A 54,040-nucleotide genomic window follows, 5' to 3' on the forward strand; every position below is an offset into this window, starting at 1 on the left:
AGGCCCGTGACCTTCTTGCCGGAGAACTCCGCGGACAGCCGTCGGAAGGCGTCGGGGTTCTGGTCGACCACGGCCACCGAGTGGCCGCGGTTCTCGAGAGACTGGGCGAGGGTGGCGCCGACACGGCCACATCCCATGATCACGAAGTGCACGAGCGAAACGCTACCGCGACGGCGTCACGTCCACGTACAGGAGCCGGGCGACGAGACCGGTCGGGCCGTGGAGGGGTCAAGGGCCCCCAGAGGGCCTAGCATGGGCCAACGTGTCGGATATCGCTGATGCCGCCAAACGATTGCTGCTCGGACGTCCCGTCCGCAGCGACGACCTGGGGCACACCCTGCTACCGAAGCGCATCGCGCTCCCGGTCTTCGCCTCGGACGCGCTCTCGTCCGTCGCGTACGCCCCGGACGAGATCCTGCTGACCCTCTCGATCGCCGGCCTGGCGGCCACGACCATCTCCCCGTGGGTGGGGCTGGCGGTCGTCGTCGTCCTGCTGACCGTGGTGGCGTCGTACCGCCAGAACGTGCACGCCTACCCCTCGGGCGGCGGCGACTACGAGGTCGCCACCGTCAACCTGGGGCCGACCGCGGGCGTCGGCGTCGCGTCGGCGCTCATGGTCGACTACGTCCTGACGGTGGCCGTCTCGATCTCCTCGGGCGCGCAGTACGCCGCGGCTGCGCTGCCGTTCCTGCGAGGCCACGAGGCGGCGTTCGCGATCACCCTGGTCGTGCTGCTGACCCTGGTCAACCTGCGCGGGGTCAAGGAGTCGGGCTCGTTCTTCGCGATCCCCGTGTACCTGTTCATGTTCGCGATCGGGATGACGGCCGTCGTGGGGTTCGTCCGGTACGCCACGGGCACCCTGCCCATGGCCGAGAGCTCGACCTACGAGCTCGTCGCGGAGAGCCATTTCGACCAGGGGCTCACCGGGCTCGCGGGAGCGTTCCTCGTGGCGCGCGCCTTCGCGTCGGGCTGTGCCGCCCTCACGGGCGTCGAGGCGATCAGCAACGGTGTGCCGGCGTTCAAGAAGCCCAAGTCGCGCAACGCGGCCACGACGCTCGCCCTGCTCGGGTCGATCTCGGCCTTCATGATCATGGCGATCCTCTTCCTCGCCCAGAAGACCGGCGTGCACTTCGCGGAGAACCCGCCCGAGCAGCTCACGATCAACGGTCAGCCCGTGCCCGACGACTTCGTGCAGGACCCGGTCATCGGTCAGCTCGCCCAGGCGGTGTTCCAGGGTGTCCCGATCGCGTTCTACCTCGTGGCCGCCGTCACGGGCCTCATCCTGGTCTTCGCGGCCAACACGGCGTTCAACGGCTTCCCGGTGCTGGCCTCGATCCTGGCCAAGGACGGCTACCTGCCGCGCCAGCTCCACACGCGCGGCGACCGCCTCGCGTTCTCGAACGGCATCGTGACCCTCGCGGTCGCGGCGATCGCACTCATCTGGGCGTTCGACGCCCAGGTCACGCGACTGATCCAGCTCTACATCGTGGGCGTGTTCGTGTCCTTCACGCTGTCCCAGCTCGGGATGATCAAGCACTGGACCCGCGAGCTGCGCACCACCCCGGACCCGCGCTTCCGCACCAAGATGAAGCGCTCGCGCGTCGTCAACACGATCGGGTTCGGCATGACCGGGACCGTCCTGGTCATCGTGCTGCTCACCAAGTTCACGCACGGTGCCTGGATCGCCATCCTCGCGATGGCCTTCGTGTTCGTGCTCATGCGGGCGATCCGCAAGCACTACGACTCGGTGCGCGACGAGCTCACCCTGGGTGAGGACCCCGCGGCCGCGCGCGCGCTGCCGAGCCGGGTCCATGCGCTCGTCCTGGTCTCCAAGCTGCACAAGCCCACCATGCGGGCCCTGGCCTACGCCCGCGCCTCGCGGCCCTCGGTGCTCGAGGCCGTGACGGTCGGCGTCGACGCGGACGAGGTCGCCGAGTTCACCGCGGAGTGGGAAGCGCTCGACATCCCGGTCCCGCTGCGCGTCCTGGACTCGCCGTTCCGTGAGATCACCCGACCGATCCTGTCCTACGTGCGCTCGATCCACCGCGAGAGCCCGCGCGACCTGGTCGTGGTCTACATCCCCGAGTACGTCGTGGGGCACTGGTGGGAGCACCTCCTGCACAACCAGAGCGCGCTGCGCCTCAAGGGGCGGCTCCTGTTCACCCCGGGCGTGGTCGTGGCCTCGGTGCCGTGGCAGCTCTCCTCGACCAAGGGGCAGACGGGCCTCGAGAAGGAAGGCTTCGCGGCGCAGAAGCGGATCAACCGCCGCTACTGAGCCGGACGTGTGCGGCCCCACGTGACGTCGGGCATCGGATCGGGGACGAAGTCCGTCCGCGTCCGGGATACTAGGGGGGTGTCTGAAACCCTGAACTCCACTCCCACCGCCCCTGAGTCTCAACCTCTGGTCGAGCTCGAGGTCGGGCCGGTCGCGCACGGTGGCCACTGCGTCGCGAGGCTCGACGGGCGGGTCGTCTTCGTCCGGCACGCGTTGCCGGGGGAGCGGGTGCTCGCTCGTCTGACCGAGGAGGGCGACACCGCGAAGTTCTGGCGGGCCGACGCGATCGAGATCCTCGAGCCCTCGCCGGACCGCGTTCCCGCGGCCTGGCCCGCGGCCGGTGCCGGCGGCGCGGGCGGCGGCGAGCTCTCGCACGTCTCCCTGCCCGCGCAGCGTCGCTGGAAGGCCGCAGTCCTCCAGGAGCAGCTCAAGCGGCTGGCCGGCCTTGACCTTCAGGTAGAGGTTGAGGGTGCGCCGGGTGACGACGAGCGCGGTGGCCTCGGCTACCGCACGCGGATCGACCTCGTCGCGGACGACAAGGGCCGTGCCGGCATGCGCGTCTTCCGCTCGCACGACGTCGTCCCCCTCGACGAGATGCCGCTCGCGACCCCAGAGGTCGCGGCGCTCGCCGAGGCCGAGGAGGTCTTCACCCGACGCTGGCGTCCGGGCACCCGGCTCGAGCTCGTCGCCCCTGCCGGCGGCACCGACCCGATCCTGCTCGTCGACGGGGTCGTGTGGCACTCGGGTCACATCGACCGCCGTCCCCACGCGCGCCGCGCCGTGACCGAGACCGTCACGGTCGCCGGCACCGAGCACACCTTCCGCGTCGCGGCCGACGGATTCTGGCAGGTCCACCGCGAGGCGCCCGCGCTGCTCGCGGAGGCCGTGCTGGCCGCCGCAGGTCCGCTCGAGGAGGCGACCGTCGTCGACCTGTACTCGGGGGCCGGGCTCTTCACGCTCCCACTCGCCGACGCCGTCGGCGAGACCGGGCGCGTCGTCGCGATCGAGGGCGACGAGCGTGCCGTGAAGGACGCGCGTCGCAACGCGTTCGAGAAGCCCCAGGTCGAGCTGCACCACGGCCCGGTCGAGAAGGTGCTGGCGGCCAAGGACCACGCGGCGCCCACGGCCGACGTCGTGGTGCTCGACCCGCCGCGGACCGGCGCGGGCCGCAAGGTCGTCGACGCGGTCGCAGCGCTCCAGGCCCCGCGCGTCGTGTACGTCGCGTGCGACCCCGCCGCGCTCGCACGGGACATCGCGTACTTCGCGAAGCACGGCTACACGGTCGAGTCCGTCACGGGCTACGACCTGTTCCCGCACACCCACCACGTCGAGGCGATCGCGGTCCTGACGCGCTGACCCGTCCCGGGCAGGCCGCACAGGGCCGTACAGGCACGGCCCAGGTTCGCCCGGGACGCTGGTCTCGCAGCAGACGGTTCACCTGTCGCCCGGAGAGGATCCGGGTGACGATGGACTGATGTGCCGGGAGCCCCCGGCGATGGGCGGAGCGGAAGAGGGCGCATGCAGGTCACCGTGGTCGTGCCGACGTTCAACGAGGGACCGAACGTCGAGGAGCTCGTGGGGCGTCTCGCTGCCGCGGTCGAGGGGATCGACGCGGAGGTGCTGTTCGTCGACGACTCGACCGACGACACGCCAGCGGTCGTCGCGCGCGTGGCCGGGTCGTCGAGCCTGCCGGTCCGGCTGCTCCACCGCGACGAGCCCGTCGGCGGTCTGAGCGGCGCGGTCGTCGAGGGGCTGGGAGAGGCCCACGGGGAGTGGGTCGTGGTCATGGACGGCGATCTGCAGCACCCGCCGGAGATGGTGCCGGTCCTGCTCGAGACCGCGGCTTCCACGGGGGCCGACATCGTCGTCGCGTCGCGGTACGTGGGCGGGGGCGACGCGGGCGGCCTCGACGGGCGGTGGCGGCACCTGGTCTCGTCGGCGTCCTCGCTGCTCGCACGCTCGATGTTCCCGGTGCGGCTGCGCAACGTGACCGATCCCATGACGGGCTTCTTCGCCGTCCGCACGGCGGCGATCGACGTCGCGGCGCTGCGCCCGCGGGGGTTCAAGATCCTGCTGGAGATCCTGGCCCGCAACAAGGTCGAGGTCGTCGAGGAGCCGTTCGTGTTCGGGGAGCGGTTCGCGGGGGAGTCCAAGGCGACGTTCGCGAACGGTCTGCGCTACCTGCAGCAGCTCACCGCGCTGCGGTTCGGGCGGATGTCGACGTTCGCGCTCGTCGGGGCGTTCGGGGCCGTGATGAACCTGGCGATCATGTGGGGCCTCGAGCAGTTCGGGGTGCACTACATGCCCGCCGCGGTGGTCTCGGCGGCCGTCACGATCGTGACGAACTTCCTGCTGCTCGAGCACTTCGTCTTCCACGACCTGCGCGACGAGGGGCGCAACGTGTGGAAGCGCGCGGCGCAGTCGTTCACGTTCAACGGCATCGAGGCCGCGGTGCGTCTGCCGTTCCTGCACTGGCTCGTGGTGCTCACGGGCATGCCACCGGTCCTCGCGCAGGCGCTGACCCTGGTCGTCGCGTTCCTCCTGCGCTTCGTCTTCCACGCCCAGGTCGTCTACCGGCCCCGCAAGAGCGAGCCCGAGCCCGTCGTCCCGCTCACGGGGGAGAAGGCGGCCCCCGCGGCCGACGAGGACTGAGCGCGCCGCTCCGTCCGGCGTCCCAGGGAGCGTCGTCCGCCGGTGGGGTCGTCCGTGCGGCCCCACCTGGGCTGTCATGATGGTCGCCGCGACCGGCTCCCCGGGCGCGACGACCGGAGGAGGGCCACCAGCATGGGCATCGTCGACAACGCGGTCTACGTCGACGGGCGGCGCACGGCCAACCCGTCGAGCCTCGACGAGACGTTCGAGACCATGCGCGAGCGGCACGGGCTCGCGTGGGTCGGTCTGTACCGGCCGAGCGAGGCCGAGATCCGCGCGGTCGCCGAGGAGCTCTCGCTGCACCACCTCGCGGTCGACGACGCGATCGCGGCCCACCAGCGCCCCAAGCTCGAGCGCTACGACGACAACCTCTTCGTGGTCCTGCGCCCGGCCCGCTACCTGGACGCCGAGGAGCGCGTCGAGTTCGGCGAGCTGCACGTCTTCGTGGGCCCCGACTTCGTCGTCACGGTCCGGCACGCCGAGTCGCCGGACGTGGGGGCGGTGCGCCGCCGGCTCGAGTCCACGCCCGAGCTCCTGCGGCTCGGTCCCGAGGCCATCCTCTACGCGGTGCTCGACCAGGTCGTCGACGAGTACGCCCCCGTGGTCGCGGGGCTGCAGAACGACATCGACGAGATCGAGGACCAGCTCTTCAGCGGGGACCCGGCCGTCTCGCGGCGCATCTACGAGCTCTCACGCGAGGTCATCGCCTTCCAGCGGGCCACCCATCCCGTCGTGGGCATCCTTCAGTCGCTCGAACGCGGCTCGGAGAAGTACGGCGTCGACATCGAGCTCCAGCGCAACCTGCGCGACGTGCTCGACCACTCGCTGCGCCTCGCCGAGCAGGCCGACTCGTTCCGGGTCCTCCTGCAGAACGCGCTCATGGTCCAGGCCACGCTCGTGGCCCAGCACCAGAACGAGGAGATGCGACGGCTGTCGGAGACGAGCCTCGCTCAGGGCGAGGAGGTCAAGAAGATCTCGTCCTGGGCGGCGATCCTCTTCGCGCCCACGCTCGTCGGCACGATCTACGGCATGAACTTCGAGCGCATGCCCGAGCTCGGCTGGGGCCTCGGCTACCCGGCGGCCGTCGCGGCGATGGTCGCCATGGGGTTCGCGCTCTACCTGATCTTCAAGCGTCACAAGTGGCTGTGACCGGCCACCGCGGCTCGGGTCCTGCTCCGACAGGGCAGAACTGCTGCTGACGGGCACAATCGACAGGTGAGCACCTCTGCCGACGACGGCGCCCCCGCGACCGGACCCGACCGCCCGCCGGGCGCCGCGTCGTCGGGCACCGTGACCGCCGGGCCCCGCGGGCTGAGCGCCCAGGAGGTGGCCGCGCGTGTCGAGGCCGGGCAGACCAACCGGACCTCGCAGGCGACCTCGCGCTCGCTCAGCGCGATCCTGCGGTCCAACGTGTTCACGCTCTTCAACCTGATCCTCGCGATCGCCGTGACCCTCGTGCTCCTCACGGGCCGGTGGCCCGACGCGGTGTTCGGGTTCGTCGTGGTCATCAACGCGGGGATCGGGATCGTGACCGAGTACCGCGCCAAGCGGACCCTCGACCGGCTCTCGATCCTCACAGCCCCCTCGGCTCGCGTGGTGCGCGACGGGACCGAGCAGGAGGTCGCGCTCGACGGGGTGGTGCTCGACGACGTGCTGCTCGTGAGCATCGGCGACCAGGTGCCGGCCGACGCCCAAGTGCTCGAGGTCACGGGGCTCGAGGTCGACGAGTCCATGCTCACGGGCGAGTCGCGCCCCGTGCACAAGGCCGTCGGCGACGAGGTGCTCTCGGGCTCGTCCGTGGTCGCCGGGCACGCGGTGTGCCGCGTGGTCCGCGTGGGCGAGGCCGGGTACGCCCAGCGCATCACGGCCGAGGCCAAGAAGTTCTCGGTCGTGCGCTCGGAGCTGCGTGAGGGGGTCAACAAGATCCTCAGGGTCGTCTCGATCGGGATCGTGCCCATCTCGCTCCTGCTGTTCTGGAGCCAGCTCTACTACACGGGCGGCGTGCGCGAGTCGATCGCGGACGGGACCTGGCGCGACGGCGTCGTCGCGGCCGTGGCGGGCGTCGTCGGGATGATCCCCGAGGGGCTCGTCCTGCTGACCTCGCTCAACTTCGCGATCGCCGCGATGCTGCTCGCGCGCCAGAAGGTCCTGGTCCAGGAGCTGCCCGCGGTCGAGATCCTGGCGCGCGTCGACGTGCTGTGCCTCGACAAGACGGGCACCATCACCGACGGGCACGTGGCCCTGACCGAGCTGCGCGCGCTCGAGCAGGTCGAGGGAGCCCGGGAGGCGCTCGCGGCCGTCGCGGCCGACCCCGAGGGCAACGCGACGTCGCAGGCTCTCGCCGAGGGGCTCACGGACGTCGAGGCCGCAGCCGTGCGCGAGTCGGTCCCGTTCTCCTCGGCCCGCAAGTGGAGCGCGCTGCGCACCGACGCGGGCGCGTTCGTACTGGGTGCCCCCGAGATCCTGCTCGCGGGGCGCTCCGACGGCCCCGCGATCGCCGCCCTCAGCGAGGTCCGCGAGGCCGCGGACACGGGCGCGCGCGTGGTCCTGCTCGCGCACGCCCCGACGGGCCTCCCGGCGACCGAGGCGCCGCTCCCGGAGGATCTCGTGCCCGCGCTGCTCGCGGTGCTGGGCGAACGCATCCGCCCCGACGCGGCCCAGACCCTCGAGTACTTCCGCCGCCAGGCTGTCCGGGCCAAGGTCATCTCGGGCGACAACCCCGACACGGTCGCGGCGATCGCTACCAAGGTCGCCCTGCACGGCGAGGGCGAGCGGGTCGAGGGCTTCGACGCGCGCCGGCTCCCCGACGACCCGGCCGAGCTCGCCGAGGTCGTCGACGCGCACGACGTCTACGGGCGCGTGACGCCCGAGCAGAAGCGCGCGATCGTGCACGCGCTCCAGTCGCGCGGTCACGTGGTCGGCATGACGGGCGACGGGGTCAACGACGCCCTGGCGCTCAAGGACGCCGACCTCGGGATCGCGATGGGCAACGGCGCCCCGGCGACCAAGGCCGTCGCGCGGGTCGTGCTGGTCGACGGGCAGTTCGCGACGCTGCCCGGGGTCCTGGGTCAGGGGCGCCGCGTCATGGCCAACATGGAGCGGGTCGCGAGCCTGTTCCTCGCGAAGACGACGTACGCGGCGATCCTCGCGGTGGCCGTGGTGCTGCTCGTGTGGCCGTACCCGTTCCTGCCGCGCCACATGACCATCGCGGGCTCTCTCACGATCGGCATCCCGGCGTTCTTCCTCGCGCTGCCGCCCAACAACCGGCGCTACGTCGCGGGCTTCCTGCGCCGGGTACTGAGCTTCGCGGTCCCCGCGGGGGTCGTGATCGGGGCCGTGATCCTGCTCGTGTACGGGTACCTGCGACCGCTCGTGGGCACGGGCGACGCCCGGTCGGCCTCGACGCTCGTGCTGATCGGGGTCTCGCTGTGGGTCGTGGGCATCCAGGCGCGGCCGCTCAACGGGTGGAAGCTCCTCCTGATCGCCGCGCTCGCGGCGTGCGCGGCGCTCGCGGTGGCGATCCCGTGGGTCCGCGACTTCTTCGCGCTCCAGGTCCCGACGGCGCAAGAGGCCGTGGTCATCACCGTCGCGGTCCTCGTGGGCTGGGTCGCGACCGAGGCCGTGTACCGGTTCTTCGTCCCGTGGCTCCTGCGGTGGCACCGCGCGTGAATATCTTGACGTCAAGATAAATGCGGTATGCTGTGTGTCGGCGGCATTTCGGTGCGTCGCCCGGCCCGGCGTACGCTGGGCAAAGCCCCCAGAACCATCTTGATCGTCATCCGACGACCTGCCACGTCGGGCGTGCGACGTGGGCCACAGAGCCCGCGCGGTGCCCCAGCGAGGTGGTCGTCACCCACCCTCGCCAGGTAGAAGGAGCAACCGTGAGCAGCGTCGACACGTTCGGGTCGAAGGGAACACTGGAGGTCGGTGAGAACTCGTACGAGATCTTCCGCCTCTCCGCGGTAGAAGGCGCCGAGCGCCTCCCGTACAGCTTGAAGATCCTCGCCGAGAACCTCCTGCGCACCGAGGACGGCGCGAACATCACCGCGGACCACGTGCGGGCGATCGCCGCCTGGGACCCGGACGCGCAGCCCGACACCGAGATCCAGTTCACGCCGGGTCGCGTCATCATGCAGGACTTCACGGGCGTGCCCTGCGTCGTGGACCTCGCGACCATGCGTGAGGCCGTCGCCGACCTCGGTGGCGACCCGTCGCGCATCAACCCGCTGGCTCCCGCCGAGATGGTCATCGACCACTCGGTGCAGATCGACGTCGCGGGTCGCCGCGACGCGTTCGAGCGCAACGTCGAGTTCGAGTACCAGCGCAACCACGAGCGCTACCAGTTCCTGCGCTGGGGCCAGACGGCGTTCGACGACTTCAAGGTCGTCCCCCCGGGCACCGGGATCGTCCACCAGGTCAACATCGAGTACCTGGCACGCACCGTCATGACGCGCGAGGTCGGCGGTGTGCTCCGTGCATACCCGGACACGTGCGTCGGCACCGACTCCCACACGACCATGGTCAACGGCCTGGGCGTGCTCGGCTGGGGCGTGGGCGGCATCGAGGCCGAGGCAGCGATGCTCGGCCAGCCCGTCTCGATGCTCATCCCGCGCGTCGTCGGCTTCAAGCTCAGCGGCCAGATCCCCTCGGGCGTCACCGCGACCGACGTCGTCCTCACGATCACGCAGATGCTGCGCCAGCACGGCGTGGTCGGCAAGTTCGTCGAGTTCTACGGGGCGGGCGTCGCGGCCGTGCCGCTGGCCAACCGTGCCACGATCGGCAACATGAGCCCCGAGTTCGGCTCGACCGCCGCGATCTTCCCGATCGACTCGGTCACGGTCGACTACCTGCGCCTGACCGGCCGCTCCGAGGAGCAGCTCGCGCTCGTCGAGGCGTACGCCAAGGAGCAGGGCCTCTGGCTCGACCCGACCGACCCGAGCTACGTCGAGCCGGTCTTCTCCGAGTACCTCGAGCTCGACCTCTCGACGGTCGTCCCCTCGATCGCCGGCCCCAAGCGTCCCCAGGACCGCATCGAGCTGTCGAACGCCAAGTCGGCGTTCGCCCGTGACCTGCCGACCTACGCCCCCGAGGTCATCGATGTCGTGGACGAGGCCGAGAAGGAGTCGTTCCCGGCCTCCGACTCGCCCGCGATCCACGCCAACGGCCGCCGCACGGTGCCCGTCACGGACAGCCACGGCAAGCAGTTCGACCTGTTCCACGGCGCGGTCGCGATCGCCTCGATCACGTCGTGCACCAACACGTCGAACCCGTCCGTGATGCTCGCCGCGGCGCTGCTCGCGAAAAAGGCCGTCGAGAAGGGCCTGGAGGCCAAGCCGTGGGTCAAGACCTCCATGGCACCGGGCTCGCAGGTCGTCACGAACTACTACGAGAAGGCGGGGATGTGGCCCTACCTCGAGAAGCTCGGCTTCCACCTCGTGGGCTACGGCTGCGCGACCTGCATCGGTAACTCGGGCCCGCTCGACGAGAAGATCTCCGAGGCCGTCAACGAGCACGACCTGTCCGTCGTCTCGGTCCTCTCGGGCAACCGCAACTTCGAGGGTCGCATCAACCCCGACGTGAAGATGAACTACCTGGCCTCCCCGCCGCTGGTCATCGCGTACGCGCTCGCGGGCACCATGGAGTTCGACTTCGAGCACGACCCGCTGGGCCGCAACGAGGACGGCTCGCCGATCTTCCTGCGCGACATCTGGCCCACGCCGGAAGAGGTCCAGGCGACGATCGACTCCTCGATCGACCGCGCGATGTTCACCAAGGACTACGCGGACGTCTTCACGGGTGACGAGCGTTGGCGCGCCCTGTCCACGCCCGAGGGCAACACCTTCGAGTGGGACGAGCAGTCCACCTACGTGCGCAAGCCCCCGTACTTCGAGGGCATGTCGGCGCAGCCGTCCCCGGTCACCGACATCTCGGGCGCCCGCGTGCTGGCCAAGCTCGGCGACTCGGTCACGACCGACCACATCAGCCCTGCCGGGTCCATCAAGGCGGACTCGCCGGCCGGTGTGTACCTGGCCGAGCACGGCGTCGAGCGCCGTGACTTCAACTCCTACGGCTCGCGCCGTGGGAACCACGAGGTCATGATCCGTGGCACGTTCGCGAACATCCGTCTGCGCAACCAGCTCCTCGACAACGTCGAGGGCGGCTTCACGTTTAACTTCGTGAAGAACGCTCAGGACACCATCTACGACGCCGCGCAGGACTACGCCGCGGCCGGCACGCCGCTCGTGATCCTCGGTGGCAAGGAGTACGGTTCCGGCTCGTCGCGTGACTGGGCTGCCAAGGGCACCGCGCTCCTGGGCGTCAAGGCCGTCATCACCGAGAGCTTCGAGCGCATCCACCGCTCGAACCTGATCGGCATGGGCGTCCTGCCGCTGCAGTTCCCGGCCGGCGAGTCCGCAGGGTCGCTGGGCCTGGACGGCACCGAGACGTTCGACGTCTCGGGTGTCACAGCGCTCAACGAGGGCACGACGCCCTCGACGGTCAAGGTCACCGCGACCAAGGCCGACGGCACCTCGGTCGAGTTCGACGCGGTCGTCCGCATCGACACCCCCGGAGAGGCCGACTACTACCGCAACGGCGGCATCCTGCAGTACGTGCTGCGCTCGCTCGTCAACGACTGACGATCCTCCGCCGCGGGGGCGGCGTCGTCGGGCCCGGGATCTCCCGGATGCCCGACGGCGCCGCGCACCCCGCCCGGGACGCACGACGACGGGGCGTCTCACCTTCGGGTGGGGCGCCCCGTCGTCGTATGTGCTTCTTTGGTTGTACGAGCAGTGCAGAACTAGACCAATACGGAATGCTCTGCCAGAATGACGCGAGCCGACTCTGTCGGCATCTGTCGGGGCGAATCGTTCCCTTAAATGACCTGGAAGGTTCTCATGCGACTCTCATCTAGTCTTCTGGGGCGACTCGACTTAACGGCAGCGGCTACCCTGCTTACGACCAAGCCGCTAGATCGAATGCCCCTCCTGGCGATTGATCAGTGCCTCTCTAGTTCGCCTGGGAGAATTGCGCAAGTAGCTACGGCGTCATTCACGGCGGGTCGTCGGGTGGCGTCTGAGACGCTAACAATGCCGCGCGCAGGTTTCGGTCCTCGTCCAATTAATGCGGTGTCGGCCACCGCTAGGACGGTTTACGGGGCGTTGGCGGAGATGCTTCGTTCGGATCTGCCCCCGGAATCTCGAGGTAAGGAGAAGTGGGGCATTTTTTCGAAGATCGGACTAGATGATGAAGATGAGCGGTATGTCGTTGAATTAGACATGGCGTCATGCTACGAGTATGTCGATCATGTCAAACTGCAGGAGGAGATAATCCTCCAGTCCGCGAACGCAGAGGCTGCAACCGCCCTGCTCGCCCTGCTCGGTGAGACGTTTGGGAGACCTCGCGGGCTTCCGCAGCTTATGGCAGCGAGCGATCTTCTTTCGGATGCCTATCTTCAGGGTGTCGAACGGGAGCTCCTGCGGTCTGGATATGACGTCTATCGGTTTGCAGACGATTTTAAGGTCCGCGCCTCCTCTTGGGGGGAGGCGAATGAGATTATCGAGAATGCCGCCGACATTTCGCGAGATTATGGTCTCGTGCTTTCATCGGCAAAGACGACCATCAGAAGAGTGGATCGCTTCAAAGCGCAGCGCGCCGAGGTTGACGAATTCCTCCTCGAGTACTTTGCTGCAGCAAGAGACGATCTTAACCAGATCGATGTGATTTCCAATGGTTACGATGACTTTCAGACGAGCGAGTCGTTCCCGGACGACGACATGGCGTTCGAGGGGGCGCTTTGGAAGATCTTGGAGGACTGGCTGAACTCTCCAACGGAGACTGAGTTGCCACTTCATTCGCACTATATTCCAATGGCACTCTCATACCTGCGTAAATCTGAACGTCGAATTTCGGACAACAGTCTTCGTGAGATTGTCTTTCGAAATCCGATCCGGCTCGAGGCGGTATTGAGGTATGTGCTGTCACGGGACGAAGGGTCGGCAGGATGGGGTAGTTTGGACGTGCTGGCTTCAATGGAGCGCCAGAGTCCTTGGGCGAAGATCTGGATGCTGAGCGCGGGGTCTCAGATGTCAGCCGAAGGGAAGGGGGGCATTTTTGCTGATTGGGCGGCGAGACAACTATCCGAGCGGCATGAAACTGTACGCGCCGAAGCAGTTTGGCATCTGGCTTCCGCTGGATCCCTGACTGAGGACGAGTTGCGGAGTGCGGCTTCGTCAGCGAGTGAAATTTCGCGCCCCTCGCTGGCGGCAGCCGCTGGCGTCCTGGGACTCAAGGGAAAGTTCGCAGGTTCGTTGAAGCACGAGTCTATGCTCTCTAAGCAGGCGTTCGAGTGGGGTGAGTCAAAGAAGTGATTCCGCTCAACATCACGAGGGCTGCTGAAGATGCTCTTCGTGCATTATCGCGCCTCTCAGTCCTGGGGCGCGACACGGAAGCGGAGGTTTATCAATCCGTTCTGTCAAGTGTAACAATAATGGAATCCTATGTTGACACAATTGTTTCCGCGATAGTAGAGGACTCTCTAGAAGTCGGAGGCGGCGCAATTGGCGGAGTGGTTTTCGACGAACTGCGCCCTGATCTGCAACGCTCGTGGGCTCGACGAAATCACTGGCTGCAGCGCTTGTTCGGTATTTCAATGAAGGGCCAAGAGTGTGGCCAAGATGGGGATCTGGTGATCGCGCTTCGCAATGCGCTGACCCACGGGTCCGGGGGGATGTCTCGTCTGCAGACGCAAGATGCCGGTGGGGTTGTTGAGCTGGCGGAGAGCCTTCGTAGAAAGTTGCGGGTTGATTATGTCGGAGGCCGACTCTTTCTGGACGCAAGTAGTGGACAGATCGCCTGCAGTGTTTCGAGGGAGTATGTCCTCAGCCTGGACTCGCAGCTTTCACCATTTTCGACGAAGGCTGCGAAAGTGCGGCTAATGTAGGCAGTTGCCCGAACTGCGTCTCAATCACTTTGCTTTGACTGATGGATGTCTTGCGTTGTTTCGGGTTGTGCCCGCTGCGTGAACGTGCCCGCCGTGACGGCCGTGTACGAGCGGCGCACGATCTCCTCCAGGACGTCGAGGTCGTTCGTCGACAGGTCCTTGAGGTACACGCACACGAGGCTCGCGGTGTGCGGGCCGAGGCGATCCAGCAGATCCTGGTGCGCGGCCGTCCCGTCGGGCAGGTAGACCGTGGACGCGGCCTTGCGCGGGGAGAAGCCAGCCGCCCCCGCGTCGCCCTGGCGCCCGCTCGCGTACTCGTAGTGGTAGTGGCCGAACCCGATGATCGACGGACCCCACATCACGGGCGGCTTGCCGGTGACGCGCTGCATGAGCGCGATCAGCGTGTCCGCGTCGCGGCGGCGGACCGTGTGGGTGACGGTCGCGAGGAAGGCGTCCACGTCGCCGTCGTGCGGGCGGGTCTTGTTGTCCGTGGCCATGTGCCAGTATCGCCCGTCGCGTGCCTGCGTGCCCCTGCGCGGCACGTCCGCCACGCACCGTACGTCGGCAGGGCGCCGTCCGCGAGCGGCTCAGTCGTCGCCGAGCACCTGCGCGAGCGTGTGCGCGCCCAGGTCGGCGAACGCAGGGTCGTCGTCCGAGTGGGCCGCGAACGCGGTGCCGAGGACGAGCGCCCAGCCCCGTGCCCGGGCCCACGTCGCGTCGTCAGTCCCGCGACGGGCCGTGACGGCCTCGCGGAACGCGTGGCGTCCCACGGCGTCGAACGTGATCCAGGCGGTCGCGAGGTCCGTGGCGGGGTCCCCGCTGGTCATGTCCCCGAAGTCGACCACCGCACCCAGGCGGTGGCTCCCGGGCGCGAGCACCAGGTTCGCCGGGTGCAGGTCGCCGTGCAGCCACAGCGCCAGCCCGTCCCACGCGGGAACCTCGACGAGGCGGGACCACAGGTCGAGGAGCGCTCCGTCGTCGGGCACGTGGCCCGACGTGAGGCGGCCCCGGACCGACTCGTCACGCGCGGCCAGCGGGACGCCGCGGAACGGGTTCGCGGGCGCCTGGGGCGGCGCGGGGACGTGCAGGGCCACGAGGAACGCGGCGAGGTCGGGGGCGAACGCGCGGCGCAGCGCGGGGTCGACCGCGAGGGCGCTCAGCCCGTCGAACCACGGGACGATGCTCCACGACCAGGGGAAGGAGGGGCCCGCAGACCCGTCGGAGGGAAGCCCGACCCGCACGGGAGCGGGGACCGGTACCGGGAGGTGCGGTGCGAGCACCGGGAGCCACTCCTGCTCGTGGCGCACGAGCGCGGCCGCGAGCTCGCGGCGCGGGACCCGCACCGCGAGCTCGTCGCCCAGGCGCAGCACCACGTTGTCCCAACCGTTCGCGACGACCTCCAGGGGCAGGCCGGCCAGGTCGGGGTGCTGGGCGGTGAGCAGGGCGCGCACGAGGTCGGCCGTGACGTCGACCTCCGCGGCGGGCCGCAACGCCACTAGACCGGCACCCCGACCGTGCGCGCCGCGTCCCACGGCTCGGCCCAGCCCAGCCGGTCCAGGAGCGCGTCGAGGATCGCACCCGTGAACCCCCACACGAGGTGCTCGCGCCCGTCCGCGGACACCAGGAAGGCAGGGCTCTTGTGCGTGCTGCGACCCCGGCGCACGACGGCGGTGCGCCGGTTCGCGGGGTCCGTCAGGTCCGCGACGGGCACCCGGAAGACGTGCGCCGACTCGGCCGAGTCGACGACCGCGACCGGTGTGGGCCGCGCCCACCACCCGATCACGGGGGTCACGAGGTGGTTGCTCACGGGCAGGGGGAGCGGGGAGAGCGCGCCCAGGACCTCGACACCGTCGCGGTCCAGCCCCGTCTCCTCGACGGCCTCGCGCAGGGCCGCGTCGACCAGGTCCGTGTCCGTGTCGTCGAGCCGTCCCCCGGGGAACGAGACCTGGCCCGGGTGGTGGCTGAGCGTCGAGGCGCGGGCGAGCAGGAGCACGTCGAGATCGGCGGGCACTGGCGAGGCGGGAGCGTCGTCCGTCGCGTCCTGCCCGGACGTGCCACGAGCGGCCAGGACGTCGTCGAGCACCCCGAACAGGACCAGGACCGCGGCCTGCCGCACGCGCGACTCGTCGAGCGTGCCGATCGCGTAGCGCCACGGGCGAGGCCACGGCGAGCCGTCCTGGGCGAGGGCCACGAGCCCGGCACGCGCCGAGCCCGCGGTCGGCGGGACGGTCACCAGCCCGCGGGCAGCGGGCGCCCCTCCTCGTACCCGGCCGCGGACTGGATGCCGACCACGGCCCGCTCGGCGAATTCGGTGAGCGAGGACGCCCCCGCGTACGTGCACGAGCTGCGCAGGCCCGCGGTGATCTCGTCGATCAGGTCCTCGACGCCCGGGCGGGCCGGGTCGAGGTACATGCGGGAGGACGAGATGCCCTCCTCGTACAGACCCTTGCGCGCCTGCTCGAACGGGGACCCGCCCGCGCCACGGGCCGCGACCGCCCGGGCCGAGGCCATGCCGAACGACTCCTTGTAGAGGCGACCCGTGCCGTCGTCGTGCAGGTCGCCCGGGGACTCGTGCGTCCCGGCGAACCACGAGCCGATCATGACCTGGGACGCGCCCGCCGCGAGGGCGAGGGCGACGTCGCGCGGGTGGCGCACGCCGCCGTCGGCCCAGACGTGCTTGCCCAGCTCGCGGGCCGCGGCCGCGCACTCGAGGACAGCAGAGAACTGAGGACGGCCCACGGCCGTCATCATGCGCGTGGTGCACATGGCGCCCGGCCCGACGCCGACCTTGACGATGTCCGCCCCCGCGGCCACGAGGTCGCGCACGCCCTCGGCCGTCACGACGTTGCCCGCGACGATCGGGACCTGCGGGTCCAGGGACCGCACGGCCTCCAGGGCCTGGAGCATCTTGACCTGGTGACCGTGGGCCGTGTCGACCACGAGCACGTCCACGCCCGCGGCGAGGAGCTCGGCGGCCTTGGCCTTGACGTCGCCGTTGATGCCCACGGCCGCCGCGATGCGCAGGCGCCCCTGGGCGTCCAGGGCGGGGGAGTAGACGCTCGAGCGCAGCGCGCCGCGACGCGTCAGGACGCCCACGAGGCGCCCGTCGCGCACGACCGGGGCGACCTTGCGTCGCGAGCGGTGCAGCTCGTCGAACGCGGCCTGCAGACCGCCCGGACCCGACACGACCGACGCGTCGACGGTCTGCGGCTGGGCCGACATGACCTGCTGGACCTGCGTGAAGCGGTCGACGCCCAGGCAGTCCGCCTCGGTCACGACCCCCACGGGGCGGTCGCCGTCGAGGACCACGGCCGCGCCGTGCGACCGCTTGCCGATCAGGGTCAGCGCGGTGTGCACGGTGTCGGTGGGGGAGACCACGACCGGGGTCTCGATGACCGGGTCCTTGCCCTTGACGTCGGCGACCACGTCCGCGACGACGTCGGTGGGCACGTCCTGCGGGATCACGACGATCCCGCCGCGTCGTGCGACGGTCTCGGCCATGCGGCGGCCCGCGACCGCCGTCATGTTGGCCACGACGAGCGGGATGGTGGTGCCCGTGCCGTCGTCGGACGCGAGGTCGACGTCGAAGCGCGAGGTGATCTCGGAGCGGGACGGGACGAGGAACACGTCGCCGTAGGTCAGGTCGGTGGTGGGCTGCTGGCCCGGCAGGAAGCGCACCCCAGCAGTCTACGGAGGCTGTCGAGAGAGCGAGCGCGGATCGGGTGCCCAGCGCGTGGAGAGGTCGTGATCCGGCCGCTCCGGGCGCGAGCACCCGCCCGGAGCGCCTAGAGTTGTCGGGCTAGTCGAATGGCAGGCGGAACGGAGCGGTTATGACCCTGTTGAGCAGCATCACGTCACCGGAGGACCTCCGGCGGCTGACCCCCCAGCAGGTGGAGACCCTCGCAGCGGAGATCCGCGAGTTCCTCGTCTCCGCCGTGTCCCGCACGGGCGGGCACCTCGGGCCGAACCTCGGCGTGGTCGAGCTGACGCTCGCGATGCACCGCGTCTTCGACTCGCCCAAGGACTCGTTCGTGTTCGACACGGGCCACCAGGCCTACGTGCACAAGCTGCTCACGGGCCGCCAGGACTTCTCCGCGCTGCGCAAGCGCGACGGCATGTCCGGGTACCCCAGCCGTGCCGAGTCCCCGCACGACATCGTCGAGAACTCGCACGCGTCGACCGCGCTGAGCTGGGGCGACGGGATCGCCAAGGCCAACGTCGTGCGCGGCCTGCGCGACCGGCACGTCGTCTCGGTCATCGGCGACGGCGCGCTCACGGGCGGCATGGCCTGGGAGGCGCTCAACAACATCGCCGAGAGCCAGGACCGGCGCCTGGTGATCGTGGTCAACGACAACGGCCGCTCCTACTCGCCGACCATCGGCGGCATGGCGCACCACCTGTCGACGCTGCGCACCACGCGCGGCTACGAGAACTTCCTCGACTGGGGCAAGCGCACGCTCTCGCGCTCGGGCGCCCCCGGCCGGTTCGCGTACGAGTGGCTGCACGGGCTCAAGAAGGGCCTCAAGGACGTCGTCGCACCCCAGGGCATGTTCGAGGACCTGGGCATCAAGTACGTCGGCCCCGTCGACGGCCACGACATCGAGGCGCTCGAGCACGCGTTCGTGCGGGCCCGCTCGTACGGGGCGCCCGTGATCGTGCACGTCATCACCGAGAAGGGTCGCGGGTACACCCCGGCCGAGCAGGACGTCGCCGACCGCTTCCACGCGGTGGGCCAGATCCACCCGGAGACCGGGCTGCCCGTCGCGCCCTCGCGCTTCGGCTGGACCTCGGTGTTCGCCGACGAGATCGTGAAGATCGGCCGACGCCGTACCGACGTCGTCGCGATCACCGCAGCCATGCTGCACCCCGTGGGCCTCGCACCCTTCGCCGAGGCGTTCCCCGAGCGCACGTTCGACGTGGGCATCGCCGAGCAGCACGCCGCGACGTCGGCCGCGGGCATGGCCTTCGCGGGCCTGCACCCGGTCGTCGCGGTCTACGCGACGTTCCTCAACCGTGCGTTCGACCAGGTCCTCATGGACGTGGCGCTGCACAAGGCGGGCGTGACGTTCGTGCTCGACCGTGCGGGGATCACGGGCGAGGACGGCGCGAGCCACAACGGCATGTGGGACATGGCCATGCTGCGCATCGTCCCGGGCCTGCACCTGGCGGCCCCGCGCGACGAGGCCACGCTGCGCGAGGCCCTGCGGCACGCGGTCGACATCGACGACGCGCCCTCGGTCGTGCGCTACCCCAAGGGCGCGGTCGTCGCGCCGATCCCCGCGATCGAGACGCTCGACGGCGTGGACGTGGTCGCCCGCCACGACGCGGTGCCCGCCAAGAAGACCAAGGCTGCGGCCGGCGCGCCCCGCAAGGTCCTGCTCGTGGGCGTCGGTTCCATGACCGGTACCGCGATGGCCGCGGGCGAGGCGCTCGCGGCCCACGGCGTCGAGGTCACGGTCGCGTCCCCGACCTGGGTCCTGCCGCTGCCGTCGGCGCTCGTCAAGCTCGCGGGCGAGCACGACCTGGTGGTCACGATCGAGGACGGCATCGCCGACGGCGGCGTGGGCTCGCTCCTGGGCCAGCGCGCGGTCGAGGCCGGGATCACGGTCCCCGTGGTCCCGCTGGGCCTGCCCACGGTCTTCCTGGACCACATGACGATCGACCAGGTGAGGACGACGCACCGCCTGACGGCGCAGGACGTCACGCGGGACGCGCTCACGGCGCTCGCGCTGCTCTGACGCAGCGGGTCGAGACGCAGGACGGGGCACGGACCGCGCGGTCCGTGCCCCGTCCTGCGCCCTGGGTCGGCTCGACCCCGGGCGGAGCCGGGCCGAGCCCGGCCGCGCAGGGACTCAGGCGAGCGTCGCCTCCGCGGCACGCTCGATCACGGTGCGCGGGTCACCCGACGTGGCGAACCATGCGCGCTGCCGTGCGGCGCCCCCGCCCGTCGACCACAGCCGCCCGAGGAGCTCGGTCACGGCGTCGAGGTCGCCCGCGTCGACGAGCGCCTCGCGCACGTGCGCGACGAGCTGCCCCACGACGTCGTGCGCGGTCGCGGGCTTCCAGGTGAGCGGCGAGACCAGGTCGCCGGAGATCCCCGACCGGCCTGCACGCCACGACGCCGTGCGCAGGAGCTCGGGATGGAGCATGGGCGCGGCCGCGCCCGCCGCGGCCTCGCGAGCGGCGGTCTCCACCAGCCCGCGGGCCAGGGCCGCGAGCAGGGTCGCGGTGTCGGCGTCGAGGCACACGTCCGCGACGCGGATCTCGACGGTCGGGTAGGACGCCGAGAGCCGGGCGTCGAAGTAGATCATCGCGGTGTCGAGGATGGTCCCGGTGCCGACCAGTGCGTCGACCGTGGCGCGGTACGCCTCGGGCGTGCCGAACGAGGGCGCGGGGCCCGCCGTCGGCCACCGTGACCACACCTGGGAGCGGAAGCTTGCGTACCCGCTGTCCTCGCCCTGCCAGTAGGGCGAGTTGGCGCTCAGCGCGAGGAGCGGGGCGAGCCAGGGGCCGATCCGGTCGAGGACCGCGACCCCCTCGGTGTCCGAGGAGACCGCGACGTGGACGTGGCAGCCGCCCGTGAGCTGCTCGCGGGCCGTGAGGCCGAACGCGGCGCGCGCCTCGAGGTAGCGGAGCTTCCCGACGGTCGTCGGGGACACGGGCACGGGTGAGGTGCCGAGCGCGACGATGCGCGCGTCGCGCTGCTCGGCGGCCTTGTTGGCCCGGATGCGCCCGTCGCGGATCTCCTGGGCCAGCTCGGACAGGTCCGCGCAGGGGTGCGTGCCGGTCTCGAGCTGCTCCTCCATGAGCTCGAGCTCGAGGTCGCCCCCGGGGGCGTTGCCGGCCTGGTCCGGGCGCGAGCCGCCCGACGCCCCGAGCCCGGCCTCGGTGGGCCGGCTCGTGCCGGCTGCTTCGATGACCTCGGCCGCGACGGCGCTCGGGACGCCGTCCGGTCCGACGAGGAGGAACTCCTCCTCCACTCCCATGGTTCGCATCGAGGAAGTCTCACACGTGGCGGGGGCCGCTCGCACGCAGGGGGCCCGACGGCGGCGCGCGCCCCGGGCGAGAGGGCGGCGGTCCGGGGCGGGGGAGGTTGCGGGCGCCGACGCCGAGAATGGTCGGTGCGGAAATGCCGGGCCGTTGTTCGCTGGGTATCGTGGATGCTCCTGGCAAGGCGGGAGAAAAAAGCAACCCGGACGCATTCCGCAAGGGACTTTGGTCCCGAGTAGTCACTCGTCGAACGCCCAAGGAAGGGTCATGTGAAGACTGTCACAAGCGGGAATGCTCGGCCCTGCGGAGGTGTTCCAGTAGCCAGAAAGGTTGCAATCTCGCGGTTCTGCCGAGCGTGGCTCAACATCCGACGGTTCACCCTGTGAGCCAGGTGACAGCGTCTTGACCACCCCCGGACCCTCTCGGGGTCGTAGCCTGAAAGGGCGAAGGAGAACGGCAGGACGGCACGGATTTCCCGCGTCGACCAAGGTCTTTACCCCCGCCGCGCAGGCTGCGCGGCGTGGACGTCGAGGAGAGTGATATGACCAGCATTTCCGAGGCTCGCAGCACCACTGGCGGCCAGGACGACGCGACCGTCCCCGCTTGGGCCGGCTTCACCGCGGGTCCCTGGCAGGACACGGTCGACGTGCGCGACTTCATCCAGCGCAACTACACCCCGTACGAGGGTGACGACTCCTTCCTCGCCGGACCCACGGAGCGCACCACAGGCATCTGGGCCAAGCTCTCCGAGATGTTCCCCGCCGAGCGCGAGAAGGGCATCTACGACGTCGACCCCCACACGCCCGCGGGCATCACGGCCCACGCGCCCGGGTACATCGACAAGGACGCCGAGGTCATCGTCGGCCTCCAGACCGACGCCCCGCTCAAGCGCGCGATCATGCCGAACGGCGGATGGCGCATGGTCGAGGGCGCCCTGGAGACCTACGGCTACCCGGTCGACCAGGAGCTCAAGAAGGTCTTCAGCGAGTACCGCAAGACCCACAACCAGGGCGTCTTCGACGTCTACCCGCCCAACGTCCGCGCCGCACGCAGCTCGCACATCATCACGGGCCTGCCCGACGCCTACGGCCGTGGCCGCATCATCGGTGACTACCGCCGCGTCGCGCTCTACGGCGTCGACCAGCTCGTCGCCGCCAAGAAGCTCGACAAGCTGGACCTCGACACCCAGCCGTTCAGCGAGAAGGTCGTGCGCGAGCGCGAGGAGCACGCGGAGCAGATCCGCGCCCTCGGCGAGCTCAAGCAGATGGCCGCCTCGTACGGCTACGACATCTCGGGCCCGGCGACCAACGCCCGCGAGGCCGTGCAGTGGCTCTACTTCGGCTACCTCGCCGCGGTCAAGGAGCAGAACGGCGCCGCGATGTCGCTGGGCCGCACCTCGACCTTCCTCGACGTGTACCTCGAGCGCGACCTGGCGAACGGTGTCATCACCGAGGAGCAGGCGCAGGAGATCATCGACGACTTCGTCATCAAGCTGCGGATCGTGCGCTTCCTGCGCACCCCCGAGTACGACTCCCTGTTCTCGGGCGACCCGACGTGGGTCACCGAGACCATCGGCGGCATGGGCGACGACGGTCGGCCGCTCGTCACCAAGAACTCGTTCCGCTTCCTGCAGACGCTGTACAACCTGGGCCCGGCTCCCGAGCCCAACATGACCGTGTTCTGGAGCCCGCGCCTGCCGCAGGGGTTCAAGGACTTCTGCGCCAAGGTCTCGATCGACACCTCGGCCGTCCAGTACGAGTCGGACGAGCAGATCCGTCCGGCCTGGGGTGACGACGCCGCGATCGCGTGCTGCGTCTCGCCCATGGCGGTCGGCAAGCAGATGCAGTTCTTCGGTGCCCGCGTGAACCTGGCCAAGACCCTCCTCTACGCCATCAACGGTGGCAAGGACGAGGTCACGGGCAAGCAGGTCTCGCCGGTCGTGGCTCCCGTGCCCGAGGGTCAGCCCCTCGACTACGACGACGTCCGCGCCCGCTTCGACAAGACCATGGACTGGCTGGCCGAGACCTACGTCGAGGCGCTCAACTGCATCCACTGGTCGCACGACAAGTACGCGTACGAGCGGCTCGAGATGGCCCTCCACGACAAGGAGGTCCTGCGGACCATGGCCTGCGGCATCGCCGGTCTCGCGGTCGCGGCGGACTCCCTGTCGGCCATCAAGTACGCCAAGGTCACGCCCGTGTTCGACGAGCGAGGCATCGTCGTGGACTACGAGACCGAGGGCGAGTACCCGGCGTACGGCAACGACGACGACCGCGTCGACGCGATCGCGGTCGAGCTCGTCGAGTCGTTCATGGCGAAGATCCGCTCGCACAAGATGTACCGCGACGCGCTGCCGACCCAGTCCGTCCTGACCATCACGTCGAACGTCGTGTACGGCAAGGCCACGGGCAACACGCCCGACGGTCGTCGTGCGGGCGAGCCGTTCTCCCCGGGCGCCAACCCGATGAACGGCCGCGACACGCACGGCATGCTCGCCTCGGCCCTGTCCGTCGCGAAGCTGCCGTACAACGAGGCGCAGGACGGCATCTCGCTGACCAACACGGTCGTCCCGAGCGGCCTGGGCCGCACCCGGGAGGAGCAGGTCGCGAACCTCGCGGGTCTGCTCGACGCGTCGGTCGGTGGCGACGGCTACCACATGAACGTCAACGTGCTGGTGAAGGAGACTCTCGAGGACGCCATGGAGCACCCCGAGAACTACCCTCAGCTCACGATCCGTGTCTCCGGGTACGCCGTGAACTTCGTGCGGCTCACCCGCGAGCAGCAGCTCGACGTCCTCTCGCGGACCTTCCACGGCGCTCTCTGAGCGCAGATCGGCGGAACATCATGACGACTCTCTCGACGCCCGCAGCCGGCCAGGTGCCCGCGCGTGCCGCCGCCCGCTACGGGGTCGACGGGGTCGCCTCGGCTCCGCTGCCGTGGCGGACCTCCGGTGACGCCCTGGGCCACGACAGTGACCTGGACGCGCCGGAGGCCCCCCGCCGCCGGACAGGGGCCGGGGTCTCCGGCCTCTCGACGGCCGAGGACCTCGACCGGCACGACAAGCTCGCGATGATGCGCTCGGGCGAGCTGGGCTCGGTCCACTCGTGGGAGCTCGTGACCGCGGTGGACGGGCCGGGCACGCGCCTGACGGTCTTCCTCAACGGGTGCCCGCTGCGGTGCCTGTACTGCCACAACCCCGACACGCTGCAGATGAAGGACGGCGAGCCGGTCACGGCCGACGAGCTGCTGGCGCGCGTCAAGCGGTACCTGCCGGTCTTCCGTGCCACCAAGGGCGGTCTGACGCTCTCGGGCGGCGAGGTGCTCATGCAGCCCGCGTTCGCCGCGCGCATCCTGGCGGGCGCCAAGGAGATGGGCGTGCACACCACGCTCGACACCTCGGGCTTCCTCGGGGCGAACCTGAGCGACGAGATGCTCGCGAACACCGACCTGGTGCTCCTGGACGTCAAGTCGGGCGACCCCGCGACCTACGAGAAGGTCACGGGCCGTGCGCTCGAGCCCACCCTGACGTTCGGGCGACGGCTCGCCGAGTCGGGCCTGCCCGGTGGGGTCACGGCCGAGCACCCGGTCGAGGTCTGGATCCGCTACGTGCTGGTCCCGGGCCTGACCGACCAGGCCGAGCACGTCGACGTCGTCGCGGACTACGCGGCCTCGCTCAACGAGATCCGGCCCGGCACGGTCACGCGCGTCGAGGTCCTGCCCTTCCACCAGATGGGCCGGGACAAGTGGGAGACGCTCGGGCGCGAGTACGAGCTCACCGACACCCCGGCTCCCGACGTCGAGCTGGTCGACCGCGTGCGCGACCAGTTCCGGGCGAAGGGCCTCACGGTCTACTGACCGTCCCGCCCCCGAGACGTGGCCTGCGGCCCCTGGATCCTGTGATCCGGGGGCCGTTTCTCATGCCCCGGTGAGCACCGAGGTCAGCCACGGTCCCAGCACGGGCAGCACGGCGTCCGGCTGCATGGCACGGGTGTGGTCGAGCCCGTCGAGCAGCTCCACGTCCCAGCCCGCGGCGCGCAGCTCGGCGGCGTGCGCTGCGAGCGCGCCACCGATGCTCACGTGCACCCCGCCCCACCTCTCGCCGTACTCGATCTCGTCGGCCGTCCCCGCGAACGCGAGGCGCGGGCACGTCACGCGGTCCAGCGCGCCTCGGTCGTCGAAGGTGTCGAGGGCCTCGTAGAGCGTCACGAACTGGCGTGTCTGCTCCTCGCCGAGCGTCATGTCGAAGCTCTCCCAGTCGAAGTCCTCGGGGTCCGCCGCCGCGTCGCCCCCGGCGCCGGGAGAGGCGTCCGTCGACTGCGCGCGCTCCTCCTGCCCGACGGCGTCGCTCGACTCGAGCGGCGCCGTCGGGCCGTCCGTGGGCGCGGTAGGCGTCGCCGCGGGGGACGCTGACGTCATGCCGTGCGTCGCGCGCGTGACCGCGAGCATGCCCGCGTACGGGCCGTCGAGCGGCGGGAAGCCGCCCATGGCCAGAGCGGTCAGGCGGTCCGTGCGCAGCGCGAGCTGGAGGCCGCTCAGGGCGAGCCACGAGTAGCCGTAGTACGCGAAGGTCTCGGCGCCCGCGGCGTCGGCGATCGCGAGCAGGTCTGCCGTGACGTTCTCCGGGGTCAGCGTGCCCGCCGCCGGGTGGGACATGCGGTGGCCCTCGTAGTCGGCGGCGACCACGCGGAACGTGGGGGACAGGGCGTCGATCAGCGTCCGCCCGAGCGCAGGGTCGACGCCCCACGTCCGGAGCTCGTCCGCCGAGGGCCCCGTGGCCGGGACGGGGTTGACCGGGAGCAGGACCGCCGGGCCGGTGCCGGTGACCTCGACCGTGAGGGTGCTGCCGTCGTGGAGGGTTGCGGTGGCCTCGCGGGACGTGGAGGTGGGTGTGCTCGGTTCGAGCGGCATGGCGAGGTCCTTCCGACGCTGCGCGAGGTGGACGTCCACGCTATCGCGGACGCCGGGCCGCCGGCCCGAAATGCCTGGATCCCAGGCGGCAGATGGTCGAGGATCGGGGGACACCCGTCGACCCCGAGGAGAACCCGTGCCTGCTGTCCCCGCCGCCCCGTCCAGCGCTGAGCCGTCGACCCCCGCCGCGCGACTCGTGCGCAGCCCCCGCCTGTCCGACGTCGCCGAGTACGCCTACGCCGCGGTCGTCCCGTCGGGCGTGCGGCTCGTCTACGCCGCAGGCGCGTGCCCGCTCGACGACGACGGCGCGACCGTGGGGGTCGGTGACGTCCGGGCACAGGCCGCCCGGTCCATGGCGAACCTGCGGATCTCGCTCGAGGACGCGGGCGCGACCTTCGCGGACCTCGTCAAGACGACCGTGTACGTCGCCTCGACCTCCCAGGACGACCTCGTGGCCGCGTGGGAGGTCGTGCGCGACGCGCTCGCCCCGCACGACCCGCCGAGCACGCTGCTCGGCGTCGCTGCGCTCGGCTACGACGACCAGCTCGTCGAGGTCGAGGCCGTCGCGGCGGTCCGCTGACCTGCTGGCCCGGGCGCCCGGGCATACCGTGGGGAGCATGAACCACCCACCGCAGGCGCCCCTGACCCCGCTGACCGAGGACTGGACGCGGGCGCTCGCGGTCGTCGCCCATCCCGACGACATGGAGTTCGGGGCAGCCGCCGCGGTCGCGCGCTGGACCGGGCAGGGCAAGACCGTGGTCTACACCATGGTCACGAGCGGCGAGGCCGGGATCGACGGGCTGGCCCCCGACGAGGCGCGCGTGGTGCGCGAGGCCGAGCAGGTGGCGTCGGCCGCGATCGTCGGCGTCGACGAGGTCGAGTTCCTGGGCCTGCCCGACGGCGTGCTCGAGTACGGTCTGCCGCTGCGGTCGGCCGTCGCGGCGGCGGTCCGGCGGCACCGCCCCGAGGTCGTGATCACGGGCAACTACCGCGAGACCTTCCCGGGCGGGATGCTCAACCAGGCCGACCACATCGCGACCGGTCGCGCCGTCGTCGACGCCGTGCGAGACGCCGGGAACCGGTGGGTCTTCCACGACCAGGTCGAGGCGGGCCTGGAGCCGTGGGGAGGCGTGCGGCAGGTCTGGGTCGCCGGATCGCCCGACGCGGCCCACGGCGTGGACGTGACCGGGACGTTCGACGCGGGCGTCGCCTCGCTCCGGGCGCACGCCGCGTACATCGCCGGCCTCGGGTGGGAGCACTTCGACCCGGCCGAGTTCCTCGCGACCATGAGCCGGGCGGGCGGGGCCCGCATGGGCGTCGAGCACGCCACGGCGTTCGAGGTGCTGAAGATGGGCTGGGACGACTAGCGCCGCACCGTGCCCCGCCGGGTCGCGCGTTCGACAGGAGCGCCGCGATCATCTGCCCTACCGTGTGTGAGGGGTACCCGCCCCGAGCCGGTCACGGGAAGGGCAGTGCGATGAGCGACGCTGCGAAGGTTGGTGGGCAGGTCGGTGCCAGGACGGGCGGGGTGCTCGCGGCCACGTGCATCTCGACCCTGGTGGTGAACGCGAACACGTCGGCCGTCAGCATCCTGCTCCCGGCGATCTCCGAGGACACCGGGACGTCCGTCACCACGCTGCAGTGGGCCGTGACCGGATACTCGCTGGTGGGTGCGGCGGTCATCGTCACGTCGGGCTCGTTGGGCGACGTGTTCGGCCGTCGGAGGGTCTTCCAGCTGGGGCTGCTGCTGTTCGTCGCGTCCTGCGTGATGATCGCGCTCGCCGGTTCCGGGGGCATGGTCATCGCCGGTCGCGTGATCCAGGGAGCGGCCGGGGCGACCATCCTGGCCTGCGGGCTCAGCCTCCTCTCGGTCGCGAACTCGGGAGACGCCCAGCTCCGGGCCGTCTCCTTGTGGGGCGCGGCGGCTGCCGTGGGCGCGGCGGCCGGTCCGCTGGTCGGCGGCGTGCTCGTCGACGTGACCGGATGGCAGGGGCTGTTCTGGATCGACGCCGGGATCGCGGTGCTCTGCATGGTCCTCACGGCGCTGACGGTCGCCGAGTCGAGGGACCCGGACCGGCCGAGGACGATCGACTACGCGGGCACGGTGCTCATCGCGCTGACGCTGACCCCGCTCATCCTGGGTGTGACCAAGAGCGGCGACTGGGGCTGGTTCTCGGTGGCCACGCTGGGGTGCTTCGCGATCTCTGTCGGGGCGGCCGTCGCGTTCGTCGTCGTCGAGGGGCGGGTGGCCGTCCCGCTCGTTGACCTCGCGCTGCTGCACAACCGCGTGCTCGTGGGTTCGACCATCGCGATCCTCATCGGGGCGGGCACGATCAACGGCCTGATGTACCTCCTGAGCCTGTACTTCCAGGACCCGGCCACCTTGGGCTTCAGCCCGCTCCAGGCGGGGCTCGCGACGCTCCCGGCGACCGTGGGGCTCGTGGTGATCGCCCCGCTCGTGCCGCGGCTCGCGGCGAAGATCGGCGGACGGCAGACGATCGGGCTCGGGTTCGCTCTGACCACGGCCGGCTTCGTGCTCGTGGGCTTCGTCGACGCGTCGTGGCTCTACCCCGCATTCCTGCTGCCGTTGGTCGCGATCGCGGTCGGCATGGGCCTGTCCAACGGCCCTGCGTCGGCAGCGGCCACGGCAGCGGTGCCCGAGAACCAGGTGGGAGGAGCGTCCGGGATCTCCAACATGGCCCGGTACGTCGGCGCAGCGGTCGCGACGGCGCTGGCAGCCACCATCTACGGCAACGTGATCGCGTCCCGGACCGCTGCGGGGGCCGTGCAGGGTGACGCCCTGGCCTCGGGGTTGGCGGCCGCCGCGTGGATGATGGCGATCTTCAGCTTCCTCGGCGTGCTCATGGCGGTCGTGATCGGTCGCCACCGCGCGGCGAAGGGGACGCTCGACGACGCCGCCGCGGCGGCCGCGGCGGTCTCCTTCACGTTGCCCACCTCGGCGACCGCAGGACAAACCGGGTCGGACCGGGACTGAACGGTCGTGCCGGCTCCTCGTCGGCGACTGCGGTTCACGCGATGTGAATGAGGTGTGAAGGGTTCCCCCGGCTGCACACTCGAACAAAGGCCTGACCGATGGAGTCGACGGAGGCAGTCATGACCACGTACGCCCCCCTTCAGGAAGCGCGATGAGCGCCGCGGACGTCCCCGCGGACGTACCCGTCGACGGTGCGGCGGCGGTCCCGGCCGCCCGAGCCCGCGCGACGAACACCCAGTGGATCTCGTGGGTCGCGCTGGCGATGATGACGACCAGCTCGGTCGCCAGCCTCCGCGCGGCGCCGACGATGGCCGTCTACGGCCTGGCCTGCGTGTTCCTCTACCTTCTGCCCGCGGTCGTCTTCCTGCTGCCGACCTCGCTGGTCTCCGCCGAGCTCGCCTCGGGCTGGACCGGTGGTATCTACAAGTGGGTCTCCGAGGGCATCTCCAAGCCGATGGGCTTCCTCGCGGTGTGGTGCCAGTTCGCGATGACGATCTTCTACTACCCGAGCCTGCTCGGGTTCGTCGCGAGCACGCTCGCCTACGTCATCAACCCCGCCCTCGCGAGCAGCGGGGTGTGGACGGCCGCGGTGATCATCGTCGTGTACTGGTCCGGCGTCTGGGTCTCCTCGCGCGGCACCAAGGGGGTTGCCGGTCTCGCGAGCGGCGGGCTCATCATCGGGACCCTGATCCCGGGGGTCGTCCTGGTGACCCTCGGTGTCGTCTTCCTCGGTCAGGGGAACGAGTCCGCGGCGCCCATGACCGCCGACAACCTGCTGCCGGCCTGGGCGGGGCTCTCGAGCCTCGTCCTCATCGTCAACAACTTCCTGTCCTACTCCGGGATGGAGATGAACGCGGTCCACGTGTCGTCGCTGAAGAACCCCGGGAAGCAGTTCCCGAAGTCGATGTTCCTCGCGATGGGCATGGTGCTCGCGATCTTCATCCTTCCCGCGCTGGCGATCAGCTGGATCGTGCCGGCCGAGGAGCTCTCGCTCACGGCCGGCGTGATGCAGGCCTTCGACGCGGTGTTCGCGAACTTCGGGTGGCAGTGGCTGACCCCGATCGTCGGGATCATGCTGGTCACGGCGTCGCTCGGTGGCATGCTCACCTGGCTGGCCGGTCCCTCCAAGGGCCTGCTGCTCATCTCCCGACAAGAGGGGTACCTCCCACCGTTCCTGCAGCGGCTCAACAAGAACGGTGTCCAGCAGAACATCCTGGTGGTCCAGGGGATCGTGACCACCGTGATCGGCCTCGCCTACGCGTTGATCCCCGACGTCTCGAGCGCCTACTGGATCTTCTCGGTCATCACGACGCAGGTGTACCTGATCATGTACCTGCTGATGTTCGTGGCCGCGATCAAGCTGCGTCGCAAGCAGCCCGACCACCCGCGAGGGTTCCGGGCCCCGATGCTCGTCAGCATGTGCGGAGTCGGCTTCGCGGCCTCCCTGGCGGCCCTGCTGGTGGGGTTCATCCCGCCGTCGCAGTTCTCCTCCGGTAGCCCGCTGGTCTACTTCCTCATCGTGGGCGGCGGGGCCCTGGGCCTGGGCCTGTTCGTGCCGTTCCTGTTCTACCGGTTCCGCAAGCCGTCCTGGAAGCAGGCCGAGTCGACGGAGGTGGCCTCGTGAGCACACCGGTGGAGAACCAGCCGCGACACGAACGCCGGTGGATCTACATCGGCGCGTGCGTGATCCTCGTCGCCATGGGCGTGTGGGCGGTACTCGCCTTCAGCGTCGTCCGGGAGACGGCACGGGCGCAGGACAAGGCCGACGAGCTGATCGCCGCGCTCGAGGACGCCGGCGCACGCACCCCTGACAAGGATCAGATCGTGCGCGTCCTCGGCGAGGACGGCGGCGCGACCTGCGCGAACCCGAACGAGGCGCTCAGCCGGGCGACGCTGCTCGCGCAGCTGGCCAACGGGGCCACCGGTCCCGGGGCCAGGCCGGTCATCGCCGACAGCCGCGTGGTCCAGGGGCAGCTGCTCATCATCGAGATCTACTGCCCCGAGGAGCTGGACGAGTTCCAGGCGTTCGTCGACGACCTCAAGACCGACGCGGTGACAGGGACCTGACCGTCAGACGTCGTTGCTGCCCTCGCCCCACGGCGCGTCGGCCGGCGCGTCCTGCACGTCGTGGTCCAGCACCACGCCGTCCACGAGCCCTCTGGCCACCGTCGCCCCGGCGGCGGCTGCCACGACCGGCTCCCCGCCCAGCCAGCGCGCCTGCTCGGCCGCGACGATCGTCTGCGCGAGCCGTGCCTCCGACACGTCGACCGCGCCGGGCAGCGCGTCGGCCAGGACGCTGCGTCGCGCGTAGGCGTCGAACAGCCGGGCCTTGGTCCCGAGGATCTCGACCATGCGCTCGTCGACCGTGTCGGCGACCAGGAGCCGGTGGACCTGCACGGTGCGCACCTGACCCATGCGGTGGGCGCGTGCGACGGCCTGGGCCTCGGTCGTGGGCTTGACCTGCGGCTCGCACAGGATGACGACGGACGCCGCCTGGAGGTTGACGCCGACCCCGCCCACGTCGATCTGGCTCACGAGCGCCCGGGGCGCGGGCGAGGCCGTGAAGTCGTCGAGGATCGTCTGGCGGGCGCTCGCCCCCACGGACCCCGTGAGCGGTCCGGCGGCGAGGTCGCCCAGCGCGCGCACCACGAGGTCGACGACGTCGCGGAAGTACGTGAACACGACGACCTTGCGGCCGTTCCCCGTGGCCTCCTCGACGAGCTCGACGAGCCGGCGCACCTTGGCCGAGTCCTCGGGGTGGTCGACGGCGTACGCGGCCCGGCGCATGGCCATGAAGCTGCCCTCGCGCACCGCGTCGCGGTAGGCGGCGCCGTCGGCCGGACCGAACGACTCCCACTCCTCGACCTGCAGCAGCTCGGGCAGCTCCTCGAGCACGTCCTCCTGGTTGCGCCGGAGGTAGACGGGGGCCACGGCGAGCCGGAACCGCTCGGCCCCCGCGGCCCCGTGCGCGGCGCTGACCTGCTCGGCGACGTCGGGCTGGAGGTAGGCCACGAGGCGTCGGAACTCCTCGACGCGGTTCTCCATGACCGTGCCGGTCAGGAACAGCACGCGCTCGGTCCGCCCGGCCCAGGCGGCCACGGCCTGCGACCTCTTGGCCCCGGGGTTCTTGACGTAGTGCGCCTCGTCGACCACGAGCATCGCGGGCGCGGGCAGGTCGAGCGGCAGGAGCCCGACCTGCTCGAACGTCGTCACGGCCACGCCGCCCTCGCGCGCCCACTGCGCGGCCTCCTCGGCACGCTCGGGGCCGTGGACGTCGAGCGAGCGCAGAGTGCTGTGCCGCCCCACCTCGCGCACCCAGCTCGTCATGACGCTCGCGGGGCACACCACGAGGAAGTGCGTCGCCCCGCCCGCGGCGAGGTGCGCCATCGCGGCGATGGCCTGCACGGTCTTGCCGAGCCCCATCTCGTCGCCCAGGATCGTGCGCCGCTGGGCGAGGGCGTAGCGTGCCCCGAAAACCTGGTACCCGCGCAGGGACGCGGTCAGGAGGGACTGGTCGAGCGGCTGCTCGTTCACACGGGCCAGGAGCTCGGGCGGCAGGTGGCCCTCGGTGGCCTCGAGGTCGCGCCCGATGTCCACGACGTCGTCGAGCAGCGCGTAGTACGTCGCCGAGCGTGCCCGGAAGTCCGTCCACGCCTCGAAGGCGTCGACGGGCTCGGCCTGGAGGGCGCCGACGCGCCCTGCGGCCGCGACGGCCCCGGACTGCTCGGCGTCCCGGGTGAGCCGCGCAAGGTCGCGCACGGCGTCCGCTGCCCGACGGCGCCGCGCGGGCAGCGAGAAGAAGGACCGGACCGCGCGGGTTGCCTCCTGGGCCGCGACCCGGTGCTCCGTGTGCCCCTCGAGGAAGGTGACGATCACCTGCCGGTGCCGCGTCGCTCCCGTGCGCGCTGCGTCGAGCCCCGCAAGGGCTTGGACGAGGCCGGTCGTGAACGGGTCGCCGGGGGCGTCGTCGATCCGGAACCGCAGGGTCTCCTGGACGGCCTGCGCGATCTGCGCCGCGGCCGCGAGGCAGTGTGTCGCGGTCTGCGGCCCGATCCCGGGCAGCCGTTCGAGCCCGGCGGGTCCCGCGCGCAGCACGGCTCCGACGGTCGTGATGCCGCCGTCGACCAGGCGACCGACGCGCAGCCGCTCACCGCTGACCTCGCGCAGCCGCTCGACCCCGATCGCCGAGAGCTCGCCCAAGACCTTGTCCTGCTGGCTCGACCCGAACGCGGTGCGCACGTGCTCGCGGAACCGGGCCGGCGCCCCGGCGAGACCCGAAAGCAGCGCCGCGACCTCGTCGGCGAGCGCGACGACCTCCCGTGCCTGCTCGGGCGTCGGGCGGGGAGCGTCGGGCGCGGTCATCGGGCGGGAACTCCTGGGGGACGTCGGCGGGGAGCACGGACTCTCGACGAGGATCGGCGGTCGCGGTGCCACGGATCGAGAGGCTCCGTGACGCTATCACCGCGTCGCATCACGTCCGCTCCCTGCGACCCGGCTGGCAGACGCCGAAAACCCGAGGGTGCTCGGTCGGCTCCGAGGAGCCGACCGACCACCCTCGGGTTTCGGCAGTCAGCGGCGAGCTGCGCGTCAGGCGACCTGCGCCGGGACGTTCGCGACGCCGTCGGGCAGGAGACGGCGGCCCAGGACCTTCTCCGTGTAGCCCGTGCGGTCCAGGTACGGCGTGATGCCGCCGTCGTGGAACGGCCAGCCCGCACCCAGGATCATGCAGAGGTCGATCTGCTCGGGGCCCTGGACGACGCCCTCGTCGAGCATGTGGCCGATCTCCGTGGTCAGGGCCACCAGGACGGCGTCGAGCACGCCTGCTTCGTCGAGCGCGCCCGGTCCGCCGGCCTCACCGGTGCCGAAGTACGCCTGGATCGACGGGTCGACGCTCGCGGGGATGCCGCGCGCCGGGGCCGGCAGGACGACCTTGGTGCCCTCGGCCACGAGCTTCTCGAGCCCGGGGGAGGACGGGAAGCGGTCGCCCAGGTCCTCGCGCAGCGAGGTCAGGACGTGCAGGCCCACGGCGGGGCCCACGAGGTCGAAGAGCGCGAACGGACCCATGGGCAGGCCCAGGGGACGCAGCGCGCGGTCGGCGACCTCGACCGAGGTGCCGTTCTCGACGGCCTCCACGATCTTGCCCAGGAGCAGCACGAGCAGGCGGTTGACCACGAAGCCCGGGCGGTCGGCGACGCCCACCGCGGTCTTGCGCAGGGCCTTGGAGACCGCGAAGGCCGTGGCGAGGGCCTCGTCCGAGGTCTTCTCGGCCCGGACGACCTCCACGAGCGGCATCTGCGCGACGGGGTTGAAGAAGTGCAGCCCCACGACCCGCTCGGGGTGTGCCAGGTCCGCGGCCATCTCGGTCACGGACAGGGCCGAGGTGTTGGTCGCGAGGATCGTGTCGGGGCCGATGATGCCCTCGAGCTCGGCGAAGACCTTCTTCTTGAGTCCCAGGACCTCGGTCACCGCCTCGATCACGAAGTCGCAGCGCGAGAACTCGGTGATGTCCGTGGTCCCGTGGACCGAGGACAGGACCTTGGCCCCCGTGTCCTTGCTCATCCGGCCCGTCGTGACGAGCTTCTCGACCGTCGTGCGGACGTAGTCGAGCCCGTGCTGCACGCGCTCGGCGTCGAGGTCGCGCATCGTCACGGGCACGCCCAGGCGCTGTGCGAACAGCAGCGCGAGCTGAGCCGCCATGAGCCCCGCGCCCACGATCCCGACCGAGGTGACCGGGCGGGCGAGCTTCGGGTCCGGGGCGCCCGCGGGGCGCTTGCCGTGCGAGACGAGCTGGAACGCGTAGACGCTCGCACGCATCTCGTCGGACATGATGAGGTCCGCCAGGGCCTCGTCCTCGGCCGCGAAGGCCTCGTCCTTGGTCGCGGTGCGTGCCGCGGCCAGGAGGTCGAGCGCCCGGTAGGGCGCGGGCCGCGACCCGTGCACGACGGCGTCGAGCTGTTTGCGCGCACCGGCGACGACCGCGTCCCACACCGGGGCCGGGTCGAGCTCGCGGCGCTCGACGACCGTGGTGCCGCGCACGACGTCGGCGGTCCAGCGGATCGAGGACTCGAGGAAGTCCGGCGCCTCGAACAGCGCGTCGGCCAGGCCGATCTCGAAGGCCTCCTTGGCCTTGAACGGCTTGTTGGCGCTCGGGCGCGTGAGGATGACGTCCATGGCCTTCTCGATGCCCACGAGGCGTGGCACGAGGTAGGCGCCGCCCCAGCCCGGGACCAGGCCGAGGCCGACCTCGGGGAGCGCGAGCGCGGGGGCGTCGGTCGCGACCGTGCGGTAGTCGCAGTTGAGCGCGACCTCGAGGCCGCCGCCCAGGGCCAGGCCGTTGACGTAGGCGAACGTCGGGACGCCCATCTCTCCGAGCAGGCGGTAGGCGGCGTGGCCGCTGCGGCCCAGCTCGAGGGCCTTGTCGCGCGTGCGGACGCCTGCGACCTGCGTGAGGTCGGCGCCCGCGGCGAGGAAGTAGGGCTTGCCCGTCACGGCGACGGCCGCGATCTCCCCGCGCGCCGCGCGCGCCTGGAGCGCGGTCAGCGCTGCCGTGAGCTCGGCGATGCCCTCGGGCCCGAGCGTCGTGGGCTTGGTGTGGTCCAGGCCGTTGTCGAGCGTCAGGAGCGCGAGCGTGCCCGCGCCGCCCGGCAGCTCGACGTCGCGGACGAGGGAGTGGGTCACGCGCTCGGCACGGGGCGTGGTGGTCTGGGTGCTCATGGGTCAGTTCTCCCCGTCGGTCGTCGTGTGGCCGGAGTAGTCGGCGTGGTGCGGGTTCTCCCAGACGACCGTGCCGCCCATGCCCAGGCCCACGCACATCGTGGTCAGGCCGTAGCGGACCTCGGGGTGCTGCTCGAACTGGCGCGCCAGCTGGGTCATGAGGCGCACGCCCGACGCCGCGAGGGGGTGACCGACCGCGATCGCGCCGCCGTACTGGTTGACGCGCGCGTCGTCGTCGGGCATGCCGAAGTGGTCGAGGAACGCCAGGACCTGGACGGCGAAGGCCTCGTTGATCTCGAACAGGCCGATGTCCTCGATGCTCAGGCCGGCCTGGGCCAGGGCCTTCTCGGTCGAGGGGATGGGCCCGATGCCCATGACCTCGGGGTCCACGCCCACGTACGCGAACGACACGAGGCGCATGCGGGCCGGCAGGCCGAGCTCGGCCGCGACGTCGCCCGCTGCGAGGAGAGAGACTGCCGCGCCGTCGGTCAGCGGGGACGCGTTGCCCGCGGTGACCTTGCCGCCGGGACGGAACGGCGTCTTGAGGTGCGCGATGTCCTCGACCGTGGTGCCCGGGCGGGGCAGCTCGTCGGCCGTGGCCAGGCCCCAGCCCTGCTGCGGGTCGCGCAGCGCGATCGGGACGAGGTCCGGCGTCACGTCGCCGTTGGCGAGCGCCTTGGCGTACTTGGCCTGGCTCGCGACGCCGTACGCGTCCGCGCGCTCCTTGGTCAGGTGCGGGAAGCGGTCGTGCAGGTTCTCGGCGGTCGCACCCATGACCAGGGCCGTCGAGTCGACGAGCTTCTCGGCGACGAAGCGCGGGTTGGGGTCTGCGCCCTCGCCCATGGGGTGGTGGCCCATGTGCTCGAGGCCGCCCGCGAGCGTCACGTCCTGGGCGCCGATCGCGATGGCCGACGCGGTCGTGGTGACCGCGGTCATGGCGCCCGCGCACATGCGGTCGATCGCGAAGCCCGGGACGGACTTCGGCAGGCCGGCCAGCACGGCCACGCTCCGGCCGAGCGTCAGGCCCTGGTCGCCCGTCTGGGTCGTCGCGGCCAGCGCCACCTCGTCGATGCGCTCGACCGGGAGCTCGGGGCGGCGACGCAGCAGCTCGCGCACGGCCTTCACGGCGAGGTCGTCGGCACGGGTGTTGGCGTAGATGCCGTCGGGACGGGCCTTGCCGAACGGCGTACGCACCCCCTCGACGAAGACGACGTCGCGGACGGTCCGGCGCGAGCCCGAACCCTTGCTGGCCACAGTCATGGCATCTCCTGATCTGGACGGCGGTGTCCCTGAGCGTCACCGCTCAGCGTTGGTACAGGCTACCCACGGTACCGGGAAAATGCACGAAAGCGTGAGACCGAGTATCTGCAACGGCCGACGGACCCGCTCAACCAGAGGGGTCGAGGCGGGTCCGTCGGGGAACTCAGGGGCGATCTGGGCGATACGCAGTCTCGCTCGTGGAGAGGTCAGTGGCCTCCGCGGAGCTTGCGCACGACCCTCTTGGCGGTCGGCAGGCCCTTGTTCCAGGCGGTGTACCACATCGAGAACGGCACGTCGATGCTCCCGATCAGCTCGTTCTCGTGGCTCGCGAAGCCGCGCTTGAACGTCGAGATCCCGTCGTTGAGCAGACCGTTGACGTCGTAGCGCAGCACGCCGCGCTCACGCATCGCGTTGATCGCGTACCACTTGAGTCCGTAGTTCGCGCGCAGCCGCTGGCCCTCCTCGTCCATGCCGCCGTACAGCTCGAACGACGTGCGCGCCGAGGCCGCGAACCACACGAACGAGACCGGCCGGTCGTGCGGGCCGCCCTCGCGCGAGCGGGCGAAGGCCGCGAAGACGGGCGAGTGCTCGCCGAGCTGGTCGAACACGAGCTCGTAGTAGGAGTCCTCGTGCAGGCCGAACCCGGCCCGCTCGGCGGTCTGGCGGTACAGGCGCAGGCACGCCGAGAGCTCGGCGCGCGTGGTGACCGGGCGGAACTCGAGGTCCTCGCGCTCCGACTTGCGGATGTACTGGCGGGTCTTCTTGGCCATGTCGGCCATGAGCTCGTCGGGCGTCTTGCGCAGGTCCAGGATCAGGGTCGTCGGGTAGAGCACGGGGTTGACCGCGGGGGCCGCGCCGTCGAGCTCGAGCGAGGTCCCCGCGTCCCAGTCCGGCTCGAGCGTGATGCCCACGCCACCGACGTTCTCGCGGCACCAGCCCACCACGGCCTCCGTGACGCCCGACCGGGTTGCGGGGTAGCCCGTGCCGTCGGGCATGACGACCGGACCACGGGGCACGTAGCTCAGCGCCTTGAACTGCGCGGGCAGCGAACGGACCAGGACCTGCGCGAGGCCCAGGACCGTGCCGTCCGAGCCCGCGACCTGCAGGCGGCGAGGCGTCCAGGCCCCGGCCCCCTTGACCTCGCCCCACCCCCAGAGCTGGAGCGGGTGGCCACCCATCGCGAGCACCTGCTCGTCCCAGGCGGCGCGGTCGGTGATCGTCGTGACGGTCAAGGAGGAGGACTCGGGCAGCATGCCCCCGACCTTACCGGCGAGGGGAAGTCCCGGACGACGGCGTCCCCACCGTCTGCCCCGACCGGCGTCCAGGACATCGGCCGAGGTGGGCAGCGGGCGCAGGCGTCGGCGAGCCGTGCGCCGGGACCTACGAGGCGCTCTCCGGGGACGGGGCAGGGCGTGCGACCGAGGCCGGGTCGGCGAGAGCGCGGGCCAGGGGCTCGGCCACGAGGTCGAGCTGCCACTCGCGCGCGCCGCGACCGCGCAGGAACTGCGCGACGTGCTCGGTGTCGAGCGGTGAGGGAGGCGTCCAGCACACGCGGCGCAGGGCGTCGGGCTGCAGGAGGTTCTCGATCGGCACCGAGAGCTCGTCGGACAGCGCCTGGACCACGACGCGCGCAGCGTCGAGGCGCTGGGCCGCGGCGGGGTCGCGGTCGGCCCATGCGCGCGGCGGCGGCGGGGCGTCGCTGCGCGGCCCGCGGGCGCTGGGCAGCGCTTCCTGGGGCAGGGCCAGCGCCTGGTCGATCGCGTGCTGCCAGGCCGCGGCCCGGCGGGCCGTGTTGCGGCCCGAGAACGCCGGCAGCTTGACCAGCTCGGGCACCGAGCGGGGCATGGCCTGGGCCGCGGCGACGATCGCACGGTCGGGCAGGACCCGTCCCGGAGCGATGTCCCGGCGGCGGGCGTTCTCGTCACGCGCCTCCCACAGGCTGCGCACGACCGCGAGGCTGCGCGGGTTGCGCAGCGCGTGCACACCCGACGTGCGACGCCAGGGCTCCTCGCGCGGCGGGGGCGGGGGAGCGGTGCGCACGGCCTCGAACTCCTGGGCGGCCCACTCGGCCTTGCCCTGCTCCTCGAGCCGCTCGCCGAGGATCTTGCGCAGCGGGATGAGGACCTCGACGTCGAGCGCGGCGTACCGCAACCAGTCCTCGGGCAGGGGGCGCGTCGACCAGTCGGCCGCGGAGTGCTCCTTGGCGAGCCCGAGGCCCAGGACCTCGGCGATCACGGCGGCCAGCCCGACGCGCTCCATGCCCAGGAGGCGTGCCGCGAGCTCGGTGTCGAAGATCCGGGCGGGGTACAGGTTCTGCTCGGCGAACCCGGGCAGGTCCTGGGACGCGGCGTGCAGGATCCACTCGGCGTCGCCCACGGCCTCGCGCAGCGGCGAGAGGTCGGGGATCGCGATGGGGTCGATGAGCGCGGTGCCCGCACCCTCGCGGCGCACCTGCACCAGATAGGTGCGCTGGCCGTACCGGTAGCCCGACGCGCGCTCGGCGTCCGCGGCGACAGGGCCGGACGCTGCGGCGTAGGCCGCGACGACCTCGGCGAAGGCCTCGGGCGTGTCGATCACGGGACCGACGCCGTCGGCCGGCTCGGTCAGCGGGGTCACGGCGGGGACCGGAGCGCCGGGGTCTGCGCCGTCGGGCGTCGACGAGGGGGCTGCGTCGCGCGCTGTGCCGACGTCGACGGCGTCGCCGGAGGGGCCGCGGTCGGCGGTCCGGCGTGAGGAGAAGGAAGGTGTGTGGGCCGAGCTCATGGACCCACGGTATTGCGTCGGGGCCGCAACGACGTCACGCCGTCCGGCAACGGGGGCAGCCCGGCGGCCGTGCACAGGAGCGTGGACCACGCCTCGAGGTGGGCCCCGAGGTCGGTCGACGTGGGCGTCCAGGACGCCCGGATCTCGAGGTCGACGTCGTTGGCCTGGCCTGCCAGCGCGCCGAAGCTCTCCGAGAGCACGCGGGTCACGGTGCCGCCCTCGGCCACCGCGTCGGCGTGCGAGTGCGCGAGCGCGTCGTCGAGCCAGGTCCAGGCGACCTCGGCCAGGAGCGGGTCGGTGGCCATCTCGGGCTCGAGCGTCGCGCGCACGAGCGTCACGACGCGGAACGTGCCGTGCCAGGCCTCCTGGCCCGCGGGGTCGTGCAGCAGGATGAAGCGTCCGCTCGCGAGGTCCTCGCCCGAGCCGTCCTGACCGGTCACCTCGCCCGTGAGGGCGAGCGCGAACGGGGCGATCCTGCCGGGCGCGGGCACCTCCTGGAGGCGGACCTCGGGGCGTAGCCTCCGGCGCCCCACGGACTCCAGGGCGCGGAGGAAGTCGGGTGGTGCCGCGGCTTCTCCGGACTTGATCACACGCTGCACAGTACGAGCAGATGTCCACATCGTGGAGGTTAGGCGCGCGGAGGAGATCGAATCGTGATCGCCGGACTAGGCTGTCGGGAGTGTCCGCCGACGCCCGTCGTCGGCATGTCCCGCCGGCGCCCGGCACTCCTGCTCGCCGGAGCCAGCACCTACCCCCGAGGAGCACAGCAGATGACAGCCCGCGCACAGATCGGCGTCACCGGACTCGCGGTCATGGGCCGCAACCTGGCCCGCAACTTCGCTCGTCACGGCTACACGGTCGCGGTGCACAACCGCTCCTTCGCCAAGACCCAGTCGCTCGTCGCCGACCACGGCGACGACGGCGACTTCGTCCCGTCCGAGTCGATGGCCGACTTCGTCGCCTCGCTCGAGCGTCCCCGCAAGGTCGTCATCATGGTCAAGGCCGGCGGCCCGACGGACGCCGTCATCGCCGAGCTGGTCCCGCTCCTCGAGCAGGGCGACATCATCATCGACGCCGGCAACGCGCACTTCCCCGACACGCGCCGCCGCGAGGCCGAGCTCAAGGAGAAGGGCCTGCACTTCGTGGGCACCGGTGTCTCCGGTGGCGAGGAGGGCGCGCTCAACGGCCCCAGCATCATGCCCGGTGGCGCCCCGGAGTCGTACGAGACCCTCGGCCCCATCCTCGAGGACATCTCGGCCAAGGTCGACGGCGTGCCCTGCTGCACCTACGTCGGTCCTGACGGCGCGGGCCACTTCGTGAAGATGGTCCACAACGGCATCGAGTACGCCGACATGCAGCTCATCGCCGAGGCGTACGACCTGCTCAAGCAGGGCCTCGGAGCCTCGGCCCAGGAGATCGGCCAGATCTTCGCCGAGTGGAACAAGGGCGACCTCGAGTCGTTCCTCATCGAGATCACGGCCGACGTGCTCCAGCACGTCGACGCCGAGACCGGCAAGGCGTTCGTCGACATCATCCTCGACCGTGCCGAGCAGAAGGGCACGGGCCGCTGGACGGTCCAGAACGCGCTCGACCTGGGCGTCCCGATCACGGGCATCGCCGAGGCCACGTTCGCGCGTGCGCTGTCCGGCTCGGTGCCCCAGCGCTCGGCCGCGGTCGGCGTGCTGCCGGCCGACGCGGGCCAGTGGGAGATCACGGACCGTGACGCGTTCATCGAGGACGTGCGCCGTGCGCTGTACTCGTCGAAGGTCGTCGCCTACTCGCAGGGCTTCGACCAGATCGCCGCGGCCTCCGAGGAGTTCGGCTGGGGTATCGACCGCGGCGCCATGGCGCGCATCTGGCGTGGGGGCTGCATCATCCGCGCCCGCTTCCTCAACCGCATCACCGAGGCCTACGAGCGCGACGAGAACCTCGCGCTGCTCCTGGCTGACCCGTACTTCACGCAGACCGTCGGCGAGGGCGTGTCCTCGTGGCGTCGCGTGGTGTCCCAGGCCGCGCTCAACGGCGTGCCCACGCCCGCGTTCTCGTCCTCGCTCGCGTACTACGACGGGGTGCGCGCCGAGCGCCTGCCCGCGGCCCTCATCCAGGCCCAGCGCGACTTCTTCGGCGCCCACACCTACCACCGCGTCGACAAGGAGGGCGTGTTCCACACCGAGTGGTCCGGCGACCGCAGCGAGTCCAACGCATGACGGGGACTTCTCTCCCCGATCTCCTGCCTGTCGGCGTCGGTGGTGACATCGGCGTCTATGCGATGGTCCGCGCGTTCCACGAGCAGTACGGGACCGACGCCCTCGTGATCTCGAGCGTCGCCACGCGCGCCATGGCCGACTCGTCGTTCGTCACGAACGTCGTGACGCCCGGCATCGACGACCCCGAGGTCCTCGTCGCCGCGCTCGAGCGCGTCGCCGCCCAGCACCCGGGCAAGACGCTCGTGCTGCTCACGAACGCCGACTGGTTCGTCCGGTCGATCGTCGAGAACCGCGCGCGGCTCGAGGACAAGTACGTCATGTCCTACTGCACGCTCGAGGTCCTCGAGCAGGTCTCGAGCAAGGAGGGCTTCGCGGAGGTCTGCGACCGGCTCGGCATCCCCACGCCGCGCACGGTCGCGGTCAGCGTGCCCCAGCTCGTCGCGGACGGCGGGCTCGCGGCGATCCCCGCGCTGCGCGTCGACCTCGAGTTCCCGGTCGTCGCCAAGCCGTCCTCGAGCGCGGACTACCACTACGTCTCGTTCCCGGGCAAGCGCAAGATCCACCACGTCGACTCGCGCGCCGAGCTCGACGAGCTGCTCGGGCACCTCGTCACCGCGGGGTACCCCGGGACGTTCCTCGTCCAGGAGTTCATCCCGGGCGACGAGACGCAGATGCGCTCGCTCACGGCCTACCGGGACACGCGGGGCGTGATCACCCTGCTCGCCACGGGCCGGGTGCTCCTCGAGGAGCACACCCCGGGCACGCTGGGCATCCCCGCGGCGATCCTCACGGAGCCGTACGAGGACGCCATGGAGGCCGCGAGCCGGTTCCTCGACAACGTCGGGTACACCGGGTTCGCCAACTTCGACTACAAGCTGGACCCCCGCACAGGTCGGCACGTGTACTTCGAGGTGAACCCGCGCATCGGTCGCAACAACTACTACGTGACCGCGGCCGGGGCCAACATCGCTCGCGCGCTCGTCGAGGACCGGGTCCTCGGCAGGTCGATCGAGCCCCTGCTGGCCACGAAGGAGGTCCTGTACTCGGTGGTGCCGTTCCGGCTCCTGCTCAAGTACATCCTGGACCCCTCGCTGCGGATCCGGCTGCAGGCGGTCAAGGACCGCGGCGACGCGGTGAACCCCCTGAAGTACTCGAAGGACGGGGGGCTCAAGAGGCGACTGGTCGTCGAGGCGATGACCCAGAACTTCTACCGCAAGTACAAGAAGCACTACCCGGAACCGACCACGACGGGCTACTGAGACCGTCGGTGCCGACCGCACCGACCTTCTCCGCACCCTGACGAGCGGGCCGGACAGCACGAGGGGCCGTCACCACCTGGTGGTGACGGCCCCTCGTCGTCGTGCTCGCCGCGTCTTCCGGTGCGGCTGCGGCCTGCGGGAAGGTCAGCCCAGCTCGCTGGTGCCCGAGTACAGGTGCAGCACGGGCACGTGCAGCTCCTCGCGGGCACGCGACGCCCAGTCCTGGTGGAACGTGTCCTCGACCGCGTGCGGGTAGGTCACGATCGCGATCTCGCGGACGTCGCCCGCGGCGACCGCAGCGCGCAGCGCGGGCAGCGGGTCGTCCTCGGTCACGGCGCCCTCGGCCTCGCGGCCCGCGGCCCGGAGCTCTGCGACGCTCGCGTCGAGCTGCTCCTGCGCGGTGGCCGTGGCCTGGGCGCGCGACGGCTCCTTGCCGAGCACCTCGTCCCACGCCTCCTTGAGCTCTCCCACGCTGAGGTGGTCGATGATCGCGGAGACGACGTTGCGCTCGGTGTCGGCGGGCACCAGGACCCGGTAGGCGAGGGTCTCGTCGGGGTGGAGGGACAGGATGTGCTCCACGTCCACGGCGGCGAGGGTGTCTTCGGTCAGGACGAGGATGGTGTCGGTCACAGGCCCAGAGTAGTCAACGTTCTCAGCGCAGCGCCCATCGGGCGGCCAGCGTCCCGCCCGCGTGCAGCAGGTGCTCGAGCCGAGGACGGCGCGGATCGGCGCTCGCGGGCATCTCGCCACCCGCCGTGGGGCCGGTGGCAGCACCCGGGACGAGGGGCGGCAGGCCGGCCACGATCCGGCCCGGCCCCGGGCCCACGAGCACCGGGGTCGTGGTCACGCACAGCTCGTCGAGCAGGTCGGCGGCGAGCAGGTCCGCAAGCAGGTGCGGACCGCCCTCGCACAGCACCCGGGTCAGCCCCCGTTCCGTCAGCGCGGCGAGACCGGCCCGCAGGTCGGGTCCGGGCGTGGGGGAGGGGAGGTCCTGGGGGGTGCGGGGCGCACCCGCGTGCGTGTCGTCGTCGGGCCCGACGACGAGGATGCGGTCCGCCGGCACGCTCGCCCGGGCGATGCCCGCCCCGTGCTCGTCCGTGATGACGAACGGCGGGCGCGCGCCCCCGGCCAGCGACGCGGGCAGGTGGCCGCTGCGCGTGACGACCGCGAGCTCGAGCGGCCCGCGCCCCGCGCGCAGGTGCTCGAGCCCGCGCGGGACGTCGAGCGCGGTGTAGCCCTCGGCCCGTGCCGTACCCGCCCCCACGAGCACGACGTCCGCGAGGGCCCGCAGCACCCGGAAGACGCGCCAGTCGGCCGCGTCGTTGATGGTTCCCGAGCGGTGGTCCGGACCCCAGGCGCCGCCGTCGACGCTCGAGACCATGTTCGCGCGCACGTGCAGGCCCGGCGGGGACGCGTAGAACGCCGCGAGCTCCTCCTCGCGGGGCGTGACCTCGAGCCGGGTCCCGGCGAGGTGCCCCGCGCCGCCCGGCCCGATCAGCACGTCCAGCGCAGGGAGGGACGGGGCAGGGGGTGATGGGGTGACGTCCGACACAGCGCTCATCCCGCCAGGCTAGTGCGCGTAGGCTGGATCCTCGTGACTGCTGCCCCTCCCGATCTCGCCGGGACCCCGTCGAACTCGTCGAACCCGCCCCGTACCGCCGCCTCGCCCGCACCGGGCACGGCGAGCCTGCCGGGCGCGGGCGCCGAGGGCACGGTGCGCGCGCGGGCGCTCGCGGACATCCGGCCCGTCGTGCCGCCCACGCGGCTGCTCGCGGACCTCGTTCCCCCGCGCCACTTCGCCGAAGCGCGCTTCGCGACGTACCGCGCGAACCCGGCCTACCCGAGCCAGGCATCGACGGTCGCCCGTCTCGAGGAGGTCGGTGCGCAGCTCGCCCCGGGCGCGTCCGGCAGGGGCGTGCGTGGCCTGTTCGCCAAGCGCAAGGCCGTGCCGGCGATCTACATGGACGGCGGGTTCGGTGTCGGCAAGACCCACCTGCTGACCTCGCTCGCGCACGCGGTGGGCCCCGACGCGGCCTACGGGACGTTCGTCGAGTACACCAACCTCGTGGGGGCCCTGGGCTTCCAGGCCACGGTCGACGCGCTCGCGACCAAGCGGCTGGTCTGCATCGACGAGTTCGAGCTCGACGACCCGGGCGACACCGTCCTCATGTCCCGGCTCCTGCGCGAGCTCGCGGACCGGGGCGTCGCGCTCGCCGCGACGTCCAACACGCTGCCCGGCTCGCTGGGCGAGGGGCGCTTCGCGGCCGAGGACTTCCTGCGCGAGATCCAGGCCATGGCGGCCCGGTTCGAGGTCATGCGGGTCGACGGCGAGGACTACCGCCACCGCGCGGTCGTGACCGAGACGCAGCCCCTGCCCGCGGAGGTCGCCGCGCAGTTCGCGGCGAGCCACCCGGGCGCGACGCTCGACTCGCTCGACGACGTGCTCGACCACCTCCGGCACGTGCACCCCAGCAAGTACGGCGCGATGCTCGACGACGTCACGCTCGTCGCGCTCACGGGGGTCCACCCCGTGACCGAGCAGTCGGCCGCGCTGCGGCTCGTGGTCCTCGTCGACCGCCTCTACGACCGCGACGTGCCGGTCCTGCTCGCGGGCGGCCCCGGCGAAGGAGCAGGGAGCGGCGGCGCGGAGGCCGCGATGTTCACCGAGGAGATGCTGCGCGGCGGCTACCGCAAGAAGTACTTCCGGGCACTGTCCCGGCTGGGCTCGCTCGCCGAGGACGGACGCGCCCTCACGCGGACTCCAGCCGCCTGAGCTCGGTCGCGACGTCGAAGTCGGCGGGCGGCCACCCGAGGTCCAGGCGTCGCAGCGCGTCGAGCACGAGCTCGGAGACCGCGAGCCGTGAGAACCACTTGGAGTCGGCCGGCACGACGTGCCACGGGGCGATCTCGGTGTTCGTCCGGTCGATCACGGCCTGGTACGCCTCCTGGTACGCGGGCCACTTCTTGCGTGCGTCGATGTCGCCCGGGTTGTACTTCCAGTGCTTCTCGGGGCGCTCCAGCCGGTCGCGCAGCCGAGCCTTCTGCTCGTCGAGGGACACGAAGAGGGCGACCTTGACGATCGTCGTGCCGCCCGCGACGAGCTCCTGCTCGAACGCGTTGATCTCCTCGTAGCGCGCCTCCCAGACGTCCGGCGGGACCAGCTCGTCGACACGGGCCACCAGGACGTCCTCGTAGTGCGAGCGGTCGAAGACCCCGAGGTACCCGGGGTCCGGCAGCGCGCGGCGGATGCGCCACAGGTAGTCGTGCTCGCGCTCCTCCGCGGTGGGGACCCCGAACGACGTGTGCTGGACGCCCTGTGGGTCCACCAGGCCGATCACGTGCCGCACGATCCCGCCCTTGCCCGACGTGTCCATGCCCTGCAGGACGAGCAGGACGGACCGGCTGCCGCCGCTGCGGCCCTCGGCGAACAGGCGTTCCTGGAGGTCGGAGAGCTCGTCGGCGTGCGCGTCGAGCAACCGCTCGGCCTGCTTGCGCCCCTGGGACCACCCGGGGGTCGAGGCGCGGTCGAACGACGCGAGGTCGAACCCGCGCGGTGCGCGCAGCGACTCGACGGGCGGCACGTCCCAGCCGGCGACCTTCTTGGCGCCGGACCGGGCCGTGGTGTCCTCGGGCGCTGATGCGGGGCCGGCCGAGCCGGACGAGTGCTTTCCCATGCGGGTGAGGCTAGTCACCTCGAGGTCAGGACGACAGCCGAACGACCCGCGACACGCACGGACGACTCGTCGACGGGGGCAGGCGCGAGGGGCTCGAGATCATGGCGCGCGCTCGCGGGGTCGGGCCGGGAGCGCGCGGCGGTACCGGCAGTGCCGCGGGTGTCGGCGGTGCCGGGACGGTCGGCTGGGTCCACCGCGCTGGGAGGGCCGGCAGCGTCTGCAGGCTCGCTCGGTGACGACCACCGGGCGGCCACGCTCCAGGCGCGACGGGACGAGGGGAGCAGCGCGGTCCGCGGGTGCGGCCCCACGTTGACGACCGTGACGACGTTCCCGCGCTGGACGAGCACGACGCCTCCCGGACCCCGGCGCACGATGAGGACCGCGTCGTCCCGCACGGCGCGGCGCAGGCGCAGGAGCGTGCTGGTCCAGGCGCGCAGGCGGTCGGTCGCGGGCTCCTCGAGGCGGGGGACGAACGCCGAGGCGAGGAGCAGCGCGGTCACGATCGCCTGCCCGTCCTCGTCGACGCGTTCCGTGGACTCGAGGCCGAGCATGATCTGCGCGGCGTCCGGCATGGTCAGGATCCTGCTCAGGGCGTTGAACCACGTGGCGTCACCCTCGCGGGCGCCCGCGACCAGGGCGTGGAACGACCGCTCGAGCCCACGGACCCACAGGGTGCCCAGTCCCCGGCCCCCCTGCTCGGCCGGGACGAGCAGCCGGGGCTCCGCGGTCTCGCACTCGCCCACGAGCCGGACGGGGCGCCCGTGCGCGAGCGACGCGGCGTCCGCCGTCCGCGCGACCTCGACCAGGAGGTGCACGGGCGAGGCGTCGGCGAGGTCCTGAACCCTGGCGATGCGCAGCGCGTCGACGTGGAAGTCGTCGAACCACCGTTCGGCGCTGTCGACGACCCAGTCGTGGACCTCCCTGCTGCCGGCCCGGTCGAGGTTGATCCGGCGCCCCGAGGGCAGGTCTGCCGGCACCTCGGCGGCCGGCTCGTCCCGCAGGGGGAGCGAGGGCAGGGGAGAGCCGGGCGTGCGCCGCCGGGTCCGCAGCGGCGCCAGGTAGGGGGCGTAGGCCTCGAGGAAGGCCGCCCCGGGGGCGGCGCGGTGGTAGGCGACCCCGAGCGAGACGCCGATCCCGTGCGCGTGGGCCGCGTCGACGAACCGCTGGAGCGCGCGCGGGCCGCCGATCTCCTCGCACACCGTGTAGAGATGGGGGCACAGCACGCCCGCGACCGACCCGATCGTCCGCAGCTCGACGACCGCGACGCCCAGCGCCGACAACGCGTCGAGTCGCGCGGCGGCTGCATCGAGCGTGCCCTCGGGGGTGAACGTCGTGACGTCGACGTCGAGGACCGCGCCCCGCGCGTCGGGCCCCTGCCACGCCTCGTCGGACCAGTCGAACGCCGGGTCGAACGAGCGGCTCCAGCCGAGCAGGCCGTGCGGCTGGCGGGGGCTGCGCGGGTCGGGCAGCGGCGGGCCGCCGTCGATCGAGAACCCGTAGTCGGTGCCCGGCGCGAGCTCGTCGTCGGCTCCCCACCAGTTGGGCACGTGCATCCCGATCAGGCGCAGGGGTCGGCGCTCGGGCTCTGCGGCGGGCCCGGGAGCGGCGTCGGTCCCTGCACCGTCCTCGTCGTGCGGTGCCCTGCGGGGCAGGACGACCTCGATCGTGCGGGCGCGCGGGGCCCAGACGACGGGACGCGGCCCGGGGACGGGGATCATGGGGGCGTCGTCGGGCGGCTTGGCGGTGTTGCGGTAGCGCGAGGTCATCCGGCGTGCGCCTCTCCCTGGGCTCGCACGAGCAGGACCGTGGCGAACGACGAGACCGTGAGGTGGTCGCCCGCGCGGTACGTCAGGGGCTCCGGCTCGGCCCCGTCCGCCGTGCTCACGAGCGTGCGCCACGACGCACCGTAGGTGGCGACGGGCAGCGTGAAGTCGAGCGCGCGGTCCGAGGCGTTGAGCAGCAGCAGGAACGAGTCGTCGACGATGGGCTCCCCGCGCCGGTCCCGCTCGGGCAGGTCGTCCCCGCCCAGGAACACCATGACGGACTGCGCGTACCCCTGGTTCCAGTCGGTCGAGTCCATGCGGCTGCCCGAGAGGTCGAACCAGTCGATGTCCGGGATCTCGCCGTCGGGTGTGCCCGCAGGGCCCTGGAAGAAGCGACGCCGGTGCAGGAGCGGGTGCGCGCGCCGGATCTCGACCATGCGGCGGGCGAAGTCCAGGAGGCTGCTGCGCTCCTCGTCGAGCCCGTCCGCGCCTCCCCAGTCCATCCACGTGATCTCGTTGTCCTGGCAGTACCCGTTGTTGTTGCCGCGCTGGGTGCGGCCGATCTCGTCGCCGTGGGAGAGCATGGGGACGCCCTGGGAGAGCAGGAGCGTCGCGAGGAAGTTGCGCCGCTGACGCGCCCGCAGCGCTCGGACCTCGGGGTCGTCGGTGGGGCCCTCGACGCCGCAGTTCCACGAGCGGTTGTGGTTCTCGCCGTCGGCCCCGCCCTCGCCGTTGGCCTCGTTGTGCTTCTCGTCGTACGACACCAGGTCCGTCAACGTGAAGCCGTCGTGGGCCGTGACGAAGTTGATCGACGCGATGGGCTTGCGGCCCGAGTGCTCGTACAGGTCAGAGGAGCCAGTCAGGCGGCTCGCGAACTCGGGCAGCATGGCGGGCTCCCCGCGCCAGAAGTCGCGCACGGTGTCGCGGTAGCGGCCGTTCCACTCGGTCCACAGGGGAGGGAACCCGCCGACCTGGTAGCCACCGTCGCCCAGGTCCCAGGGCTCGGCGATGAGCTTGACCTGGGACACGACCGGGTCCTGCTGGACGATGTCGAAGAACGCCGAGAGCCGGTCCACCTCGTGGAACTGGCGGGCGAGCGTCGCGGCGAGGTCGAAGCGGAACCCGTCGACGTGCATCTCGGTGACCCAGTACCGCAACGAGTCCATGATGAGCTGGAGCACGTGGGGCGAGCGCATGAGCAGCGAGTTGCCCGTGCCCGTCGTGTCGAAGTAGTGGGCCTCGTCGCCGTCGACGAGCCGGTAGTACGCGGCGTTGTCGATCCCGCGGAACGACAGCGTGGGACCCAGGTGGTTGCCCTCTGCCGTGTGGTTGTAGACCACGTCGAGGATCACCTCGATGTCGGCCTCGTGGAGCGCCTTGACCATGGCCTTGAACTCCATGACCTGCTGCCCGCGCGTGCCGTACGCGGTGTAGCCGTTGTGGGGCGCGAAGAAGCCGATGGTGTTGTAGCCCCAGTAGTTCGACAGCCCCTTGGCGACAAGGCTCGGGTCGTTGACGAACTGGTGCACCGGCATGAGCTCGACGGCCGTGACGCCCAGGGCGCGCAGGTGCTCGACGACGGCCGGGTGGGCCATGCCCGCGTACGTCCCGCGCAGCTCGTCGGGCACGTCGGGGTGGAGCATGGTCATGCCCCGCACGTGGGCCTCGTAGATGACCGAGTCGTGGTAGTCGTGCTGGGGCGGGCGGTCGTGGCCCCAGTCGAAGAAGGGGTTGACGACGACCGAGAGCATGGTGTGCCCGAGCGAGTCCTCGGTGTTGCTCGGCGAGGGCGGGGCCGGGGGCTCCCCGGAGGACTCGTGCGGCTCGTCGTCGGTGCCGTCGGGCGAGCTGCCCTCGGACCCGCCGGCGACCGCCCCGAGGGCGCCGCCCGTCGCGGCCTGCACGGCCGGCGTCTCGCCGAACCGGTAGGAGAACAGGGACTCGTCGCCGTCGACCTGCCCGTCGATCGCCTTGGCGTACGGGTCGACCAGGAGCTTCGCAGGGTTGCACCGGTGGCCTGCGGCCGGGTCGTACGGGCCGTGCACCCGGTAGCCGTAGCGCACGCCCGGGCCCAGGCCCGGCAGGTAGACGTGCCACACGTGGGCGTCGACGTCCTCGAGCAGGACGCGCGTCTCGCGGGGGCGACCCTCCTCGTCGAGGTCGTCGCCGATCAGGCACAGCTCGACCTTCTCGGCGACCTCCGAGAAGAGGGCGAAGTTCGTCCCCGTCCCGTCGAACGTCGCGCCCAACGGATACGGTCGGCCCGGCCAGGTCTGCATGGGTCGACCCTTTCATCCCGGGCGCCCGTTGTCGCCCACGGCACGCCCCGACGTTCAGGGAGGGGCGCTCGCGGAGGGGGTGCCAGGGCCGTCCGGAGGCACGTCGGCGCCCGACGACGTCGCGCGCCCCGGGGTCGTCGTCTCCGGCGGGTGGGGTGCGCGCCCCGCGACCTCCACCGCGTCGATCGTGCTCACGACCCTGCCCTGGGCCTCGAGTTCCCGGAACCAGTCCGAGGCGCGCAGCCGCGGCTCGAGCGCCGGCGCGACCCCGGTGAGGAACAGTCGGCAGCCGTTCTCGGCCAGCTCGTCGTCGAGGTCCTCGAGCTCGTCGACGACCGTCGAGGACACCCAGTCCATGGCGCTCACCTCGAGCACGACGGTCCGGGCGCTCGCGGCCCGGACGAGCTGTGCCGTCCGCTCGACCGTGGGACGCACGTTGGCCGTGTAGAGCATGCCGCGGAGCCGGAGCACGAGGAGGCTGCTGTCCGAGAGCGGGCTCGTGTCCGTGGGGCCGGGGTCGCTCGTGGGACCCGTGGTGCCGGCGGCGTGCGAGATGCCGCCCGCCGTCGGAGCGTCGTGCTGCAGCGGCTCGTCCGGCGAGGGCTCCCACCCTCCCGGGCCGTGCCGCAGGACCTCGACCTGGGGGCGGTCGAGGTCGCGCAGCACGATGAAGAGCGTCATGAGCACGCCCGCGGCCACTCCCGCGAGGAGCCCGGAGAGGAGCCCGACGAGAGTGGTCGCGACCGCGATCCACAGCTCGGACATGTCGAAGCGTGTCAGGGCCCGGAACTCTCGCACGTCCACGAGCCCGAGCGTGGCCACGAGAACGACCGCACCGAGCGTCGCCTCGGGCATGTGGTCGAGTACGGGGGCGAGGAAGATGGCGACGAGGACCGCGAGCAGCGCGGTCACGACGCTCACGACCTGGCTCCGCGCCCCGGCGCGCTGGGCGACCGCGGACTGGGAGAAGCCGCCCGCGGCAGGGATGACGGCCGTGAACCCGCCGACGAGGCTCGCCGCCCCGACGGCGAGCAGCTCCTGGTCGGGGTCGATGCGCGGGTCCTTGCGGTTGCGGACCTCGCGGGCGACTGCGACGGACTCGAGGAAGGCCATGATGGCGATGGCAGCGGCCGCGGGCAGCAGGTGGGGCACGTCGCCGAGCCGGGGGAGGACGATCGTGGGCAGGCCGGCAGGGATCGGGGAGACGAGGCTCACGCCGCGGTCGGTGATGCCGCCGAACGTCGCGGCGAGGATGCCACCCGTCACGACGATCAAGGGGGCGGGGAGCCGGGGCCAGACCCTGCTGACGAGGACGAGGGCCGCGAGCGAGACGACCGAGAGGAGCACGGTCGTCCCGTTGACGTCCGAGAACGCACGGAAGGCTGCGCGGAGCTCGGGGACGAACCCGTGCCCGTGGAGCGTCTCGCGCGCCCCGAGGAGCTTGGGGACCTGCCCGACCGCGACGGTCAGCCCGACGCTCGCCTTGATGCCCGTGAGCGTCGCGTGGCTGATGTTCTGCACGAGCGAGCCCAGCCGCAGGACGCGCGCGACGAGCAGCATGACCCCGACCAGGACCGTGAGGGTCGCGAGCGCCCGGATCCGCGCCTCGGAGTCACCACCGCCGCTGACGGTCGAGAGGCCGACGAGGGAGGTCGCGACGAGGGTCGCGATGGTCGAGGTGGTCGACATGCTCAGCGCGCGCGATCCGCCCAGGGCCGCGTAGACGACCATCGGGAGCATGCACGTGTAGAGCCCGTACTGGACGGGCAGGTCGGCGATCGTCGCGTACGCCATGGCCTGGGGGACCACGACGGCGCCGGCCGTGAGGCCGGCGAGCACGTCGGTGCGCAGCGACGCGATGCGGTACCCGTGCAGGGTGGGGAAGAGGCCCCGGAGGGCCCGGGGAGGAGCCGGGGCAGCCATGGCCCGAGTATCGCCCGGGGGGAGCGTGAGCGCGCCTCGGGGCCCGACGGCGGAGCTGCGTCGGTCTGTTCCCATGCATAAATAGTGTGCCAAGCGCGGATCTCGTCCGGATCGCTCGAAGCTTGCGACTCACCGACCAGCCTTGACGGGTGATCTCGCCGCCGCAGCCCTGTCCTGGTCGGCGCGGAGCCGTGCGTGGGGCCGTGGGACCTGCTAGACCAGGGGTATGAGCAGCACGAGCGAGGACCGCGCCCTTGACGCGGTCGACCTGAACGAGAGCGACGTCTCGTCCGCACGCATCTCCCCGCGTTCCCGGCTGACCCTGGAACAGGAGGCAGAGGCCGACGTCCGCGAGGGCGGGGACGCCTCCAAGGCTCCGCAGTCGCTCGCCGACGAGGAGCGGCGGGCCACCGACGGGATGTCGAGCGGGCGGTCGTGGGACGACCCGGACGAGCTCTGACGGGCTTCTGACGGCACGTCGGACCGTGAGTCGGTCGTGCCGGTCGACTCTTAGCCGAGCGTCGGCAGCCGGTCCTGGTCCACGGCGACGAGTCGCGGCATGCCGGCAGGCGCGACCTTGCTCAGCGCGACGTAGCGAGCCTCGGCCCGGTGCAGCCGGATGTGCTCGTCGAGCGACCAGTCCGGCCCGTTGGTGAGCTGCATGCCGCACGAGCAGTCGATCGTCACCCGGCCGTCGGCGACCCGTCGGACGTGGCCGATCGTGACGTGCGAGGTGCGGGCCTCGGCCTTGGCGCGGCGCATCGAGGCGCTGACGGGTTCGTTGGCGGGGGAGTCCACCCGACGAGCCTAGACGCTCGCGCGGGACGTGAGGTGAACGAGGGCGTCGCGCACGAGGTTCCCTGGACGGGTGCGCCGTGGACCGGCCTCAGTGCTCGTGGACGAGGCCCAGCTCGTGCGCTCGTTCGTGCGCGGCCTCTGCGGCCTCGCGTGCGGCGATCCTGGCCCGGACCTCGGCCCGGCGCAGCGGGGGGACCGTGCTCGGTGGCTGACGGCGCTCGGGCAGCTCGGCGAGCAGCCGTGTGACGGTCGCGGCGATCTCGGCGACGGCCGTGTCGATGGGCGCACTGGTCGCTGCGCTGACGCTCTGGACCCCGGCGACCTTGCGGACGAACTGCAAGGCCGCCGCCTGGATCTCCTCGTCGGTGGCGGGCGGTTCGAGCCCCCGCAGGGCGGTGATGTTGCGGCACATGCTCCCGACGCTACGTGCGACCCGCCACCGCGACAAGGGACGGGTCGAGTCGCACGCGATCCCTCGAACAGCTCGGCGTGAGTCGAGAAGTACTCGTCATCGTGCTCGGCGAGCTCCGGGGCCCGAGGGGGTATGACAAAAGGCCGTCCCGGGTGGGACGGCCTTCGTGGTGGTGGGCGATACTGGGATCGAACCAGTGACCTCTTCCGTGTCAGGGAAGCGCGCTA

The 54,040-nt window shown here is 71.5% G+C and carries 41 protein-coding genes (1 of these 41 running past the window's edge); 20 read left to right on the forward strand and 21 right to left on the reverse strand.

Annotated features, from left to right (window positions below; genetic code table 11):
* Positions 1 to 137 carry the 5' end (the start) of a TrkA family potassium uptake protein gene (locus ASE15_RS12525; RefSeq protein ID WP_056651301.1) on the reverse strand. The gene continues 517 nt to the left of window position 1, outside the view, so 137 of the gene's 654 nt are visible here — the first part of the coding sequence; the start codon lies at positions 135 to 137; its stop codon lies off the left edge, out of view.
* A gap of 125 nt (positions 138 to 262) precedes the next feature.
* Here ASE15_RS12525 and ASE15_RS12530 point away from each other — a divergent pair, with 125 nt between their 5' ends.
* The 8 genes from ASE15_RS12530 (at position 263) to ASE15_RS20850 (ending at position 13,868) form a co-directional block, all read left to right on the forward strand.
* Entirely contained in the window at positions 263 to 2,275 is a 2,013-nt protein-coding gene (locus tag ASE15_RS12530; protein ID WP_056650153.1) for an APC family permease, read from the forward strand.
* Positions 2,276 to 2,353: 78 nt separating this feature from the next.
* The gene (locus ASE15_RS12535) at positions 2,354 to 3,631 is read left to right on the forward strand and encodes a class I SAM-dependent RNA methyltransferase (RefSeq protein ID WP_056650150.1); all 1,278 of its coding nucleotides are present in this window, start codon (positions 2,354 to 2,356) and stop codon (positions 3,629 to 3,631) included.
* Positions 3,632 to 3,793: 162 nt separating this feature from the next.
* Positions 3,794 to 4,927, forward strand: a complete 1,134-nt coding sequence (locus ASE15_RS12540; protein ID WP_056763560.1) for a glycosyltransferase family 2 protein — start codon at positions 3,794 to 3,796, stop codon at positions 4,925 to 4,927.
* Positions 4,928 to 5,059: 132 nt separating this feature from the next.
* Positions 5,060 to 6,076 carry a magnesium and cobalt transport protein CorA gene (locus ASE15_RS12545; protein WP_056650144.1) on the forward strand — a complete coding sequence of 339 codons (1,017 nt, stop codon included), beginning with the start codon at positions 5,060 to 5,062 and terminating at the stop codon, positions 6,074 to 6,076.
* Between the two features lie 66 nt (positions 6,077 to 6,142).
* A complete protein-coding gene (locus ASE15_RS12550; RefSeq protein WP_235534396.1) occupies positions 6,143 to 8,596 on the forward strand; it encodes an HAD-IC family P-type ATPase in 2,454 nt (817 codons plus the stop codon).
* A gap of 212 nt (positions 8,597 to 8,808) precedes the next feature.
* Positions 8,809 to 11,565, forward strand: a complete 2,757-nt coding sequence (acnA, locus tag ASE15_RS12555) for an aconitate hydratase AcnA (protein ID WP_056763562.1) — start codon at positions 8,809 to 8,811, stop codon at positions 11,563 to 11,565.
* A gap of 450 nt (positions 11,566 to 12,015) precedes the next feature.
* A complete protein-coding gene (locus ASE15_RS20405) occupies positions 12,016 to 13,296 on the forward strand; it encodes a reverse transcriptase domain-containing protein (RefSeq protein ID WP_255354305.1) in 1,281 nt (426 codons plus the stop codon).
* Complete coding sequence (locus tag ASE15_RS20850) at positions 13,293 to 13,868, forward strand: hypothetical protein (protein WP_157277215.1); 576 nt, start codon at positions 13,293 to 13,295, stop codon at positions 13,866 to 13,868. The genes ASE15_RS20405 and ASE15_RS20850 overlap by 4 nt, the downstream gene beginning before the upstream one ends.
* 20 nt (positions 13,869 to 13,888) lie before the next feature.
* Here the strand turns inward: ASE15_RS20850 and ASE15_RS12560 are convergent, their stop codons facing one another.
* From ASE15_RS12560 to ASE15_RS12575, 4 genes are all read right to left on the reverse strand, one after another.
* Positions 13,889 to 14,365 carry a DUF1801 domain-containing protein gene (locus tag ASE15_RS12560; protein ID WP_056763828.1) on the reverse strand — a complete coding sequence of 159 codons (477 nt, stop codon included), beginning with the start codon at positions 14,363 to 14,365 and terminating at the stop codon, positions 13,889 to 13,891.
* Positions 14,366 to 14,455: 90 nt separating this feature from the next.
* A complete protein-coding gene (locus ASE15_RS12565; RefSeq protein WP_056763564.1) occupies positions 14,456 to 15,364 on the reverse strand; it encodes an aminoglycoside phosphotransferase family protein in 909 nt (302 codons plus the stop codon).
* The gene (locus ASE15_RS12570) at positions 15,364 to 16,104 is read right to left on the reverse strand and encodes a CoA pyrophosphatase (RefSeq protein WP_157277230.1); all 741 of its coding nucleotides are present in this window, start codon (positions 16,102 to 16,104) and stop codon (positions 15,364 to 15,366) included. Before ASE15_RS12570 ends, ASE15_RS12565 begins: the two co-directional genes overlap by 1 nt.
* Positions 16,098 to 17,546, reverse strand: coding sequence for a GuaB1 family IMP dehydrogenase-related protein (locus ASE15_RS12575; RefSeq protein ID WP_056763568.1), 1,449 nt, complete (start codon positions 17,544 to 17,546; stop codon positions 16,098 to 16,100). Before ASE15_RS12575 ends, ASE15_RS12570 begins: the two co-directional genes overlap by 7 nt.
* 152 nt (positions 17,547 to 17,698) lie before the next feature.
* On the opposite strand from ASE15_RS12575, the gene dxs reads away from it, so the two are divergent.
* A complete protein-coding gene (gene dxs / locus ASE15_RS12580; protein ID WP_056763569.1) occupies positions 17,699 to 19,606 on the forward strand; it encodes a 1-deoxy-D-xylulose-5-phosphate synthase in 1,908 nt (635 codons plus the stop codon).
* Between the two features lie 114 nt (positions 19,607 to 19,720).
* Here the strand turns inward: dxs and ASE15_RS12585 are convergent, their stop codons facing one another.
* Positions 19,721 to 20,854, reverse strand: coding sequence for a glutamate--cysteine ligase (locus tag ASE15_RS12585; protein WP_056650125.1), 1,134 nt, complete (start codon positions 20,852 to 20,854; stop codon positions 19,721 to 19,723).
* A 545-nt stretch (positions 20,855 to 21,399) separates the two neighbouring features.
* On the opposite strand from ASE15_RS12585, the gene pflB reads away from it, so the two are divergent.
* Both pflB and pflA read left to right on the forward strand, forming a co-directional pair.
* Positions 21,400 to 23,682, forward strand: a complete 2,283-nt coding sequence (gene pflB, locus ASE15_RS12590; protein ID WP_056650122.1) for a formate C-acetyltransferase — start codon at positions 21,400 to 21,402, stop codon at positions 23,680 to 23,682.
* Between the two features lie 20 nt (positions 23,683 to 23,702).
* Positions 23,703 to 24,713: a pyruvate formate-lyase-activating protein gene (pflA, locus tag ASE15_RS12595; protein ID WP_082618414.1), complete on the forward strand. Its 1,011-nt coding sequence runs from the start codon at positions 23,703 to 23,705 to the stop codon at positions 24,711 to 24,713.
* A 60-nt stretch (positions 24,714 to 24,773) separates the two neighbouring features.
* On the opposite strand, the gene ASE15_RS12600 is transcribed toward pflA, so the two are convergent.
* A complete protein-coding gene (locus ASE15_RS12600) occupies positions 24,774 to 25,766 on the reverse strand; it encodes an alpha/beta fold hydrolase (RefSeq protein WP_056763832.1) in 993 nt (330 codons plus the stop codon).
* A gap of 136 nt (positions 25,767 to 25,902) precedes the next feature.
* Here ASE15_RS12600 and ASE15_RS12605 point away from each other — a divergent pair, with 136 nt between their 5' ends.
* From ASE15_RS12605 to ASE15_RS12625, 5 genes are all read left to right on the forward strand, one after another.
* Positions 25,903 to 26,346 (forward strand): RidA family protein, encoded by a 444-nt coding sequence (locus tag ASE15_RS12605; RefSeq protein WP_056650119.1) that lies wholly within the window; start codon positions 25,903 to 25,905, stop codon positions 26,344 to 26,346.
* A 37-nt stretch (positions 26,347 to 26,383) separates the two neighbouring features.
* Complete coding sequence (locus ASE15_RS12610) at positions 26,384 to 27,133, forward strand: PIG-L deacetylase family protein (protein WP_056763571.1); 750 nt, start codon at positions 26,384 to 26,386, stop codon at positions 27,131 to 27,133.
* Positions 27,134 to 27,243: 110 nt separating this feature from the next.
* Positions 27,244 to 28,761, forward strand: coding sequence for an MFS transporter (locus tag ASE15_RS12615; RefSeq protein ID WP_056763573.1), 1,518 nt, complete (start codon positions 27,244 to 27,246; stop codon positions 28,759 to 28,761).
* 151 nt (positions 28,762 to 28,912) lie between these two features.
* Positions 28,913 to 30,385: an APC family permease gene (locus tag ASE15_RS12620; RefSeq protein WP_056650110.1), complete on the forward strand. Its 1,473-nt coding sequence runs from the start codon at positions 28,913 to 28,915 to the stop codon at positions 30,383 to 30,385.
* Positions 30,382 to 30,828 carry a hypothetical protein gene (locus tag ASE15_RS12625; protein WP_056650105.1) on the forward strand — a complete coding sequence of 149 codons (447 nt, stop codon included), beginning with the start codon at positions 30,382 to 30,384 and terminating at the stop codon, positions 30,826 to 30,828. Before ASE15_RS12620 ends, ASE15_RS12625 begins: the two co-directional genes overlap by 4 nt.
* 3 nt (positions 30,829 to 30,831) lie before the next feature.
* Here ASE15_RS12625 and ASE15_RS12630 read toward each other — a convergent pair whose 3' ends face one another.
* From ASE15_RS12630 to ASE15_RS12655, 6 genes are all read right to left on the reverse strand, one after another.
* Positions 30,832 to 33,123 (reverse strand): DEAD/DEAH box helicase, encoded by a 2,292-nt coding sequence (locus ASE15_RS12630; RefSeq protein WP_082618416.1) that lies wholly within the window; start codon positions 33,121 to 33,123, stop codon positions 30,832 to 30,834.
* 225 nt (positions 33,124 to 33,348) lie between these two features.
* Complete coding sequence (locus ASE15_RS12635; RefSeq protein ID WP_056763575.1) at positions 33,349 to 35,475, reverse strand: 3-hydroxyacyl-CoA dehydrogenase NAD-binding domain-containing protein; 2,127 nt, start codon at positions 35,473 to 35,475, stop codon at positions 33,349 to 33,351.
* A 3-nt stretch (positions 35,476 to 35,478) separates the two neighbouring features.
* Positions 35,479 to 36,735 carry a thiolase family protein gene (locus tag ASE15_RS12640; protein ID WP_056650098.1) on the reverse strand — a complete coding sequence of 419 codons (1,257 nt, stop codon included), beginning with the start codon at positions 36,733 to 36,735 and terminating at the stop codon, positions 35,479 to 35,481.
* A gap of 206 nt (positions 36,736 to 36,941) precedes the next feature.
* Entirely contained in the window at positions 36,942 to 37,988 is a 1,047-nt protein-coding gene (locus ASE15_RS12645; protein WP_056650094.1) for a peptidoglycan bridge formation glycyltransferase FemA/FemB family protein, read from the reverse strand.
* A gap of 127 nt (positions 37,989 to 38,115) precedes the next feature.
* A complete protein-coding gene (locus ASE15_RS12650; RefSeq protein WP_082608847.1) occupies positions 38,116 to 39,498 on the reverse strand; it encodes a ribonuclease D in 1,383 nt (460 codons plus the stop codon).
* Entirely contained in the window at positions 39,495 to 40,085 is a 591-nt protein-coding gene (locus tag ASE15_RS12655) for a DUF3000 domain-containing protein (protein ID WP_369800609.1), read from the reverse strand. The genes ASE15_RS12650 and ASE15_RS12655 overlap by 4 nt, the downstream gene beginning before the upstream one ends.
* Before the next feature lie 183 nt (positions 40,086 to 40,268).
* Here ASE15_RS12655 and gndA point away from each other — a divergent pair, with 183 nt between their 5' ends.
* Together gndA and ASE15_RS12665 are read left to right on the forward strand one after the other, a co-directional pair.
* Positions 40,269 to 41,705, forward strand: coding sequence for an NADP-dependent phosphogluconate dehydrogenase (gene gndA / locus ASE15_RS12660; RefSeq protein ID WP_056650090.1), 1,437 nt, complete (start codon positions 40,269 to 40,271; stop codon positions 41,703 to 41,705).
* Positions 41,702 to 42,964 carry a carboxylate--amine ligase gene (locus tag ASE15_RS12665; protein ID WP_056763577.1) on the forward strand — a complete coding sequence of 421 codons (1,263 nt, stop codon included), beginning with the start codon at positions 41,702 to 41,704 and terminating at the stop codon, positions 42,962 to 42,964. Before gndA ends, ASE15_RS12665 begins: the two co-directional genes overlap by 4 nt.
* Before the next feature lie 144 nt (positions 42,965 to 43,108).
* Here ASE15_RS12665 and ASE15_RS12670 read toward each other — a convergent pair whose 3' ends face one another.
* Together ASE15_RS12670 and ASE15_RS12675 are read right to left on the reverse strand one after the other, a co-directional pair.
* Entirely contained in the window at positions 43,109 to 43,594 is a 486-nt protein-coding gene (locus tag ASE15_RS12670; RefSeq protein WP_056650084.1) for a hypothetical protein, read from the reverse strand.
* 22 nt (positions 43,595 to 43,616) lie between these two features.
* The gene (locus tag ASE15_RS12675) at positions 43,617 to 44,525 is read right to left on the reverse strand and encodes a dihydrofolate reductase family protein (protein WP_082618417.1); all 909 of its coding nucleotides are present in this window, start codon (positions 44,523 to 44,525) and stop codon (positions 43,617 to 43,619) included.
* Between the two features lie 126 nt (positions 44,526 to 44,651).
* On the opposite strand from ASE15_RS12675, the gene zapE reads away from it, so the two are divergent.
* On the forward strand, positions 44,652 to 45,737 hold the full coding sequence (gene zapE / locus ASE15_RS12680) for a cell division protein ZapE (protein ID WP_056763833.1): 1,086 nt from the start codon (positions 44,652 to 44,654) through the stop codon (positions 45,735 to 45,737).
* Here the strand turns inward: zapE and ASE15_RS12685 are convergent.
* The 4 genes from ASE15_RS12685 to ASE15_RS12700 are packed head-to-tail and all read right to left on the reverse strand — an operon-like array spanning position 45,715 to position 52,603.
* On the reverse strand, positions 45,715 to 46,638 hold the full coding sequence (locus tag ASE15_RS12685; protein WP_082618419.1) for a polyphosphate kinase 2 family protein: 924 nt from the start codon (positions 46,636 to 46,638) through the stop codon (positions 45,715 to 45,717). The two genes, zapE and ASE15_RS12685, sit on opposite strands and share 23 nt — an antisense overlap.
* Before the next feature lie 14 nt (positions 46,639 to 46,652).
* A complete protein-coding gene (locus ASE15_RS12690; RefSeq protein ID WP_056763581.1) occupies positions 46,653 to 48,404 on the reverse strand; it encodes a hypothetical protein in 1,752 nt (583 codons plus the stop codon).
* The gene (glgX, locus tag ASE15_RS12695; RefSeq protein ID WP_056650077.1) at positions 48,401 to 50,680 is read right to left on the reverse strand and encodes a glycogen debranching protein GlgX; all 2,280 of its coding nucleotides are present in this window, start codon (positions 50,678 to 50,680) and stop codon (positions 48,401 to 48,403) included. The genes ASE15_RS12690 and glgX overlap by 4 nt, the downstream gene beginning before the upstream one ends.
* A gap of 54 nt (positions 50,681 to 50,734) precedes the next feature.
* Positions 50,735 to 52,603 (reverse strand): SulP family inorganic anion transporter, encoded by a 1,869-nt coding sequence (locus ASE15_RS12700; protein ID WP_082618420.1) that lies wholly within the window; start codon positions 52,601 to 52,603, stop codon positions 50,735 to 50,737.
* A gap of 226 nt (positions 52,604 to 52,829) precedes the next feature.
* Here ASE15_RS12700 and ASE15_RS12705 point away from each other — a divergent pair, with 226 nt between their 5' ends.
* Positions 52,830 to 53,063: a hypothetical protein gene (locus ASE15_RS12705; protein ID WP_056650073.1), complete on the forward strand. Its 234-nt coding sequence runs from the start codon at positions 52,830 to 52,832 to the stop codon at positions 53,061 to 53,063.
* Positions 53,064 to 53,113: 50 nt separating this feature from the next.
* On the opposite strand, the gene ASE15_RS12710 is transcribed toward ASE15_RS12705, so the two are convergent.
* Both ASE15_RS12710 and ASE15_RS12715 read right to left on the reverse strand, forming a co-directional pair.
* A complete protein-coding gene (locus ASE15_RS12710) occupies positions 53,114 to 53,401 on the reverse strand; it encodes a hypothetical protein (RefSeq protein WP_322788314.1) in 288 nt (95 codons plus the stop codon).
* An 88-nt stretch (positions 53,402 to 53,489) separates the two neighbouring features.
* On the reverse strand, positions 53,490 to 53,813 hold the full coding sequence (locus tag ASE15_RS12715; RefSeq protein ID WP_056763583.1) for a DUF2277 domain-containing protein: 324 nt from the start codon (positions 53,811 to 53,813) through the stop codon (positions 53,490 to 53,492).
* Positions 53,814 to 54,040: the final 227 nt, after the last annotated feature.

Origin of the sequence: Oerskovia sp. Root22 (assembly GCF_001429135.1) — a bacterium.
GTDB lineage: Bacteria > Actinomycetota > Actinomycetes > Actinomycetales > Cellulomonadaceae > Oerskovia > Oerskovia enterophila.

Coding starts and splice junctions, on each gene's coding strand:
- ASE15_RS12585 (WP_056650125.1), bottom strand. CDS start 20,854: ATGGGAGTGGAGGAGGAGTTCCTCCTCGTCGGACCGGACGGCGTCCCG.
- ASE15_RS12715 (WP_056763583.1), bottom strand. CDS start 53,813: ATGTGCCGCAACATCACCGCCCTGCGGGGGCTCGAACCGCCCGCCACC.
- ASE15_RS12665 (WP_056763577.1), top strand. CDS start 41,702: ATGACGGGGACTTCTCTCCCCGATCTCCTGCCTGTCGGCGTCGGTGGT.
- glgX (WP_056650077.1), bottom strand. CDS start 50,680: ATGCAGACCTGGCCGGGCCGACCGTATCCGTTGGGCGCGACGTTCGAC.
- ASE15_RS12705 (WP_056650073.1), top strand. CDS start 52,830: ATGAGCAGCACGAGCGAGGACCGCGCCCTTGACGCGGTCGACCTGAAC.
- ASE15_RS12540 (WP_056763560.1), top strand. CDS start 3,794: ATGCAGGTCACCGTGGTCGTGCCGACGTTCAACGAGGGACCGAACGTC.
- dxs (WP_056763569.1), top strand. CDS start 17,699: ATGACCCTGTTGAGCAGCATCACGTCACCGGAGGACCTCCGGCGGCTG.
- ASE15_RS12610 (WP_056763571.1), top strand. CDS start 26,384: ATGAACCACCCACCGCAGGCGCCCCTGACCCCGCTGACCGAGGACTGG.
- ASE15_RS12635 (WP_056763575.1), bottom strand. CDS start 35,475: ATGAGCACCCAGACCACCACGCCCCGTGCCGAGCGCGTGACCCACTCC.
- ASE15_RS12645 (WP_056650094.1), bottom strand. CDS start 37,988: ATGCTGCCCGAGTCCTCCTCCTTGACCGTCACGACGATCACCGACCGC.
- ASE15_RS12560 (WP_056763828.1), bottom strand. CDS start 14,365: ATGGCCACGGACAACAAGACCCGCCCGCACGACGGCGACGTGGACGCC.
- ASE15_RS12690 (WP_056763581.1), bottom strand. CDS start 48,404: ATGACCTCGCGCTACCGCAACACCGCCAAGCCGCCCGACGACGCCCCC.
- ASE15_RS12700 (WP_082618420.1), bottom strand. CDS start 52,603: ATGGCTGCCCCGGCTCCTCCCCGGGCCCTCCGGGGCCTCTTCCCCACC.
- ASE15_RS12630 (WP_082618416.1), bottom strand. CDS start 33,123: ATGACCGCGCCCGACGCTCCCCGCCCGACGCCCGAGCAGGCACGGGAG.
- ASE15_RS12545 (WP_056650144.1), top strand. CDS start 5,060: ATGGGCATCGTCGACAACGCGGTCTACGTCGACGGGCGGCGCACGGCC.
- ASE15_RS12600 (WP_056763832.1), bottom strand. CDS start 25,766: ATGCCGCTCGAACCGAGCACACCCACCTCCACGTCCCGCGAGGCCACC.
- ASE15_RS12640 (WP_056650098.1), bottom strand. CDS start 36,735: ATGACTGTGGCCAGCAAGGGTTCGGGCTCGCGCCGGACCGTCCGCGAC.
- pflB (WP_056650122.1), top strand. CDS start 21,400: ATGACCAGCATTTCCGAGGCTCGCAGCACCACTGGCGGCCAGGACGAC.
- ASE15_RS12685 (WP_082618419.1), bottom strand. CDS start 46,638: ATGGGAAAGCACTCGTCCGGCTCGGCCGGCCCCGCATCAGCGCCCGAG.
- ASE15_RS12620 (WP_056650110.1), top strand. CDS start 28,913: ATGAGCGCCGCGGACGTCCCCGCGGACGTACCCGTCGACGGTGCGGCG.
- ASE15_RS12615 (WP_056763573.1), top strand. CDS start 27,244: ATGAGCGACGCTGCGAAGGTTGGTGGGCAGGTCGGTGCCAGGACGGGC.
- ASE15_RS12675 (WP_082618417.1), bottom strand. CDS start 44,525: ATGAGCGCTGTGTCGGACGTCACCCCATCACCCCCTGCCCCGTCCCTC.
- pflA (WP_082618414.1), top strand. CDS start 23,703: ATGACGACTCTCTCGACGCCCGCAGCCGGCCAGGTGCCCGCGCGTGCC.
- ASE15_RS12650 (WP_082608847.1), bottom strand. CDS start 39,498: ATGAGCTCGGCCCACACACCTTCCTTCTCCTCACGCCGGACCGCCGAC.
- ASE15_RS20405 (WP_255354305.1), top strand. CDS start 12,016: ATGCCGCGCGCAGGTTTCGGTCCTCGTCCAATTAATGCGGTGTCGGCC.
- gndA (WP_056650090.1), top strand. CDS start 40,269: ATGACAGCCCGCGCACAGATCGGCGTCACCGGACTCGCGGTCATGGGC.